The sequence below is a fragment of the Kineosporia sp. NBRC 101677 genome (assembly GCF_030269265.1).
Taxonomy (GTDB): Bacteria; Actinomycetota; Actinomycetes; order Actinomycetales; family Kineosporiaceae; genus Kineosporia; species Kineosporia rhizophila.
Window position 1 is genome coordinate 1 of sequence record NZ_BSTA01000020.1, and the last position, 57,671, is coordinate 57,671.

Below are 57,671 nucleotides of genomic sequence, written 5' to 3' on the forward strand. Positions count from 1 at the left end.
CGGAAGTGCAGGCTCCACCACCGACTGCAGCGTCCCCAGAGCCAACGCCAGGAAACCCAGCACGATGACTGGGAGCCTCCCGATCCGCGGCGGGGCAACTCTTGGTTGCGAGACAGACACAGACACAAACGTCCCCTTCGAAGGGCTCGGGGAAGCCGACCCCACGCCGGCTTCCAATGCCCTCCACCTTGCGTCCGTGACCCCCTGGGCCACATCGTCCGCCGCAACCGCATTGCTCTAGTGCATTTGCACTAGCCTTTGGCCGTTCTGTAAGTCCTGGAGTGAGATGTTGATGCCGGCGATCGGGCTACGGCTTTGCAAGGCCAGCATTGCGTAGCGGGTGGCTTGGGCGCTGGCTGTTAGAGCTGGGGAATGGTGCACGCGCACGTGTGTAGTTCCTGTACGACTGGCCATCGATGGCCGAGAACGATGACGGTGGCGGACTCGGGTCTTGCGGGCGCCCTGGTCACTCGCGACGGGGATGCACAGCCGAGCCGGCGTCTGCGGGCCGGAGCTATTCACGAGGCTGGTGTGCCAGGCCATCGAGCCCACGACGGGGTCTAGAAATTCACGAGTGCCAATAGCCAGATATCGTTTCGGGGTTGGGCGGGTGAGGTCATCAGGACGTTCTTGATGGTGGGGAACTAGCAGCGATGGCCGTGGACCTGGTTGCGTCGGACCTGGTATCCAGGTCCGATGTTGTCGGTACGGACGTCCTGATGGACCCGCTGGCCAAGCAGGGCCTGGAAGCAGCTCTCGAGGCCCAAATGATCAAGCACCTAGGCTACGCCGCCCGACTCGCCGGGCCGCAACGGTCTGCGGGTCAAGACCAACTTGACCGGCGTGGGGTCGGACGCGATCAATGCGGACCGCGACCGCGACGCCTCGATTGAGCCGGCGATGGCGAGGAGGCACTGAAGACGCATGGCCTCGATCGACCAGATTGTGTCGCACCTCAACGCATAGGGTTGACCACCCTCAGGATTCAGCCGCGCGGTGACGCAGAACCTGAGACCTGGGCGCGGTCGTATACACCTTCAGCCTGGTCGTCGGGCATGCTCTCCTAATCACCAGCGCACTCTGCGGCAGGCGAAAGGTCACCCCGCGGGACCCGCGGGGTGACCCTATGAACGGCCGCTCGTCGGCAAGGTGCGTCTTGTGCCTTTGGTCAGGCGTCGGCCTATGTTCCGTAGAAGGGTTGCCTGCGAGACATTCACGCCACTGCAGCGGGCGATCCATCGCCCAGTTCTTGCGGTGACCCTAGGCCGGGAGCTTCTCGGCATGCTTGGTCACGACCGGTTCGGCAGCATGCGAGAACGGCATTGCCACGAACCACGAGTCGGCTGGTCGGCCTTTGGCGCAGGCCTGCCAGCGGCGCCAGGTGTGCTCGGGCATACCAATAAGTCGGTGAACTTCGTGATCGGCATGCCCGCATGGCAGCGGATCACCTCGAGGTCTTCGAAGGTCCACACGTTTCCGACCAACTTCTTCCGTACCCGCAGCTCGACGCGGCCTCGACGATCGTCGCGTTCGAGTCTGCGACTCTGGCCTCGAACTGCTGTTCACAGCTGGAGGCCTGGTTCGAGGATGACTACAGGCCGGCCAGAACCGCTCCCAGGAACTACCGCTTCCAGGTGCCGGCAGACTGCTCGGAGACCTTCGTCTGGCGGGCGCCTGGGCGAGGGTCATTTCGCCGGTCAGAACCGACAGGATGATCCGCCGTTTTCAGGCCGAGGCAGAGACGGTAGACAGGCATAAGCGACATGCTCCGCTGCTGGTGAGAGGGATATGAGAACTACCTCTGCGAAAATCGTGGCGCGCGACACAGCGACGTTGATCTCGTTCACCCCCTGGATATTCGCGGCCAGCAGGCAGCACACCAGGGTGGTTCACCCCGGCAGGGATGAACCACCCTGCGCCCCGTTGCTTGCGGCTAATCTCCCGTCACGGCTCGCACTTGACGTATCGGCCATGTGCCGGAGCCGCACGTAACCTCACGGGACGACCCGAGTCTCCGGGGAGTCGCCGATGTTCTCCTGGAACGGGGCGAGCGCCCGTACCGGGGTCGAGCCCATCTTTGAGCCGCCGGTGGCATAGGCGGTGGCCGTGGCCTCCCTCGCGGGGTCAACCGTGACCATCCCGATGCCCGACTTGAGGTCGACCTCGACCGGCTCTTCTCCCTCGACCGTCACCGTGACCCGGGCCGCGCCTTCGGGAGCCACCACGATGGTCTCGTCGCTGGGCCCGTCCTGCTCCTGCGGGTGGTAGGCGATCGGCCGGGAGTCGGCGCCCTCGGCCGGCAACAGCAACTGGAGACTGACCCCACTTGACGCGGGACCGTTGAAGTGGGCGAAGGCCAGAACCCCCTGACCGGGCTGCTGCAGGGTGAACACGCCGAGCTTCTGACCGCGGAACTTCCCGGCGTAGCGAACCCTGACCTTGGTGCCCTCCAACGGCAGTGCGGCCGACGCCAGGCTGTCCTTCACCCACACCCCGAGCAGGCCCGCGTCGAACTTGCTGTCGCCGAGCGCCGCCTTCGCCTTAGCGGTGTACGCCTCCTGGCTCACGCCCGTCTCTTCCCAGGTCATGCCGTCGCTCTCGACCGGGAAACTTTTTCCGTCCTTATTCAGGGTCGCTGTGATGGAGGGCATGACGGCCGTGGGGGGAACCACCCGCTCGACGATCCCGCTCTCCTCTTTACTGCGAGCGAAGACACCACCCCGCTCGACCTTGCCCTGCGCCGTGTAGTGGGCCTCGACGCTGTTGGTGAGCTCGACGCTGTAGCCCACAGGACCCACCACCACGGCTATGCCCTCGGCGTCGTTGCTCACGTCCGTCTGCGCGCTGGCGGGCCGATCGCCGGGTGCACCCTGGGTCTTGTCCAGCTGTTTCGCGGAGGCTCCACGGGGCCCGGTGAACCAGGACAGGCTGGACTCCTCGGTGGGCTCGTCGTCCAGTGACGCCGAAGGGGCGGCGACGTAGGCCAGGACCAGCCGCCAATCGCCCACATCCGAGGCGTACAGCAGCTTGGCCTCCCGCCCCTGCTCGGCCACCTCCGGCAGCATGGCATTCAGGAACTTCTCGTTCTTGGCCAGGGAGCCGCGCAGTGGACTGTCGACCAGCGCCCGGCCGGGGATCACCAGACTGGGTCTCTCCGGCTCGGAGGCCGGTGCGGAGTGGTCGTCGGACCCGGCTCCTAGGGCCTGCACATTGGCGGCGGCCCCGACGACGGCCACTACGGCGGCCACTACGCTCGCCACCCGGATCCGCCGGGTGCGCCGGTTCTTGCGCTCGCGCTGCAGGAACGCCGGATACGGCTGTTCCCGGTCGCCGGCGAAGGTGGCCTCGTCGACCAGGGCCGTTCGCAGTTCGGTCTCGATGTTCATCACAGCCTCCTCAGAGCACGGTCTTCACGGACGGGACAGGACCGGCGGGACTGGCCGCCATCGTGGTGCGCAGGCGTTCCAGACCCCGCGAGACCTGGCTCTTGACCGTGCCCACCGAACAGCCCATGGCCACGGCGACCTCGGCCTCGGACAGGTCCTCGAAGTAGCGCAGGACCAGGGCCGCGCGCATCTTGACGGGCAGCCGGCGCAGGGCAGCGATGAGCTGCTGACGCTGGTCGATCCGCTCGTAGGGATCGTGGTGACCCGGATCGACCGACAGGCTCGGGATCTCCCCGAAGCTGCGCCGCCGGCGCCACGAGATCGCCGTGGTCACCATCGCCCGGCGCACGTACTCCAGCGGCGCATCCATGCGCGAGACCTTGGGCCAGTGCCGGTGCACCTTCTCCAGGGCGCTCTGCACCAGGTCCTCGGCCCGGTCGCGGTCCCCGCTGAGCAGGAACGCGGTCCGGTTCAGCGAGCGCCAGTACTGCTGCACGAAGACCTGGAACCCGTCTTCGTCACTCGTTGCGGTCGGCACCGGAAAGCACTCTCCAACCGTCATCGTGGGTATGCATCACCTCCTAAGAAACGCGCGGCGACCCTAGAAAGGTTGAGAGGTGTTTGGAACCATCACGCTGACTTCGTTGCGCGGCCGGTTGGCAGGAGAGTGCCGCTGGTTTGGCAGAGGCAAAGATGCAGGTCGCGACACAGTTCCGGAGCTGATCTGCCGTACACCCACCGTCGTGTCAATTCACGTGGCGTCGCTCAGGGAAACGTCTCTCCGGACCTGAGGAGGAGGATGAGGAGCCGTACCCGCTGCTCTGACGGCACTCAAGAGGCGCCGATGATCAGCGGGGTGCTGAACACGGCTTCGGGATGGGAGCCGTCAGGCGGCTCACGCTACCAGCTCAGCAACCGCGACGTTCGTCCTCTCCTGCGCAGCTGGCTGCGCGATCCGCTGCAGCTCCACCGCATTTGCTGAACGCAGTCGATAACCCCACCAGCCGCGGAGGTTTTCGTTCAGTACCCTCACGCAGCACCAGCGCAGAAGCTCCCAATCCCATTCGCCGGTCGTCTCAGCGCCATTCAGTCAGACGATGAAAGACGCGGAACACTAGCAAATGTAGCGGTGCGGCTTGCAGGTGGGGCAGGGTCTGGGCATTCCCGTTCCCGGGTCATCGGGCAGCCAACCCGAGGTGCACGCAGCGCATCCCAGGACAGGCCGGGGCCCGGGTTTGGCTGCTCGTTCGGCAGCTCGCGCGAGCCAGCCGAGGAGCGCTGCCGCAGGGTTGAGCAGGTCTGTATCTGCGTTGTGGATCAGGAAGTTGCGCAGCTCGACATCCAGGTCGCCGTCTCCGATGGCGTTGCGCCACAGCGGCAGCAATTCCTCGAGGGTCGTTTCGCGCGGCGCGTCACCATACAGACGACGACTGACAAGGGCGACAAGAGAAGGGGTTGGGTGTGGGTTTGGGACTGGGGGTTCAGCAGCCGCCGAAGCATCTGCTTCGTTGCTGCTTTCCGGCCCGGCACGGCGACTAGCACCGGATGCTTTGCCTCCTGCTCTGCCGGCCGTTGCCTTTCGTTCGCGCTGCCTGAGGATCTGCGCTCGCGAGCGCTGCCAGTCATACCAGTCGTGGTAGGTGATGGTGTCGGGTGCGGGGATGCCGGGGCAGTGGTGGGGGTCGTGGGTGCAGGTGGAGTTGTTGTCGTGCCAGAGTCCGGCGTCGGTGAGTGCTGTGATGTGTTTGCTGCGTCCGCCTTTTTCGTGGATGAGGGCGAGGGTGATGTGCCCGTCGGTGAGGTGCCTGGAGGACCAGTTTCCGCACATGGTCCACAGGCCGAGGGCGCTGAGTCGTAGGGGTCTGGGGATGGAGAGGGTTTTGGGGTGTTCGGCGAAGCTGTCGTCGATCATGAACCAGACCATTTGTGCTTCTTTCCTTGGATGCTTGGTGCGCACGGGTGTCGGTCAGACGGTGTCGGGGGCGGTGGGAGCTGTCTGCGCGATTCACTGCTCCCGATGGTGTTCGTGTCCCGGCTCACTATCGACGCCCGACGCTATGCGGCTTGCTTGCTGCTGTGCCGGTACCCGTTTCAGTCAAGCGATCTTCGGCGGCGGCCTGAACGGATGCGCGGGGCGTTACGTGATCAGGCCGCGTGATCGGGTGGCTGCCTATGTTTGAGGAGTTCTCGTTTCATGGTGGAACCGCTGACGGCGAAGAAGGAGGACCCGGCGGCGAGGATGGATCTGCGGCTGTGCCCTTCTTGGACCCAGCGTGCAATTGATTCGCTGCGGGACTCTCCTGGCTGCAGGACGAGCTTGCCGGGCGTGCTGGTTGGCTGCGTGTCTGGCTCGGAACTGCTGACAGCCAAATTTCTTGAGGCGTCGTCCGCGTCGATGGGGAGTTGGAGCTCGGGAGTTCCCCGGGAGCGGCCAGAACTCGGGCGCTCGTTCGTGTGGGGTCGTCTGGAGTGTGCGCGGCGTGGGCGGCTTGGCCTGGTCCAGCTTCGGGTTTCGGCTATGGCTGCGACGGAGAAGAAGGACAGGGGCGGGGCGACGGCGAATGCTTCGGCCCATGGGAGAGTGGCGGCCCAGGAGTTCTGGTTGGCTGCGGCCAGGTTGGCCAGGACGATGAAGGCCAGGGCCATCGCGAAGACGAGAGCGGGAATGACCTGGTTCCATCCGCTGCGTCGGCGTACTTCCCAGGCGGCGTAGGCAGCGAGGACTTCCAGGCTGCCAGCGACAGTCCAGACCATCCACCCCTGAACCTGCACGTGTGGGTAGGCGCCCACGTGCAGGACGTGGGTGGCTGACCCGGCCAGGGCGATGGCTCCGAGGCTGAAGCACACGAGCGCGGCCCAGGCGCGATCGACGTCCTCTCGAACCCAGGAGACGAGGTGGATGGGTGCGGCCCGTGGTGTCCAGAGCATGTCCGCGGTTCCTTTCGTGGCTGGCGTTCCCGTTTGAGCCCGGGGAGCGTTCTTTGATCGCGAGGGCTGTTGGCGGCCGCTCAGGAGTGGGGTGGTGTGGGCTGGGCTTGGCCGGTGAGGCGTTCGCCGACGCGGATGATCTGCTGGCGCAACTGGTGGTCGCTGGGGTCGAGTTGGGCTGCGTCGTTAAGCAGGGTGCGGGCCTGGTCCGGGTGCTGGGTGTGCAGGAGTTCGGCCAGGGCGATGCGGGCGCGGGCGCCGGCTCGGTTGATGCGTCGGCGTTCTGGCGGTAGCCAGGTGGCGTCGAGGTTCTTGCGGTCGGCGAAGCGGCCGGTGTGCAGGGCTACGGCTCGTCGTAGTGCCTGCTCGTGCTGGCTGCTGTGCTCTGGTCGGCTCTGCTCAGTGCTGCCACCATCGCGGCCGGCGGCGTTGGCGACGTTGTTGGCGTGCAGCGCAGAGGCGGCCGCTAGGGCGTCCTGGAAGGCCCACAGGTCGATGTCGAGGAAGTCCGCGAGCTGGTAGTGCCCGCCGCTGTTGAGGACGGCGTTGATGTTCTGGTTGCCTGGTTCGCCGAGGGCGTGGCGGACGCTGCGGCGCAGGTTGGCCACCTCGGTGGACAGGCGTCCCATGGCCTGGGTGAGGGTGGCGTCGGGCCAGATGAGCTCGCGCAGGGCGCGTAGCTCTGCCCCGTCGCGGTGTAGGGCGAGGTAGAGCAGCAGGTGCAGGGCGTGCTTGCGGACCCCTGGCACGCGGTTGCCTTGAGCATCAAGGATGGCCGGGTCACCGAACAGTTTTATGTGGGCGCGCGGTTGCGCCCCCTTCTGCACCGCACCGGATGGGCGCGCGTGGGTCAGAGGCTGCCCGTTCCAGGTAGGTGCGGGGTTCACTGGCGAGGGGCCGGGACTGATCGTGAAGGGCTGTTCGCTCCCGGCCCGGGATTGACTGTCGTAGGCACCGAGAGGGGTGGCCGCGTAGTTCCGCGTCGGTGGTGACGACGGGATGCTGGGGATGAGGGCGTGTTCTGGAGCATCGTGTTCGGCAACGTCACTGACGTGTCTGACGTGGTCGCCGGTCTCGCCTGCGGTCTGCGGCACCACGGCGATGGCCGGATCGGCGAGGCGCTGCGGTGGTGTTGCTGCCGCGTCCCGCCGCATCGGTGTTGCCTGCAACACCGGCGATGCGGGGCTGGTCGGCGAGCCCGTTGGTGGGGGTTCTTGGCGGTGCGCCTCTGGGCGGACTCGCACGGCGTGCTGCTGGGCGACCGCGTCGCTGTCCGCGGGCCAGCCGCGCTCATCCGCCTCAGCAGTGTCGTCCGTGTCGTCCGTGTCGTTCGTGTCGTCGGCGTCGCGCTGCGATCGGAACAGCGCTTGGACCGAGTCGTGGATGAGGAGCCGCGCCTGATCGATCGCATCGTCGGTGTGCAGAACACTGACGGTCGACGCGTGCCGCTCCAGGTCTGCATCGGGCTCGAGCGGATCAGCAGCATCTGGTCGTTCATCCTCCCCTTCATCGGCCAAGTTTCGGATGCTGCTGCTGGCTCGGGGGCGTCTGTGCCGAGGCGAGCCTGCGTCCTCATCGTCGGTCTGCGATGCCCGGCGGCCCCGGCGCCGCGATTGGGCGGCGAGCAGGGTCACGGCTGCAGCCGCGGCTGCAGCCGGCAGGGCCCACGGCATGTCCCCGGCCTCCTCCCCCGCGCTCACGCGTGAGGCTGCGTCTTCGATGTCCTCTCGGGCAGGCGGCGTGGCCGGCGGGGTGGAAGGCGCTGGTTCGGGCTTACCGGGCTCGCCATGCGCTTCGGGCGGTGCTTGAGGGGTGGGCGTTGCGGAGCCAGCCTGAGGGCGTGCCACTCCCCCAGCGTGTTCGGTGCGGCCGCGATCGGTCACCGGCGCTGGGATGAGGATGGTGTCCCCGGTATCGATCAGATCGGGGTCGCGAATCGTCTGCTGGTTGGCGCGCTGCAGCGTCTTGTAGTCCTCGAAGTCCCCCAGGAAACGCATCGCGATGTCCCCCAGCCGATCCCCCGCCGCGACCGTGTACAGCAACGACCGTTCACGATCACCGCGGTCATCGTTCGTCCTTGAACTCGCTCCTGCAGCGTCCTGTTGAGGGTTCGAGACAGGAACGAGAACGGTCCATCCCGGGATGAGGACATCCGGGGACTGCATGCTCGAACCGTCCGGTTGCTCGCGACCGGCGTTAAGCTGCCAGATGTCCCTCCAGCGCATTCCGTCGCCAAGATAGTGCTCGGCCAGACCCCACAGGCTCGCCGAGGGCCCCGATGCCGCGACAGTGACCTGGGCGAGCGCTCGAGCCTGGCGTGCGGGCGCAGCCTGCTGCATAGCTGGTGGCCGATCTTCCGGGTGGCCGTCCTGCGCGGCCTCCTCGGCCGCCCAGGTGTGGGCCACGGCCGTTGCCGGAAGTGCCACCGTCGTGGGCAGTGTGACGGGGGCCAGGAGCAGCCCGCCCACGAGCCCCTTGTAGCTCCAGGGGGTGAGGAAGCCTCCCCGGCCTGGGTTCAAACGCGCCTGCTGCCTTGTCGGAGTCCGATCTGTGTCGCCCGTGCGGGCCCACCGGGCTTCTCGATGCACGGCCACCGCGGCCTGAACGATCTGGCAGACGACGGCCGACCACCACGCCCAACCGGCCACATACAACACATGCCACAGGACGGCATCAACCTGCCCAGCGACGATCGCGTCCAACCCATGACGCAGGAGCTGCCAGGGCGGGCCACCCCAAACCACGAGACACGTCGGCGGAGCGACCATCAGGACCGTCAGGAGCACGCCCGACACGACGGCCCTGACCATCGCGACCATGACGCCACCGCGAGATGGTCCCCGCCGAACGTGCCCGCTCCGTTCGAGCTCGCTCAGCACCGGTCAGAGCCGGCCCGGGAGGTGATGGCGCTGTGCCTACCGCAACCCTCCCCGTCTTCCAGGAACTCGCGGCACGCCTGACCGACCGGACACCCACGCCACACGCTACGACCGCGCCGTGCAGGCTCCGCGATACCCCGCCACGGCAAGCACACATCGGCGGACACGGCCTCGGGCGGACAGCTCAAGCACGAACCGGACCCACCGGTGGACGGGTGCAGGATCCTCATCATCGCTCCTCTGTGCTGATGTCCAATACGGACACCAGCAAAAGGCCCAGACCGTCCACGCAATGTTCTACTGACCATTGAGCAGGACCTGAAAGAGAGCGCGCTCGCATGCGCGGACACCGCCGAGAAACTGGGACTGCACCACGACGCCGCCGCCCTCCGGCAAGCCGGCTGGCACCTGCCCACGGGCCCGGACTTCCGTCACCTCCTCACCAGCCCCTGGCACCGGCCACCCGCCCGAGCCAAGACCAGCCTCGCGCCAGGACACCGGCGAGGCGTGCTTGAAGGCATCGCCGGAAGTGCCCTGGCAGACTCCACGCAGCACATTCGCTGGGGCGAATGCCTGCTCCTGGAACGCGCCACTCCGCGTCCCGAAGGGGGAAACTGATCCATGTCCGTGAACACCGACGCCGACCCAGCGATCCTGCGCAACGCGATGGTCGACCGGCTCACCACCGAACTCGACACCACCTCAGGCCTGAAGCTGGATCCGCAGGTGGAGGCCGCGATGCGGCAGGTGGAGCGTCATCGCTACGTCCCGGACTTCCCCCTCGAAACCGCCTACGGCGACACCGCAGTCATTACCCACCCCTCCCCCGAGGGAGCACCGCTCCACCTCAGCTGCGCCTCCGTCCCGACCGTCGTTGCGGCCATGCTCCATGCCCTGGACGTTCGCCCCGGCCAGCGCATCCTCGAGATTGGCGCCGGCACCGGCTACAACGCTGCGCTCCTGGCCACCCTGACCGGCCCCGACGGAGCAGTAACCACCGTTGACATCAACGACGACGTCACCGCCAACGCACGCCGCAACCTTGACAGAAATAGCTCTTCCAACGTGCGGGTCTTTACCCGAGACGGAGCGCACGGCGCGGCCGAGCATGCCCCCTACGACCGCATCATCGTCACCGTGGGCGCCTCCGACATCCCCCTGACCTGGTGGCAGCAACTCACCGACGACGGGCGCCTGGTGCTGCCCCTGCGCTGGCGGGCCACCACCCGCGCCCTGGCCCTGACCAAGACCGGAGGCAACCGCTGGACCTCCAGCTGGGACTTCCTGTGCGGATTCGTCCCCATGATCGGCCAGCCCAACGAGCAGACCATCACCATCGACTCGGACGGCCTCGTCAAGCTGCACTACGACATCGACCAGGCCGTCGACGCCCAACAACTGGGCGGGGTTCTCACTTCCGAGCGCGTCGAGTACTGGAGCGACCAGACCGTACACGGCGAGGAACCTTTGGACGGGGTATGGCAGCGCCTGACCTCCACCGACTCCCGCACCGTACGAATCGAGGCCGACCTCCGAGCCGTCAGCGAAGGACTGTGTACCCCCGCAATCCCGGTGCGCTCCCCCGCACTCGTCGACGGCAAGAGCCTGGCCTACTTCGCCATCCGGCGAGCCCCCGACCAGCCCGGCCGCTGGCAGCTCGGCGCGATCGGACACGGTCCTCTCGGCGCGCAGCTCGCGGCCGCCATCAATGACGGCATCACGGCATGGGGGGCACAGCGAGCCGCCGGCGTGCAGGTGCAGGTCTATCCCCGGGCTCTGGGCCAGCCGCCCGCTGAGGCAGCCATGCTTGTTCCGCGCCCCGAAACGGTGCTGACTGTGACGATGTAGCCCGTGAACCGCGAAGGGGAATGAATGCCCCCGACCGCCCAGCCCTCCGCCACCGACGACGGCCGGGGCCCCGCGAGCCGGTGGACTCACTGCTCAGCCCCGCGGCCGAAGTTGGCGGCCTTTGGCGCTGACTCTCGAGCATGTGGATTAACAGTGCGCGAGGCGCTTGCGGTGCGGGTGATCGAGGTGGTGGCGCAGAGCCGGGCGACCTGAGGACAGGCTCACGTGCGGGCGGAGGTCGAGCGGCTGGCGCGCACCGTCATCGGCCCCGACTGAAGTGTCAAAGCCGTCGATGAGTTTGCCGAGCAGGTCACGGCGCTGGCCCTGCCGCACAGTATCCGCCTGGGCCGCGGCGACCACGACGATTTACAACCCCCGGCGACGCTCGCCCTGGACATCGCCGAAGCCGTCGCCGACGAGCAGCTTCCCGGCCGACATCGCAGAACTTCATTAGGAGTTCAGCAAATAGCGGAGGACATCCTGGCTGGTGTCGCCTTCGCGTTCGCACCCAAAATTTATGTAATCCTCTAGGTTCCATGTGCCATCACGGTGATCGCCCCACGCCAAGTACTCGTCAATAGCCTCTCGGCACGGCACCGTCAGGTAGTCCGTGTTCACCTCACCGTTGGGGCGCGGGGAGTAAGGCTCCCCCGCGACCTCCTGTCGCGAGTTAAGCCAGCCCGCACCACCGACCATGCCCGCGACCAGGAGCAAGCCCCCGATCGTCACGACTGATCCATCCGGTAGGCGGCGCATGACTGTCCTCCTGTGCTCACACCTGCCGCCCGGCGGCATCCGAGGGCCGGACCAGTATGACCATTTCCGGACCAAATGGTGGGCGCGCTTTGAGCCCGGGCTCATCGAGGGCGAACGTGGTGATCCGGGCTCCCGGTCCAGAACTCGATTAACCGGGACGCACCATCCGATGCCACCGCGAAGGTCACCCACCACGCGGAGGCATCAACATGCGTGTCGAACACGAGACTCTGTGCACCGCGTGCGGCGAACAATGGGCGCAAGGCAACCTCGCCGTCTACCGGGGCTGCCGAGACAACCTCCGGGCCGTCCTCGACGACCTGGCCGAGCGGTACCACTCGCTCCTCGAACCACCCACCCGCCGACGCTCCACCGTGCCCAGCCCCGTCCACCGCGAACCGACACCGGCGGAAGATCGGCATATTATTCGCTGGGCGCAAGTGGTGCCGGCGGAGCGTCAGCCGCCCGACGTGCTGCAAGCGACATCCTTCCCACGCCACGAGTTGCCGATACGAAGCTGCAGAACATCGCGAATAGTCTGTACAAGCACACAGCTAACCCCAACGTTGTAGGTAACAGCACCACAATGGATGCCATCCGTCACGAAGTGGCCACGAACGCGGGAACAGGAACCAATGGCACATTCCACACAATCAAGGGGGTTGACTCTCTCCGTGGACTGCAAAACGCTCTCAACCGGAAGAGAGGCCCCTTCCTCGACGATCATGATCGACGAGTCGCGACCAGCCTCGCAAATGAACTGCGAGATGTCATCCCCCGCCATCTCTGGCCATGAATGAGCAGATATCACAGCGAAAGCGTCGCCATGATCGGCGCCCTTATCTACCAGTTCCCGCAGCTTCTTCCATTGTTCAACGAACACTTGGATGACAACGAGGGCGAGGTTCTGCCCAGTCTGGTCATGGCAGATGTTGTTCGCTGGCTGACCGCCAATGTTTCGAAAAACCCAAGAGAGTGCGAGGAAATTCTCGCCTGGTTGGATATGGCCTACAGCCACGGCAGCGATGAACAGCGCACGGTAATTGCCGTCAGCGCCGTCGAAGAGATCCCGGCCCCTGGGGAAGCCGGCTCGGAACTACGCGGAATGTTGAGCCCGAGGCTGGCGGAAAATGACCCTTGGGCTTAGCACAAAGTGGTCTTCGCTCTGAGCTAGGTGTTGCAGCTCATGACGTTGGTGACGCCGGCTCGTAGCCGCTGGGCTGGGGGCTGGGTCCCGGCAGCCGTGTGAACTGCAACAACTAGCTCCGGCAAGGTTCATCGCTCACTCGGGTGGTTGCCAAGAATTGACCGCACAAGCGAAAGCGAAATCACTTCCTTAATAAGCTTCCCGATTCGGCGGACGTTAGTTGAGTCGTTGGCCAACGGATGCAGAATAGTTTTGAGATTCTCTATATTTAGAAGCCCTTGCTCCTCCACGGTTAGCTCGGAAACATAGCGTGAGAAAATTCGATCGATTACCTGACGTGTTTCGTCGATCGAAAGTGCCTGAAAGCCCATAAGCGAGTCAAAGCGAGAATAGAGGGCATCGCCGAGCGCTTCGCGTATTTGACCCTCCGAGCTGTAATTCGAGGTGCAGATAATCAATGAAGGGCCTAACTGCACCCTGTAGTTTTTGTCCTCGAACACGCCGCCGTCAAACAGCTGGTAGAAGGCGCTGTGAAAGATTGAATTCGCCTTGTCGAACTCGTCAATTAGAATGACGCCGGATTCGCGGTCTAAAAGATCGTGGGCAAATGAAGGCTCGGAGTGGTTGCCGCCAAACAAATACGAGGCGAAGTTGTCATTGTGGAACATGGAAAATTGTTTTCGGAGGAGGGTGCCACCGAGGAGGCTGTTAATGAATTGTGCAGTTTCAGTTTTACCCACGCCCGATGGGCCGTAAAACATGAGCACCACGGGCTGGGATCGCCGCTGCGCAGTAAGTGGATAGAGCGCAGCCAGCAATGTTTCCTTGACGGCCCTTTGCCCAATCAAATGACTTTCGAAGCCGTCACGGAACTCTATAAGCGTCTCTCGCGTTACGGCCGGATAGATGTACCGCTCAACAGACATGCTTGGGAAATGTCGCTGCAGCTGGATATGAACGTGAACCGGAGGGTTATGCAGAAACAGGTGCTTTGGTTTGATTGAATGAATCAGCCCAGCAAAATTTGTGATTACGTGCTCGTTTAAACTTGCATAGTCGCTGGAGTCCGCTACCACTCGGTCGGGTGAATCCGATTCCCAACTGTTCAGTTCGGCCTCAGGCTGATCGGGGATGACAACCCGGAGTTGGCGGCGCTCCTCTTCGCGTGCATAGACTATCTCCAGCAGGCTGTCGGATTGCTCCGTTCCAATCTCTTCCTCGAACCACGACAACGGCCCGTAGTAGACAATGATCGTCGTATCATTCGACATACTCGACTCCTGCCAGAAGTACGTCGTACACATCAAGAAGCGTTTTTTCCGCCCTCAAGTCAGCTCCATCGATCAAGGTGAGTGCCGTGACTGGCTCCGTACTGGTGTCATCCGCCATTTCGGCCTGCATTCCGAGTTCGTCTTCACTCGTCTGTCCCACCAGAACGCCGTGAAAGACCAGACGCATTCGGCCAAGGTCTGTAAGGCCATAGTTGTTGCGAAAAGCTTTAATATTGAATCGCAGTACGCACTTATTGCCGTTGGCTGCGTTTTCACCCAGCAGTTCGTAATAGCCTTTCGCGCCCTCCAGTGCTTCATCCAGTCGGGCGAAATCGATGCCTAACTCATCATCCTTAGCAATAATTATCATGTACGGCGTATACATTTTCATGTATGCCATTGAATCTTGGGGCGCGGTCACCTTCAGACCGCTAAGCCTCTTGATTGGGCCGCTATCCTCGACTTTCGCCAGATAGTCGGTAAGAATCGTGTTCGAAAGCGTCTTACTTAAAATTCCCCGGCCGACCTGCGACGCATTCATACCGGCGCCTACCTCTGCGGAGGTGCCTAGGAATGGGAGCCAGCTGAACTTTGCGGCGATGCTAGTCTCTACCCGCGCGTGCATATCTGTAGTTCGTTCCTTGACCTGCTGGCTAGTGGACGCGGTCTTTCCGCCAGCCGTGATATCGAGGTAATCTGATGCAGACTCTTCGTCAAAGTATACGATTTTGATCATTGGCTTCTTTAGCTCATGGTGCTTTGCCGCGGGCATTAGTTCTCATCTCTTCTCAGCTCGCCGGGAGGCCTCAATAATGGTCATGTTTGTGTAACCGGTCTTTATGGCGGATCCGACTTCCTGTCGCTCGCTTCCACTCATTGCGCCACGATGGACACCACACACGCGAACTTGAGACGATGCTAGATGATCGGCACCCTAACGTATGGAACATCCACTGACTCGGTCTGTCATGGCGGGTTGATTCTTCCACCGGCGGCGGTTCACCTATAATCGTCAGGCGAGGCAAACGTGGAGATATCGGAACTCGGGGTACAGGGTTCCGCAAGGCGGGTGGCTAGATCCTCGTCGTTTAGCTCTCGTGGCTCTGGGAGCACGTACTCGTCGTCGACCCAGCCGCAGCGAATGCAGGAGCCACCTTCCATGCGGTAGGAGCCGCAGTGCTCACAGCGCGCGTTGTCTCCGATCGCCCATCGCAGCTGGGCAGCGGTGACCGTGGCCAAGAAGTGGCTTACCGATGCGATCGCGATCTGCGCGTCGTAGCTTCTGGCGTTCTTGGCATGGGTTAGCTGGTTGACGTAATCCCATGTCTCTCGCGCCAGCTTGTTGATGTACGAGCGCAGCTGCTTGTCCGTGGAGGAGGAACTGGCCGCCAGGTGCGTGGCGAGCCGTCCTGTCCATCCCACGACGTCAGCTGATTTGGGAGCCGTCTCGCCGCTCGGCACCAGGTCATCGTCTGCGACCTCCCCGGCGTACGTGATCATGGACTCGCGGAGTCGCACCCCCACTGCTTGGAAGTCTTCGGCCTCACGGCCTCCGTCGAGTGACTCAATCGACTGCTCCCAGAGGCGCCAAGCCTTGGGAAGAAGCACGGTTGCTTCGTTAGTGATCGGCACCTCTTCCCGACTAGCGATTCTAACCATGAGGCCGATGTGAAAGGTCAGCGCGACATCGCGGCTTTTAAACTCGTCCTGCGAATAATAATTGAGAGAGTTGTTGATGGCCCACCACCGACTGCTGGTGCAGTGCACGTCCCAGATGTCGTGCAGCACTGAGCCGACCCGTTCGATGGCTACCTTCTCCAGGTGCACGACGGGGTCGTCAGGCATCTGCCAGGAGAAGTAGTTCCGGATGCTTTCGCGCTCCTGAGGTGACGTCTTCATCAAGTCGCAGTTGTTTCGTGGTCCATGCCCAGCATTCTTCCCGAAGCGATAGCCCGTCGCACCGCTTTAATCCGTTTTGAGGATACCGCTCCTCAGGCGATTCTGGGTATCGTCGCGCAGGCCTACCGCCCAGGCCATCCGCCTCACCCGCTACGGGTTCACCCTCGACCCGGCTCTCTTCCCTGTGCGCACGCTGTCGTCGGGGCAGGTACGCACAACCGCGCCATTCACCGCGGGCCCTTGCCCGCGCAGCCCTGCCGACGAACCGCTGGAGCAGGTTCACCGTGATCTGGCCGCCACCGTGCAGGAACGCACCGACGAGGTGATGTTGCACCTGGCATGGCCCGTGAATACCGGTCGATAATCGGGGCTACGTAGGCCTACCCGGCCGTCGTCCAGGGGCAGGTCCTGATCCTGACGTCCCTGAACGGGCAGATCGCGGTCTACAGGCGGCGATGGCCGAGTACTTTGGCCGGCACCCGGACGCTGAGATCTATCTCAGCCAGCCGGGTCTCGCGCTCGTGCTCAGCGCAAGGATCCTGGGCGAATTCGGCGACGACGCCGACCGGTACCAGAACGCACGGGCGCGAAAGAACTACTCCGGCCAGAGCCCCATCACTCGGGCTTCCGGCAAGAAGACCGTCGTCATCGCTCGATACGCGACCAACCGTCGGCTCGGCGACGCGCTGCACACGCAAGCGTTCTCCGCACTGCAGTGCTCGCCCGGAGCCCGTAGATACTACGACGACGCTCGGGACTGTCCGGTTCCCCGATCAGTCCCGCCTCTGACCTGCAGTTATATGGTCGGGCTGACAAGATTTGAACCTGCGACCCCCTGACCCAGCCAGGTTCATCATGCGCGAAAGCGGATTTTCTGCCGAACCTGATCAAGTCGCGCGAGCGTCCGTGGGGGTAGATCTTCTTCGACTTCGCCGTCGTGCACAGCGATGAGGCGTTGGATCCACCAGTCGGTTTCGCTCGTGCGCCCGAGAGACTCTAGGGCAGCGATGAGGTCGAGGTGGATGGCGTCTTCGACGCTGCCGGCCAGTACTGCTGTGCGGGCGGTTTGCTCGGCGCGGGCGGGGTGACCGGCGGTGAGCCAGTGGACGGCGAGTGTGTGCGCGATTTCGCTGATCATGGCGTTGAGGTCGGTCAGGAGTGGGGTGGTGGTGAGCCAGGCGTATCCGTTGCGTCGTCGTCCTTCGAGGATGGTTCCGGTGACGAGGTCGAGTGCGGTTTGCAGGTCGTGGAGGCCGTCGGGTCCTTTGGCTGCGCCGCGAGCGCGTAGGCGGCGGGCGAGGTCGGCGTCGGTGAGGAGGTGGTTGATGCGGTAGATGCCTCGGGTGTCTCCGCCTTTTCGGGCTTCGGGGAGGTAGGGCTGGCTGGTGTGGGGGTCGGTGCCGAGCCAGCGGCGGACGGCGCTGATGGTTTGGCGGGGCATGGCGCTGGCGGCTTTGGTTGCGGCGTCGTCGGGCCAGAGGTTTTCGGCGAGTTGGTCGTAGGTGAGGCCTTCTGGGTGTGCGGACAGGAGGGTGACGACTTCGGTGAGCCAGGGGATGCGGCGTCCGCCGGAGGGTGGTGTGCCGGTGGCGGTGACGTGGATGGGGCCGAGGAGTCGCAGTTTGGGGCGTGGGCATTGGTCGTTGTGCCATTGTGCGAGGTCTGCGTCGAGGGTGGGGTCGTTTCGGTAGGTGGCCTGGTTGTCTGGGGTGAGGATGGGCGCGAGGGCTAGGAGGTCTTCGGGGTCGATCCCGGTGCGGGTGATGAGGGTGGCGGGCTCGTGTTCGTCGAGAAGGGATGCGCCCGGCGGGGTCCGGGGGGAGATGGAGTGTGTGTTCTCGTCTGTCGGGTCCTGTCTTTCGCCGGTCTCGTGCGTGGCCGGTTGCTGGTTGTGTAGTGGCCGCTCGGGGCGCCGGCTTCGACCTGCCCGGGTGCCTTCTGGGCGTCTGCGATGCGTGTGGGCCGGGTTCTGGGCGGCGGTCGTGGTGGTGGCCGGAGCGGGGGCGCCGAGGACGGTGATGGGAGGCCGGGGCTGGTCGTGTTCGCTTGCGGCGGGTTGTTGTGCCAGGGGTGGTTGGCGGGTGGCGGGTGCTGAGGATGCCTGCAGTGCTGGGCGTAGGTGTGCGAACTGGTCTGCGCTGAGGCCTGCTGCTGTGATGCGGGGTGCTGCGAAGCTGGTGTGCAGTTGCCCGGTGGCGTCGACGACGAGGCGTACCTCGTCGGGGCGTACTGAGGCCAGGTCGTTGGTGAGGGTCAGCACGGTGGCCGCCTCGATGGATTGGGGCGTTGAGGACCGGCTTGGCCTGATGGTGTCGATGATGAGCAGGTCGTAGTGCGGCTCCGGCTGGTCTGTCGCGAAACGGCTGGTGGCCGATGGGGGTCTCCCATCAAGGCTTGTCGAGGTGGCCTGCTGACAGGGGACGCCAGCGGTCGTAGCTCCGGCGCTGGCATTGGCCGCAGAGTCGGCGGGTGCGGCGCCGGTTTCGGTGGGCCCGCTCGTGTGCGGGTTGGTGTGTATCTGCTGGGCGAGGTCGATGAGTTCGTCGGCTGTGGAGTCGATGCTCAGGCGGAGGCTGGCCTGGTTGCTGCTGGGGAACGCTGAGAGGGCCATGGCGCGGACCAGGTCGGTTCCGGTGTGTTCGGGGCCGATGACGCGCAGGACGGGCGCCTGGCGCAGGTTTAGCAGCCAGACGTCGTCCTGGCGTCTGGCCGTAGCTGGGCGACCGCCGAACCGGCTGGATGATCCGATCCACACCCAGGCGCGTGATGCTCGTGCGGCTTCTTCTGCTGGCGCGTCGGCCGGCATCTGCTGCAGGGACATCTGGTCGGTGACAGCAAGGGTCCACCACCTAGCGTCCGGGTCCGCCTGTTCCTGTCGCCATGGGGCGGGCAGTGCGTCGGGTGCGGTCTCGGTGAGGATGAGGTCGATGCGCTGCTCGTCGATGTGGGCGGCCAGCACAGGTGGGTGGGGGCGGTTGGCAGTGGCTGCCTGGGCGTCGAGGTGGTCCAGTGCTTGTTGTAGGCGGGCGCGGACGGCTTCGCCGGTGCGGGCGCCGTTGGAGACCAGTCGTTCGGTGTTGGCGGCGTCGGGTGGGATGGTCGCCGGCAGGCATCCGGGTCGGCGGGAGGCGTTGTGGTGCTGGCGGCGTCGGCGGATGGCCGCGAAGACTCCGGCTGCGGTCAGGCTCAGTCCGACCCCGGAGCCCATCCCCTGCAGGAACGTCTGTCCTGACTCGGCATCGTCGGCCGGGCGGTTCTGCGCGGCGGGGTGCTGGGTGTAGGCCACGGGCTGGGCGCGTAACTGCTCATCGGTGGAGCGTGTGGGGGTGGCGCGGTGGCTCGTGGTGGTTGCTGTGTCGCTGGTGGTGGCCCCGTTGGCCGGTGGCGGTTGGCTGCTGGCGAGGGCGGGTCCGCCGGCGGTGAGGGTGACCGGTGCGGACAGCAGCAGGGCTGCGATGAGGGGCTGGAAGACGTTGCGTTCACCGCTGAGGCCGGGCAGGGGCGGCGGAGCCTGGTCGATGATCTGGGCGCGCGATTCCAGCAGCACCAGCAGGACGAAGTACGCCCAGCCCACCCAGGCCACGCTCGCGCCGATGTGAATGATGACGTCGTCGGAGAAGTCCCCCACCCGTAGGGCGTCCATGTCGGGCAGGGGGTTGCCGAAGATCCAGGCCATCAAGACCGGAAGACCGAACAGCATGCCGGCCAGAGCGGCCGCCGCCAACAGCGCACGCACGTACAGGGCCACCCGGTTCATCGCAGGCTCCCGGACGTCCACACGTTCCCAGCCGCTCGTGCACTGATCCCATTGCCGACAACTGGTACCCGCCGATAGATGCCTGACGCAGCAGGCGTTTTCAGAAGGTTCACCCTCAGGGCCTCAGCGACCGGCCTACTTCTGATCGGCAGCACGTTCTGCGCCAGGGCGGGCGTGATGGGCTGCCCGGGATCGCCGGCTGTTCCGGTCAGGAGGGTGGCGCTGGCCGTGGCTGGGCGGGACAGGTCCCCGTATCCGAAGGCCTTCAGCAGGCTCGCCGGGCACGGGACGCGTGCGGTGACCGTGACGGCGGTGCCGCCGTCGACGACCTCGATCGTGCCGCTGGCGCCGGCTTGGGACAGCCAGGTCTGGCCGGCTTTGTGTGCGGCCTGGGGGTCGATGCGCAGTGCCTGGGGGTTGCCGGTGCGCAGGGACTCCTGAGTGACCTGGTCCGCTGCAGCCCGCGCGGCCTGGGCGGCGACTTCCAGTGAGGCGCCGTGGGCGTTCAGGGAGCGGCTGACGTCCACGAAGAAAGCTGTCAGGACGAACGTCAGGGCCACGAGTGCGATCACGAAGACGCTGGCCTGCCCGCTGGAGTCCTCCGGCTTGCCTGCTGATGCGGCGTTCGCTCGAGAACGCTTTCGTGAGTCGCTGGGGGCTCTACTGACGGGGTTGCGGTGTGAGGGCAGATGTGTGGGCTGCGTTGTCATGGCCGCTCCTTCGAGGAGTGGTAGGAGCGGTGCTGCTCCAGTGGCGCCGCGGAGCTGGCGCTCAGGGTGCGGTGAGCGTCGAACCCGGCGATGGCTACCAGGGAGAGGTTGACGCGGCAGCGCACGGTGACGTTCACGCGGCCTGCGGCCTCGAAGTTGCTCGTGTCGACGGCCACGGTGGGCGCACAGGTGGTTCCGGCTTCGCTCAGGGTGGTGCGGGCCATCTCCTGGGCGGCTGCTGTCGCGGCCGAGGGGCTGGATTCCTGGCTGGCCGCCCGCGCGGCTGCCGCGGCGGCGGCCTCGACGCGGCCGTCGGCCAGGGTCAGCCTACCCGCCCCGATCCCCAGGCACAGGGCCACCACCACGACGGCGCCGAGGATGACCATCTCGACGCTGAGAGAGCCCTTCTCCCCAACGCCCGTACCCGCGCCCGCGGGAACACCGTCCCAGGACCCGTCACGGCCCTGACGTCCCCTGCCATCAGTGTTCTTCATGATCCGGCCGTGAACTGCTCGATCGGGCCGGAGGCGTGGACGCTGAAGCGGGGTAAGTCGATCCCCGGCAGGGGGATCTGACGCGGGCGCGCGGTGATCGTGACGTCGACGCGCCCGGCGGTGCGGGAGACCACGATGGAGGGATCCTGCACGAGCGTCCCGGCGACCTCGCTCAAATAGGTGCTGGCTTCTTGTCGGCCGTCCTCGTTCGTGCCGCCCAGGATCCGGGCGTGGTAGGCGCCGTAGCGGGCTGCGTTGTGGGCGGTTTCGCGGGCCCACGCGTAGGAGAACACCTGCAGGACCATGACGACGATCAGGAGCAGCCCAGGGAACCACAGCAGGAGTTCCACGCTGCTGACTCCAGCCTCCCGGGCGCAGCGTCCCGCCGCCACATCGCGGCGCCTGGTGGGCCGCCGGCGCACCGCGCCGGGCGGGTGAACGGATCGAGCTGTCACAAGGGCCATTTCGGGGTCGTTCACAGGTTGATCACGGCGATCACGCCGGGGAACAGCATCAGCAGGATCACGCCGGCGGCGATGACGAGGACGGCCAGCCGCATGGACTCGTCCCGCTGCCCGGCCTGCCCCAGGGAGTCGGCCAGGGCCCGGCGCCGCATGCCCGCAGCCCGTTCGATGAACGTGTCACGCACCTGCGCCCCCTCGTGGCTGACCAGTTGCGACAGCCGGCCCAGCTCCGCCACGTCGGGCACGCCGATGCGCTCCCCCAGGTCGCTGAGCGCCCGCCAGTGACTCTGCCGGGCCCTGACAGCCCGCTGCAGCGTGTCCCGCAGCACCTGTACCGGCCACGTCGAGCCGGCTTCAGCGGCCGTCACCAGTGCTTCCTGCGGGGCCGCGGTCCCGGCCATCTCCAACGCCACCAGGTCGCACCAGACCGGCAAGGCCTGCACGAAATCAGTTCGCCGTCGACGGGCCTGCGCCCGGACCACGTAGTCCGGGATCAGGTACGCACCCACGGTCGCTGCCAGGACCACCGGGGCAACAGCCAGCACCGGGACCGGAGCCCCTGCACGGAGCAGGACGACCGCGACCGTCAGCATCACCAGTCCCGTCGCCGCAGCAGCGAGCGTCTTGGCGGCCAGCACCGCGTCCGGGTCGTGCCCCGTGACCGCCAGATCGCTGGCGTCGCTGCGCACCCGTGCGCCCCGCCGTGCCGACCACCGACCGATTCCGGGCATCGCCCCGGCGACGCGAGACGCCCTTGCCCGCTGCAGCCACGCCTCCCGGCCACCAAGGCGCACATCGCCGCCTTTACCGAGGCCCCGGTCCCCGGCCGGGGGCGGGGGCCCGGGGACGGGCGGGTGTTCGCGTGGCGGCCACAGCACCGTGAGCAGGAGTCCCGCTGACAGGCCTGCGAGCGTAGCCAGGAGGATCACCTCCACGGCTGCTGCCCGTCCGGTCGGCGGCCGCCCGAGACGGGCGGATGCGTCTGCCCAGCCGTTCCTGCGCCGGGCGTGCGGGCCGCGCCGCCAGCGGTCGTGGTGCCAGTGACCGGTGGGGTGCCGGGCGTCGGCGCATGCGGGCTGTCGTCGGTGGCTGGCCAGTGGGCGAGACTGGCGATGAGGCGGTCCTCGCTGGCGCTCAGGGCGGGGGTGAAGAAGCAGAGCCCGCTGACGGTGGTGTCCAGGCGGGCCAGCCAGACGAAGCCGCCGGCGATCACCGCGATGACCACGGCCAGGACGCCTTGGCCCTGAACGCTGTCGTAGGGGGCCATGTAGGCGGCGCCGATGGTCGCCATCCAGGCCAGGATGCCCAGGGTCACCATGATGATGATCTGCACGCTGCGGTGGATACCGGCTCGGCTGGCCAGGACCTGTCGCCGCTGGGCGACCTCCTGGGCGCAGGTGGCGACGATCCCGGACAGGACGTCTGGCAGCCGGTCTCCTCGCCGCCGGGCCGCCAGCATCAGCGCCGCGGTCACGAAGTCGGCGCCCGGTACGTCCCGCAGAGGCGTCAACGCCACATCGAGGGGCTGGCGCACCAGCAACCGGCCGCGCACCTGTTCCAGGCCCGGGCGCAGCGCCGCCGGGGTTTTTTCGATGCTGACCCCGATGGCTTGCTCCAGGCTGGCCCCGCCCGCGACCGTGTCCCGCAGATTCTGCGTCCACACCAGGACCGCCTCCAGAACAGCGATCTCCTCACGTTCCTCGCGGCGCCCAGCAGTGAAACGCGGCCAGGCCAGGACCATGCCCGCACACGCGGCGGCCGCGACCGGCCACCGCGTCACCCACAGCACCAGCCCCGCCACCGCAATCGCAGCCGCGATCCGCGCCCACGTTCTCACGGCCAGGCCACCAACGACCCTCCCCCATCGCTCACCGCCCTTACCCCACGACCCGGTGCTCTTGCCCGGATTCGATCCTGGGAAGGCGGCGCGCCCGGAGGCCTGGCCTGTGTCCGGGCCGTCGGGAAGCACCTCGTGGCCGCGTAATTCGTTGAACAGCATGGTTCCCGCTGTCACGATCGACACCGAACACAAGGCGCTGATGGCCAGGATTCCGAGCAGGTTCATGAGACGGCCCCCGGAAGGCCGATCTTCTTCCACTCAGGCTCGTCGGCGTCCTGACCCGCCGTCGAGGACCCTCTGGGCTGAGCAGGGCTGAGCGCATGCTCGGTCAACTCGTCACCAGCGGACCAGACGTCGTACTCGTCGTCGCGGCGCCCTGCTTTTCGGCGGCCCTCCGCGCGGCGACCGTGCTGGCGCTCGGCCTCGCGGGTCCGGCCGGGGGAGGCGTCGCGAACAAGGGGATCGATCGCGTCTTCGACGACCTGGGTGGCGCCGGTAGGCATTGCCTCGTCGAGTCGGTGAGCGTGCCGACGGCGGGCTCCCATGTCGATGATCGGCCCGGTGACCGGGTCGGAGTTCCAGGATCCCTCGTGCTGCGCCGCACTCGGGGCACCGGAAGCCTCTATGGGCGGAGGCAACTGGACGGGGACGCGCTCGCCCCGTTCGGCGTCAGACGCTCGATCGGCAGGAAAGCTCAGGACTTCAGGGGGTTGGCGGTGCGCCAGCGGCTCTCCGGGACCACGCCCGTCGTGGGGCAAGCACAGATCTTCCCGGGTGGGGGCGACAGCAGGGTTCAGCGCGGAGTTCAGCTGAGGGTTCAGATCAGGGTTCACGGGAGAGCTCGGGTCAGGCTCCGGTACATGCAGGAGCGGTATCCCGGCCGGGTCGCTGCCACCCGCAGGCTGCTCCTGCCTTCCCTGCCCGAACACCTGCGTCGTTGAGGGGCTGGGTTCCGCCCGGTACACCGGCTGCGCACGCGAACGAGCCGGCGACGCCAGCTTCGTGGTCGCCCGACTATGAGGCTGCGGTGCGCGGCTGCCGCGTCGCCTGGGGGCAGCCTGCAGTTCGGCGTTCAGCCGCTCCCCCAACTCGTCGGTGTAGCCGTGACGTGCCAGCCGACCCGCTCTCTTGATCGGGATGCGCGCATCGCGTCGCGCCAGCTGTACGTCCGAGTCCTCCTGTGGCTCGCCGAACTCCTCGGGCGCCCCGAAAATGGTCGAGCACGAAACGTTCTCACCCTGGTGTCCGGATACCTCGAGGATCTCGGTGACCAGGCGCCGCCCGTCCTCGGCCTTCTGGACGTGAACGATGAAGTCGACGGCCTTACCGATGAGCGCAGCGGCCGTGGCTGGAAGCACCGGTTCCCGCAGCGAGCCCAGGCCGATGATGAGACGGGCGATGGCGCCGTGGGCGTCGCGGGAGTGGATCGTGGACATGGACCCGTCCTCGCCCTGCAGCATGGCCTCCAGCATCGCCCGGGCCTCCGGGCCGTGCAGGACCTCCCCGAACACCAGCCGGTCCGGGTTCATGCGCTTGGAGCGACGCACCAGGTCCGCCCCGTCCAGGCCCCCGGAGCCCTCCGGGGAGGGCAGCACCGTCTCCAGTTCCACCACGTCCGGGTGCAGCTCTGCGTCGCGGCCCAGCCGCAGCTCCAGAGACTGCTCGATCGTGACCAGCCGCTCCCGGGCTGGGACAGCGTTCGCCAGCGCCCGCAACAGGGTGGTCTTGCCTGCCCCGGTCGCGCCGGCCACCAGAAGGTTGGCGCGTGAACGCACCGCCGCGGCCAGGAACAAGGCGGTCTGACGATCCAGCATCCCCAACCCCACCAGGGAGATGGCGTCCAGGCAGTGCCGCGCCGCCTGATCCAGGAACGCCTGCGGGCCCAGACGGTCCCGGCGGATCGACACCTGCGGACGCGCCGACGCCGCCAGCAACGCCGAAACCCGCACCCCGTCCGGAAGCCCCAGATCCAGTTGTGGGTAGGCGCTGGACCAGGGACGGGTGGTGGCGCCGGTGTGCGCAGCCAAGCCCCGGATCAGCTCGATCAGTTCCTCGTCCGACTCCACCAGCGGCGGCAACTGCACGCGCCCCTTGGACGCGTACGTCGCCCACACCTGGTCATAACCAGACAGGTCCAGGTTCTCCAGGTCCGGATCCTCCAGCAGCGGCTGCAACGGGCCGGCCCCGAAGATCGCGGCCCTCACCGCCCGCGCCAGACTCCCGTCCCGCACCTCCTGCGGGACATCCTGCCCCGTCGCCGCCAACTTCGAGACCCACCCCGCAACCGCGTCCGCGATCAGCGACATCGTCAGACGCCGCACATCCTCCGCGCCCAGCGGACTCCCCTCCCGGGAACGGGCACTCGTCTCCTCCGTCACCCGATGCGCCACGTCGGTGCGCAACTGGCGCACCACCTCAAAACTCACAGGGGGTCCGCCGTTACCCCGCAATGCCATGACCCAATCCCCTACCTGCAGGCAGCCGCCCACCGCATCGAGAAATGCTCAGCCAAACCGTTCGCTACACAGCCCTCAAGCCGCGCCGACCTTCATCAAACCCACCTGCCCCCGGCTGCTGGCCACCATCAGCGAAGCACCGGCATCCGGAGCCACCCGCATCGTCACCAACAGATCCCCCGAACTACTCGAATCCTCGACCACGTCCGTGATCAACGCCCCGTCCGCCAAGAGCGTGGCGCTCGCCGACGAACCGAAACCATCCTCATCCGAGCCGTTGTCGGGTTCAGGGATCTGCAGAACCTGCACCCGATCACCAGCCCGCAAACCCTTTGGCGCCAAACCGGCAGCCACCGACACCCCGACACTGGCCTGCGTGGCATTCGGGTCCTGCGCCGGAGCGAGCGCCTGAGCCTGCAGGATTGCCCCGGCCTCCAACGTGTAGACCGCTCGCTGACCCACCACCTGCTCGATGCTCTCCGCTGAAATTGCGGAAACGTCACCGGCCACAGCCGCCGTGGTCAGGTCCTCCCGGGTGATGACCTGGGACTCCGGTACACGATTGGCCAGGACCAGGACGGGCGTCTTGGCCCCCGAGCGCACCACCAGCAGACCCACGACCGAGGCGACAGCCACACACAACACCAGCGTGGCCACGATTCGGGCAGGTCGCCAGCGCCGCAGGGGCTTTGGCTGACGCCGTGGCGCACCCGGAACACCGAACGGGGACGTCGTCATGACCGACTCACCGAAACCGCCTCCAGCACCGTCACTGCATCCTGTCCCTCAGCCGTGATCACACCCAAGTCCCCACCCGCGCCTCCTGACCCCGTCCAGGAGACGTCGTACGGGACAGCAACGTTTACGTCGAACGTTCCCGACGCCTTGAAAACCAGCGCACACCCACCGTCAGAAGGAGCACCAGCTCCGTCAGTCGGCGTCCACGCACGACCCGGCCCAGAACAGGTAGTCCCGCCCACATCCCCGCCGGCCGACACTCTCATCTCCCTGGGTTTCGCCGTTACTGTCGCCCAGACCGCGCCAGCGCGTGCCGTTGCGGTCAAGTCTTTCCACCCGCCCGGCAACCAGAACCAGGTGTATTCATTGACAAAGGTCTGCCCGCTCGGGGAGCGGCGGCCCTGAGGACGGGGCAGACGCAGGCCGTCTCGCGCCTGCAGCGCAAGCACGATGGGATCCACTAACTCAATCTCGGCCGCTTCCTCGCCAGGAGCCCAGAAGACCGTGGTCAGCGGTTCTGCATCTTTCGTAAACGGACAACCTTGAACATATATTGCCCCCGTTGAGTTTCCACGCCAGACCGGATCACTGTGAGGGGGCTGAGGTACCAACCGCTGCGTCTCACATACATCCCTTTTGCTAATTCGCTGCGGCACTACGGCCTTACCTGTCCCTGGTGAGTCCTTTTCCGTCACTAGGACGAGAGGACCTGTCACGTCTTCCGATTGAGCGGCCGCGAAGCACCGTTTCATGAACTTGCTACACAGCGCCTCTTCCCCTCCCCCAGGCTTGTCAGCCGCCGCAGATTGTTGTGACGGCACGAGACAGAGCAGGGTCAGCACAGCCATAAGGAGCAGCGGCGCGTCACGGCTGGCACGAACCTTCATCACCGACGTCAACGGAGCGCGCACCCCACTTCCCGTCGACTGCGATCATCTCGATCGTTCTTAGGTAGGGACCTTCTAGGTCTTCACCTTGCGTGAGTCGCAGCTTCTTATCTGTGACGGTGCTGTACGGGACGTACTCTCCCTGAGGAACAACACAATCGCCGAGCACCACAGTCGGATAAGGAGATTCACCCAAATTGACCTGCTGCACCGTGACGTTCGACTGAGGCTGTTCTCCTCGAAACTGGGCGCGATACGCGGCAAGCGCATGAACGAAGGCCAGCGTTTCGATTCTGAGCGGATCGAACGACCATCGCTCAAAGTCCGCGGACTTAGGTAGGACCTCACCTTTTGCGACGGGGTGCTCGTGCGCCTGATTGGAGGCGCGTGTGAATTTGTCGTACGCATCCAGGGCCTTCTGCACCTCAGGATCAACACTGACCGAGGGAACTGGCGACATAGTCGGCGACGACGAAGACGCTGGCGGGCTGTCCGGACTTTCAGAGCCCGAGCAACCTGCCGCAAGACCTAGCGCCATGGCTGCAGCGAGCGCTGCGCCGATCCGCATGTGCACCATGTCTCCATTCACCGACAGCAAGATCCATGCTTTGCGCAGTCAATCGTTTACTGTGAGCCATCAATTAATGTCAACACAATTCGGACATCTGTGACCCGCTCGTGTCTTCCGCGCCCATGGTCCGAGGGCGTGTCCAGGGGTGTTAGCGCTGGTCAGGAGCCGCTGATCCTTGCAGAAGACGAAACCCGACCTCGATCCCATCGTCGAGGGATCGCAACCCTTCCCGGGCCGGCTCGACAGCGCCACCGGACTGGATGGCCCAGTGCCCGTGCTCCCAAGTCATGGATGCGCAGTGAACGGCCGCCGGCTGCACCTGGGGTTGCCGAAGACCCACAGCCAGACAGACATCGTGCTTCTGCGACGGCTGTGAGGTGCGGATGTTTCCCATCAGCCAGAAGCGGGCGCCCGAATTCGATGCTCGCACCGGACCACGGCTTCCCTTGGTCGCGTCGCGCAGTGCCGTGAAGGGGACTTCTTGGCCATCTGTGCCGCCAGCTGACCAGGTGCGCAGGATGTGTGCCATCCGATGCGTGGGCTGCTTCAGGATCGCGAGATCGATAGCGACGAGCTGCGCCAGCGCACCCTCGGCCGTTCGCGGATAACCGGTCACAACCCCGTCGGGTCCCAGCGCGGTCGAGGCCGGCAACACGATGGGCGCTGCATCATTGAATGGAAGCGCACCCGCGCTGGTCGGAGCGCTGCGGCCGGAACGCGCCCTCGCCGAGCCTGCCGACTCATCCATTACCGGATCGAGCGTGGCCGCCCTGGTAACGGACAGGCCGTTGACTCGTCCGGGCATCGGAAGGCTGGCATCTCGGTCCGGGTCGTCGCCAGCGCCGAAGAATGAAGCGACGGAGAGGATCAGTCCAACCAGGAGGAGGGCCAGGATGCCCCCGACCCCGACCACGAGCGCTGCGACTCGGCGCCTGGAGGCGCGACCGGTGGCGCGACGGCCCGTCCATCGTGGAGTGCGGTGGTGCAACATCGTGGCTCCTGCCCGTAGCTACTGGATGTCTATGCATTCAGTGCAGCTCGGGGACCGTCCACACAATGTTCGACTGGCCTTTGATCTGGGCTTATGCCGATGCTTCATGCTTGAGCGGAACTGGGCGGCTCTCGCCCCCTATGGCGGGCCGCTCGGTGACGCCGTCCAAGGCGGGTGTGGCCGAACGGCGGTGGTCGCCAACCACGATGGCCTCGAAGGCGATCTCCGAACACGACCAGCGTTGCCCGCTGGAGCTCGCCCCCTCGTTGGTCGCCGCTGGGCGTGGAAGCACCTGGCTTGAGACATGCGAGAGGTCCCCGTCTATATGCCGGGGACCTCTCGTCGAAACCTCAGGATGCGAGGTGGTTGAACTCTCCTCTTGCCGCACCCTCGATCCATGCTGCGAATTCCGCCTGCGTGAAGGTCAGGATTGGGCCGTTCGGGTTCTTAGAGTCCCGAATCTGGATTTGGCCGTTCTGGCGTCGTGCCTCCACGCAGTCGCCGTTCTGGCCAGACTTGGTGGCCTTCTGCCACTGGGTGTCGCCGTTCACTGCCACTCCCTGATGTCCTGTGCGACCGCTGCCGCCTGAGTCGCCGCATTGTCGAACCGCTTGACTATCTCAGGGTCCGAGAGTAACTGACCGCCGTTGATGTGCTCCACGTAGGAGCATCCGCCCTGTGGTGTCTCGATCAATGTGAATGGCCCGCTCATGCCACCGTGTGGTGGGCAGTCGATGGGGATGATGAGGACGCTGACGCCGGGCCGGCCAGCGAGCTCGCGCAACCTGTTGACCTGGCGATCTACGACTGCCGGGGTACCGATCTGGTGTCGGAGGGCTACCTCGGACATGACGAGTTCAAGGCTGACGTCCTTGCGGTCCCAGAAGGCGGCCTGGCGTTCCTGTCGTGATCGGACAGCCTCGTCTTCGGCTGCAGGGCTGTCCATCGGCCAGGCATCGAGCATGGCCCGGTGGTGCTCTTCGGTCTGCACGAGGCCGTGCACCAGATCAAGGGTGACCACTTTCAGTCTGGTTGCGCGTCGCTCCATGCGCAGGTAAAGACCGAAGCGTGCGGGGCTGGCGGCGTTGGCGCCTTCGGCCCAGCTGGTGTCGTCGCTCTTCGTGGCGCGTGCCATCTCCTCCCACAGAGCGCGATGCAGGGTGGGGACGTCGTAGAGGAATCCGAGCGCGGTCATGTCTGAGACCTTCCAGGGGCCTACCCCGTGTTCCAGTCTCCAGAGCTTGGGCTGGCTGCAGATGCCCGTGGCCACGACATCACCAGGCGTCTTGCCGCATCGTTCCCGGGCAAGCCGTAGCTCGTCCGACAGTTCCAGCTTCACCGACCACGCCTGCCCTGATCCCCGTGCCATGAAGTAACCATGTCACAGATTTGGAGCATTCAGATTCGACCATTCATTTTGAATGGCAATTCTGTTCTCCCATCCAAACTGAATAGCCATCAAGTGGAGTTGCCTCCCCCAAGGTTGATGCCAGGTCGCACCGACGGCACCGAATCGGCAGGTGAACATTCGACCGTTCCAGGCAAGTCAAAGGAGTGACGGGGATGGCTTCAACCACCACTGCGGGTGCAGCGACGACAGAGCGAACAAGCCTCTTCGTGGTCTGGACTGGCCAACACGTGACGGCGCTCGTCGATGGCTCCGGCCTCGGAAGCGCCGGCCTGGCGGGAGCCCTCGGACTATCCGTCGCGACCGTCGGGTACTGGCAAGAACACCGGGCGGATCACTCGGTCGGAGAACAGCATCGGTACGGACTGGAGAGCGTCTATCAGCAGTTGTGTCCGGCTCAGAAGCTACGGGTTGGCCGGGCGCTCTACCTCGCCCTTCAGCCACCTGAGGTCGGGAGCGGGGAAGAGGACACAGCGCCTCTGGTGTGGACAGCCGGGAGGCGCACATCAAACGAAACGCATCCTGCTAAGGAGCAATATGGCTTCCGATCCACCACGTGACGAGAAGGCACTCAGACCGCGGACAGTGCCCATAGCGCGACTTGCCGCCTTGGTGGCGCTGATTCGCGTCAACGAGGCACGAGCCCGGGCTTCTGACCGGGACGCCAAGGACAACCCCGAGCCCGTCAGGTCAATGCCGCAGCAGCGCGTTTCCGCTGCCTGACCGACTCGGGCTACTGACTGCCCCGGACCGGAGGCGAGGCTCTGTATCACCCTCGTCACGCCCCGGGGCATCCCACGCCGCCGCCCTGGCCCGCCGCACCGGATCCATGCCGATGCCGCGTCGGGCATCCCTCCGCCCTGGCCGGGGCGGCGGCCCATTGCTAACGCGAACGAAGGAGTTCTCATGTCGCCACAAGCACCCATCGATCAATGGTTCAAGGCCGAAGAGAGCGACCCGGGCACCGACGGTGTCGAAGTGAAGTTCGCCGTTGATGGCTCCATCTACGTTCGCGACTCCAGAGCACGCGGGACCGGCCCCATCCTGACTTTCCTGCCGCAAGCATGGGAGGCGTTCGTGCGCGCCGTCCTGAACGGCGAGTTCGACCGCCCACCCATGTCCATGTTCGATAAGGCAATCACGCATCCCTGAAAAGCGTTACATGTTTCACACGCCGTAGCCTGATGCAAAGCCGCTGCACCACAGGACATCCGACATAACTCGACAAGAGGACGCGGTTGCCTACTAGGGCAAGTGAGCTTGACCTAAGACTGAATCATTTTGTCTCAGATACCTCCTCATGCTTGAGCGAACCCATCGAAATACGAACCAGGACTCGATCAACGTCGCCCCCGCCCCAAGCCGCAAAGACGAGAGCGGGCTTGTACCTGTTGCTGCACGCGCTGGCCGACGTGCCGCAGTCGGCGTGCCCACCAGCACCCAAGAAAGCGCCACCGCGACGGCGCCCCTCCCATGCCCTCCCAACGGTTCCTCCACGACCGCCCATTTCTACTCCCTCAAGGCAGGAGTTCCCCGTGCACACAAAGACACTGAACTGGAACACTTTTGATCCCGAGCGGCCGATCTATTTCGTGGGCGTCGGCGGCTGCAGCATGAGTGGCCTGGCCTTGTTGCTGCTGGAACGAGATTTCATGATCGCCGGTTCAGACACCGGCGCCGAAACAGAACTCCGATACCTTGCCTCGCGAGGTGTGGAGGTCTTCCATTCTCACGACGCCTCCAACATGCGGGCCAGCACCCAAGCCGTCGTCTCCACTGTCGCGGCCATCCCTGCGGACACCCCCGAGCTCGTGCAAGCCCGACGTATGGGCATCCCCATCATCGACCGCGCCGAAGTGCTAGCAGTCCTGATGCAACAGGCCCTCACCCGGGTCGCTGTGGCCGGCACGAGCGGAAAGACAACCACCACGTCTCTGATCGGTCACACACTGCTCGCCTGCGGCGAGGATCCCACCGTCTCGGTCGGGACGCGTGCGGCGCCCTTCACCGAGGGCGGCAACTACTACAACGGGGGCACCAGCACCTTCGTGGCTGAGGCCTGCGAATATCACGAAGCTTTCAGGTATCTGCAACCCACCACCGCGGTGGTCCTGAACGTCCTACCCGATCACGGCGACTACTACCCGGCCGGTACAACGGCCATGGCTGAGGCCTTCCAGCGGTTCGTTTATCGCATCGTTCCCGGCGGAACGCTCATCGTGTCGTCCGACGATCCCCACGCGCGCACTCTGCACACCGAGGCAGGAGTCAGGCGAGTCGGTGTCGGATTCTCCGCGGCTGCCGACTACCGCATCCGCGATGTGCGGTGCGAGGAAGGCCGCTGGACCTTTTCTATCCATAGCCCGCTGGGATCCCATGTCCTTTCACCAGCGTTGCTGGGCAAGCACAACATCACCAACGTGGCTACCGCGTTCGCGGCCGCCTGTGACCTGGGCCTGCCCGCCGAACAGGCCATCACCGCGCTCAACGGGTTCAAGGGTGCGCCCCGCCGTCTGCAACCAATAGGGACCGTGGACGGAGTCAGCATCTGGGACGACCTGGCCTGCACTCCGCACGAAGCCTCGGCGACGATGGACGCCCTGCGCACCGTGGTGGGCCCGCACCGCATCGTCGTAGTTCTGCGGCCCAACAGTTTCACCCGTGTACGAGACCATTTCGGGCAATACGCCGAGGTTTTCCGCCCTCAGGAACGGATCTTCCTTACCGACATCTTTCCCGGCCGAGACCGCACCGATCACGGCATGCACGCCAGCAAGCTCGCCCAGAACATCGCTTCCCGAGGGCGAAACGTCGAGTACGTACCCGACGTCAACGGGCGCCCCGCCTACGACGAACTGCGGCGCCTGGTGCGAGGCCAACTGCGTCCGGGCGATGCCCTCATCACCATCGGCCCTGCCGATATCACGCCGGTAGCCACCGCCTACCGCCAAGCCTACGGGCAGTCTTGCTGAATGCAGGACGTTGAACCAAGGCCGGTGCCCCGTGCACTGGCCTCCTGAACCCGGCCCCGGGGTCCGCCAGACTGACCCCCCAATGACGATCAGCAACGCAGGCACGTGAGATGAGGATCAATGCAACTGTCCAGGATGCTCGCCGGATCCAGCTACCAGGTACTCGCAGGTGAACCCGATGTTGATATCACCGGCGGGGTCATCAGCGACTCGCGCAACATCGTGCCCGGATCCTTGTTCGTGGCCCTGAGCGGCCGCCGCAACAACGGCCACGAACACATCACCGAGGCCGTAGCCGCGGGCGCCGCTGCCTGCCTGGTCAGCGACCGCATCGACGTCTCTGACTCCATTGCCTCGGTGCTGACAGGGGCCTGCATCGTGCGCGTACCGGACACCCTGCAGGCCATATCACTGGTGGCCTGTCGCTACTGGAACGAGCCAGGCCGGCAGATGCAGGTCGTGTCAATCACCGGAACCAACGGCAAGACCTCCACCGCGAGCATTCTGGAGTCCGTCCTGGGACACCTGGGCGAAGGGACTGTAGGGGTGATCGGTACCGGAGGCGCCCGGATCGACGGGCAGCCGGTACCGATCGCCACGAGCACACCCACCACTCCCCCAGCCGCCGAACTCCAGGAGATCCTGCGCTACATGGCCGACCGAGGCGTCACGACCGTCATCGTGGAAGCCTCCTCTATGGCGCTGCTGCAACACCGCATCGATCACGCCTTCACCGATGTCGGAGTCTTCACCAACCTCAGCCCGGACCATCTCGACGACCACGGCACCATGGACGCCTACCTCAAGGCCAAGCTCCTGCTCTTCCAGGGCCTGTCCCAGTCGGCCGTCATCAACAAAGCCGACCCGGTCAGCGAGCGCATCCTGGAGCTAATGCCCGCTGCGACCACCTACGCCCTCGAAACACCAGCTCACCTCACCGCCCGTAACGCTCAAGTCTCCCCCGCTGGGACCCGTTTCGAGCTAATCCACGGGCAAGAGCCACACGACGCCTACCTACCCGTGCCTGGTGAGTTTGCCGTCGCCAACGCCCTGGCCGCGCTCGCCGTCTGCCACCGACTCGGATACGAGATCAAGCCCGCACTGGACGCGCTGAGGCACCTTCCCCAGATCCCTGGCCGGATGGAAACGATCCGCCTGGCTTCCGGGACCACGGTAATTGTCGACTACGCGCACTCCGTTGACTCTTTGGAGAAAGTCCTGCGAACGCTGCGATCCGTCACAACTGGACGCCTCCTCACCGTTTTTGGTTGCGGCGGCGACCGTGACCCCAGCAAACGTGCCCCCATGGGCCACATCGCAGGACAACTGTCCGACCACGTCATCATCACCAGCGACAATCCGCGCTCTGAGAATCCCGAGCAGATCATCGACCAGATCGAAGCCGGGATCCGCCCCACCGCAACGACCTTCGAGCGTGTCACCGACCGACGCCAGGCCATCAGCAAGGCCATCAACCTCGCTGGCCCCGACGACACCATCCTTCTGGCCGGCAAGGGATCCGAGGCCTACCAGCTGATCGGCGAGTCGGTCATTCCATTCGACGACGCAGCCGTCGTGCGAGCACTGACGGGCGCTCACACCTGACCCGGGAGAACCTTTGATCCTCGAAAACCTCCGCACCGTCGTCCTGGGCCTGGGAATCTCAGGCGAATCAGCCGCCGAGATGTGCGCCCGAAACGGCGCACAGGTCACCGTCTACGACCGGAGAACTGCACCACACTTCGAAACCTCCATAACGCGCCTGAACCGCTACGGCGTCACGTTCACCTTCGGTGCCGACGACTACGACCTGAACGGACACCACCTCGTAGTCCGCAGTCCTGGCATTCCTGCCCACCATCCCGTACTGCTCAAGGCCAAGGCCGCCAGCATTCCGGTCTGGAGCGAGATCGAACTAGCCGGCCGCCTCACCCCCTGCCCGATCGTTGCCGTCACCGGCACCAACGGCAAAGGCACGACGAGCGAACTCATCTCCCGCATGCATACAGCGGACGGCCGGACCACGGCACTGGCCGGGAACATGGGCATCCCCCTGGCCGGGGCCATTAACACTTTGTCGCCACGCAACCTACTCGTTCTGGAGGTATCCGCCGGGCAGCTCGAGAATACTAAGACGTTCGCACCGCAGGTCGCGGTCATCACCAACATCAGACCCGAACACAACAACCTATATTCGTGGCCCACCTACCTGGAGCTGAAGTCACGCATCGTGCGTAATCACGACTCGGACAGCTGGACGATCGCGCCGATACACGACCTCGGCGCACGTCAAGTAACAGCCAATGCCCGCGGCAACATTGTCTATACCAGCGCCAACGGCTCTCTTCCGCGGGGAGTCGAAGGCGTTTATCTAACAAAGAACCAACTCATAGCGCGACTGGGTGGCCACGAACGGGCGATCATGAACCGGGGCAGCCTCAAGGCACCAGGCACGCTGCCCAGCGTCATCACCGCGGCTGCGGCTGCCATCGCATCTGGCGCCCCGGACGCCGCCGTCCAGACCGCCGCCTCCACTTTCAACGGACGAGAGCACACCCTGGAATTCGTCACCAGCCGTAACAAGATCACTTTCATCAACGATGCCAAGTCGACGAACCCCTGGTCACTCCTGCACGCCATCAACTCCTTCCCAAATCGGCCGGTCATGCTCATCGCCGGCGGCGATGACACCAAGCAGACAGACTTCACCGCCGTGGCCAACGGCAACCTTGGGCCCCTGAGCAGGGCTGTGCTCTTCGGTAACAGCTCCACAGACCTGGCCGCTGCCCTATCCCACCGTCTGCCCCCTGCCGACATCACAGTCGTCGACCAGTTCCTCGAAGCCATCACGATGGCAGGCCACCAAGCCCGGTCAGGCGATGTGGTCATCTACAGCCCTGGCGTCTACTCACCGAAAGCTGAACCGGACTACCTGACCCGGGGCTCGCTCTTCAAAGAGTTCGTCCTATCCCTTTGATCAGCACGCGAAAGCGCCAGGAGACCGTCAGCCATCAGTTCTAGGGTCTTGTGCGCGACGCTCGTTCCACGTAGCCAGCACCCGATACCCAGCGTGGCGACGTCGGCGGGCAGGCTGGCCGCGGTGATCGCCCGCAGATCCTGAGACTCCTTCGCAGCGTTCACGGCATCCAGCCCGGCGACAACTGCGGCGCAGTCAGCAGTGAACACCTTCGAGACGGCCAAATTTGCCCCGGGCCGCCGAACCGGCTCGTCTCCGCGTAGTTCGTGTCGAGGAGAACGACGATCCTCGCGAGGCCAAGTCCATCCTTATCCCGCCACGTCCCGTTGAGTGCTTCACCCGTTCGCTCGCGCGGGCACACTCTAATTACCTGACTACGAGCCGGTACCACGCCTGTTCTGACGTTCAGCCGCTGAAGATCTGGGCATGCGTCACCCCCTTCGAACGAGCGCCGTCATGGCGGTCATCGCCCTTGGCTTGTCCACCGCCAGCGCTCTCCCCGCCCGGGCCAGTACGGACACCGTCTACGGCGGCACCGTCTCCATCCCCTCCACCGTCGTCAGCACCGACACCTGCATCCAAGTCCCGATGCGCTGGGCCCTCGACGACATTCCCATCGGCTACAACTGGACCCTCGAAGCTAAAGCCAGCAACGACAGCAGCACCTACGAGTCCGGTGACGGACCCGACCGGGGCGAGACCTCGATCTACTGGTGTGACGAGGACCTAACCGGCCGCTTCACGATGGACGGCGTCCTGAACGTTACGAACGACGACTACGAACCCGTCGGCGAGAGCTACTTCAGCCTCACGTTCAACGTCGTCAAGATGACCACCCGGGCGTCTCTGCGTACGACCAAGACGGCGGTGAAGGTCGGGCAGAACTTCACCCTCAAAGGCTGCGTGACGACCCACCGCAAGCGTGATGAGTACCGGGACATCGTCTGGGAGAAGAAGTGGCCGGGCGAGTCCTGGAAGCGCCTCGGGAAGGGCTCCACAGACACGGTGGGCTGCTACTCACAAGTGGCCTACATGGCGCGCACGGGAACGGTATCGCTGCGGACGAAGGTGCCGGGTGACTCGATCTCCAAGACGGGCTACTCCAAGATCATAAAGGTCAAGACGCGCCAGTCATGACGGACGACATGAACCCGGGTTCGCCCAGTCCGCACACGGGCCTTCAAATGAGCAATGAAGAGATGGCCGCTCCCCGGGACTTGAAGTCGACGAACAGACGCCGGCGCCGAATCTACTCGGCCCAGCTACTGCTGCTGTGGCTGCCCGTCTTCGTGTTCGTGCCGCGCCTCTTGGAGCGGTGCTCGAGCGCCGGCACGCCCTGGCCGAGGACAGTAAAGACGCGGCGGCCGTCGTCACAGAGCTTTCAGGGCACCCCGCAACCGCGGACATTCGGACGCAATGACTGCGACGGTAGAGGGATTGAGCCATTCGACAGTAGCCGGCGGGTCGGTGGTCGGGACGGCCCAGGCTCTGCAGGAGGCCCGGGCTGAGATGGAGGCGGCCAGCTGCTCGAATGCGGGCTCGGCGATGACGACGTTACGGTCGTTCGGGATCAGCCGGGTGCGGTGAGTTATCGACGAGGTACTCATGATGGGTGGGCTTCCTTCGGCGCGATGACGCAGCCGGTGAACCAGCGCGGGGCGGGCCGGCTGTTCTGACCGAAGGCGCCCCCGCTTGCCCGGCAGGCAAGGGGGCCAGGCGCGACCAATCGCACCCGAGGCGCCCTTTACACGAGGCGAGCATTGCGCCCACTTGCCGGTCCTAGACCCGGCAAGGCAAGGCTTCACGGGCAGAACCGAAGGCATCGCCGGGCGTCACGAGCGCGCAGCCCAAGGAACGCGCCATGATCAGCCACGGCATCTCATAGCGGCGCAGCGTTCACCTCACCGCAGATGCCTTGCAGGGATCAAGGCCGCCTGAACACCCATCTTGGCCTGTCCATCGACCTGTTCATCGCGGCGTCTGCCGGGCTGCTGGTCCGCGGGCCTGGCCCGCCAGCGGGACATCCACGACGTGGCGCCAGGTGATGTGCCGGCCGTTGTGCGACTGCTGGACCAGGGACAGTTGTGTCACCGCCAGACTCGCTGGTGGCAGGGCGATGTGCTTGTTCATCCAGGCGTTCATCTGCTGTCGTACCACGGCGGGGCGGGTGCTGCCGGTGCCGTAGGCCAGTGTGGTGTGGGGGTGATATTCACCCTGCGGGTACGTCAGCCCCTGATCTCCCATGACCTCGCGGGTGGCGGCCCGGGTGATCTGCCACAGCTGCCGGGCCTCAGGCTCGGGCTCAACTCGGCAGGCGACGCCCACCCGGTCCACCGACGGCGGGTGCACGATGGCCTGCCAGGGGCTGACCGCGGGGCACTGCTGGCGCACCAGCGCGATCATTTGCTCTATCTGTTCAGGACTGGTCTCTTCGACCGGCGGGGCATGCAGCACCGTCAGGTGCACCCACCGAGCAGGCACCGGCTCAACGCCCTCACGGCCGTGCGTTAACCCCTGATACGGCTGCACGAGCACGGACTCGACGACCGCGTTCGGCCACAGGATGTGCCAATGATAGTCCTGGCGACCTACCGGCCACCGCTGCAGGACCGCGTTAAAGAAACTCTCCATTGCCCCACCTCCAACCGGTAATGAGGTGTCGCATTGGCCCTGCCTTCCGAGGCTACGTGAGGAGCAGCAATGGCCGCAGCGATGCGTCGATGAATTGGCGGCGAGCGGGTTTCGCTGCCAGGAGTGTCTCAGGCGTCCTGGTGGGGGCCAGGGTTCGCGCTCTGGGCCAGGGCTGCGGATCGAACTTTGGCGAGGAAGATCTGTCGCTGCTCGTCAGTGGCCATCCTGGTGACGCGCATCAGCGTGCCGACGGGCGGGCGGGCCGCGATGAGGCACGACCCCGGGTGGCGTAGATGCCGGTCAAGCGGAGCCCATCAGGGCGACGGTGTGGCGCAGCGGGGTCTGGGTGACGGTGAGGTCGCCGAAGAACTGCTTGGCAATCGCGCGAGCCGTCTCAAAGTCGTCTGAGCGGACGGACCGATCGGGGCCGTCACCTGGGACGGTGCCCATGGCGTGCCCCTCTCAGCGAGCGGTCAGACTTGCGGCGACTTCGGCAACAGGGTGTCCGGCGAGCATCCAGGCGAGCAGGGTGACGGCGGCAAGGGCGGGAACACGGAGCGCCGCTTCGACGGGTGACCCAGTGCGGATCCGCCAACCCGGCGGCAGGATGTGCCTGGCCTTGCCGCGCCACGGGACGCCGGAGATGGTGCACGCGTCACCTGCGATGCCGGCCGGGACACCGATGAGGACCCCCCACACGATGGCAGCTATGACGATGGGTGGGAGCCCGCTGGGGTAGGCGCCGACGACGGCTACCCCAGTCAGCCAGGACAGGGCGGCGTTCGTGCCGGGGTCGATGCGCAGGCGCCGTCGCCCGAATCGTGGAAGCCCGGTGAGCCACGCGTCGACACCGATCAGGGCAAGGCCGGTGACGAGGGCAACCGCGATCGCGCCTAGGACGTCCGTGGCGACGTCGAGCCAATGCCAGGCGCCGGCTGCAGCAGCCAGGAGCGGGGCAATCAGGCAGACACCGAAGGCGCCGGCGAACGCTAACGGCGCACCGCGGGAGACGTCGTGGGTCCATTCGCGGTGCCCGCCGGCCTTGCGGCCGATCCACACGCACGGGATCTGCGTGAGGGGCCCCCACATGCGGGCCGGAGACGACGAGTGGTGGTCGGTGTCGGGCAGGAGCGCCCCGGCTGTCGCGCCGCTGGCGAGAGCGACGACGACGGCGGGGCGTGGGTCGGTGATGGCGTCGAGGGCTGTAGCGGCAAGGAGCCCGGCGAGGGCTCCGTGAAGACTGTGGCTGCGGCTCATCACCGGCTTGTGTCACCCGACCTTCGCAAGGTGTAGAAGGTCACGGGCAGTCTTGTTCGCGGTGAACTAGAACGAGAGTCCATCGCCGTGCGCCGCGAACCATTTCTGTCAGTCCACCACGTACGCCTTGTCGCCGGTGTGTGAGCGCATCGCGGAGGCCACGAACTCGTAGGAGCCACTGACGAGCTTGTCCTTTCGCGAGTCGTTACCCGTTACGGGCGCCTCGACCTCTTGCCCGAGGATGAGCTCGGTTGCGTCCAGATCGATCCGCGTGGTGCGGAACTGCTCTGGCAGACCATCACCGGACCCGAGGACCGCGTCTTGGTGGCCATCGCGACCAACCCGCCGTTTTCGCAGTGGGGTTCGAGGTCTCCCGGCCCATGGCTGATCGCTGCCATCGTCGACCGCGTCACTGTCAACGCCCACGTCCTCGAGGCCGGAACCCATTCCTACCGCCTACGCACCGGCAAGACGACCAGCCGGCTCAACAAGGCCGATTGGAAGCACCCCGGGCCAATATCCGCGACGACTCCGGGGCCAGATCACTTGACGACACTCAGATTGCAGGAGTGAAGCAGGCGGGCCCGGACCAGCTCGGCGTGGATGCCCGCTGTCCCCGGAGCGGCCTTCGGCGGTGGAACCACCTGCTTCAACTTGGTCAACTTCCACTGCCTGCTCGTGAACCGGTTCCTGAGCCCCGTCACCGAGCAGTGCAAATATCAGCGCCAGCCAGGTTCGGCGGCTCCCTGCAGAGGGCTCAATCCTGCTTGGCTGGCCTGCGCCAGCGTCTTCAGCGTCGACAGCGGTGGCTTGACAGTGCGCCGCTGATCTATAGCCCAGTGACCGGCGTCCCAGGCCATAACTTCGCAGTGCACAGGCACCGTCGCCGGTACAGGCTCACCCACTGCGACAGCCAGGCAAACCTCTTGGGACACAGGGTTCTGCGACGAATTGAAAGTTCCGAGGAACCATAGGCGCGGGTCCCGTGCGTTGCCGCGCTGCAGCGAGTGCAGATGGTCGTCGATGGTCGACACCTTCAGGAAGGTGTCGACACGTGAGGGTTGCGTCGACCATGCCCGCAGGATGACCGGCGTCCAGGACCTGGGTCGTTTCGAGATTGCCAGATCGATAGCGGCCAGTTGCGCTAGGGCACCCTCTGCCGTTTGCGGGTAGCCGGTTGCCACGCCGCCCGGTCCCATGGCCGAGGGCGCCGGGAGGATGATGGGCGACTTCTCCGAGGGGACCTGCGTCGAGCCTGCAGCGTTGCTGACCGTCGACACGTCGCCCCTCGGCAATTGATTATCTTGTGACGGCACTCCCGGTAGCGACAGCACCAGGCCCGTGATTAAGACCGCTGTGATGCCACCGACCCCGAGGATGAGCGTCGCGACTTGGCGCCACGGCGGTTCCCCTGTGAGGGCCAGGTGTCGGTGGTGAGGGTTGCGGTAGCGCAGCATTGGAGACTCCCGCCCGTTGATGCCGGATATCAGCGCATCCAGTGCACCCCAGGGATCGTCTACTCAATGTTCTACGGCCGTCTAACCAGCACCGTTGCAAGGCCGCCGGACCGAGACGGGCACTCCCCCGATCATCCTGCTCAAAAGGCGCTCGTATCCGCTCAGCAGACCCCGAGCGCGAGTCATCCCTACCCCGGGCACCGAACTTGACCTCGTACCTGTCTTCCGCGGCGCTCGGGACGAACGGCATAACGGTCGAACTCGACGCCGCTGGGCACACCTCGAAGGATGAACACCGACCACGCACCAGATCCATGGGCGATCCTGGGCATGGTCAACAGCACCCTTGCATTCCTGGCGTCCCCAGACACTTAAGGCAACCTTGGGAATGAGCTACCGGCCCAGCGGCTACGGGCCGGCGCCACCAACGTCATGAGCTGCTCACCGCCGCATCAGCCTGGACCGCCTCGTGGTCAGGCCGGGGTGGCTGAGCTCGGACAGATCATCCTGGCGACACCGAGCGCCGAGATTGGGCTTGGAATCATCGGTATGGTGCGGTGCAGTCTCGTGCCCTCCCCCACGACCCGCTTCGAGGAGCCTTATCACCGTGGCCAAGCAGTTGCCGTCGCAGCGAGTGCATCTGATCGGGATCGGTGGGGCCGGGATGAGCGTCATCGCTCATCTGCTTCTGCGACGAGGTGCCGTGGTCTCGGGTTCCGACGCTGCTGCTTCCTCAACGGTGGTGGAGCTTCGTGAGGCCGGCGCCAGCATCTCGGTGGGCCACGACGGGAGCACCCTTCCCCAGCAGGACGCTGTGGTCGTGGTCTCCAGCGCCATCCGGGACGACAATCTTGAGCTCGTGATGGCGCGAAGCCGAGGGTTGAGAATCGCGCATCGGGCCGAGGCCTTGGCCTGGCTGATGGACGGGTACCGGGCGATCTGCGTCGCGGGGACGGCCGGGAAGACATCCACCACCTCGATGCTGGGCGCCGCGCTGCAAGGCGCCGGCCTGGATCCGTCGTACGCGGTGGGCGGGCAGCTGAGGTCATCCGGCAGCGGCGCACACCTGGGCAACGGTGACGTGTTCGTCGCCGAGGCTGACGAAAGCGACAGCTCCTTCCTGCGCTACTCGCCCACGGTCGCCGTCGTGACCAACCTCGAGCCCGACCACCTCGATCACTACGGCACCGCCGAGGCCTACACTGCGGCCTTCGACGAGTTCGCAGCGCAGGTCGTTCAAGACGGCACGCTGATCGTGTGCGCGGATGCCCCTGGAGCCCAGGCCCTCGGCGTGCGCGCCGGTCAGAACGGGGTCCGGGTGTTGCAGTACGGGCGTGCGGCATCAGGCTTCGACGACGCACGGCTGCTGGAGTTCTCCTCGCAGGGCGGTGCCGGCCGGCTGCGGTTCAGCTTCCGGGGGCGGAGCTCGAGCTTCAGCTGCAGGTGCCCGGCGAGCACATGGCGGCAAATGCGCTGGCTGCGTTCCTGGCGGGTCAGTGTGCTGGCGCGACGGTCAAGGGCATGCTTAAGGGACTCGCCGGCTACGACGGCGTGCGGCGCCGGTTCGAGCTGAAGGGTTCTGCTGCCGGTGTGCAGGTGTACGACGACTACGCCCACCATCCGAGCAAGGTTAGCGCTCAGCTGCGAGCAGCACGCCAGGTCGTCAGCGATGAGGGTGCAGGCGGGCGGCTCATCGTGGCGTTCCAGCCGCACTTGTATTCGCGGACCAGGGACTTCGCTGCCGATTTCGGTGCGGCGCTGTCCCTGGCCGACGAGGTCGTGATCCTGGCGGTCTACGGTGCCCGCGAGGCCCCGATGCCGGGGGTGAGCAGCCAGCTGATCGTGGACGAGATCAGCCTGCCGAGCGAGCACGTCCACTACATCCCTGCGAGGGCCGAGGTCGCCCATCGAATTGCCGGCCTTGCCCGATCTGGCGATGTGGTGATCACCATGGGGGCCGGAGACATCACCGCTCTGGGGCACGACATCCTGGAGGCGCTCCAGCGGCGCCAGAAGGACGTCGACAACAGCACCTCCCGCCACCCATGACGCCCCCGATCTCTGTAGTTTCGGTCAGCTGATGTAGGTGCGCGCCGTTGGGCCGGAAGACTTTTGGCCTGCGTTGCAGAGCGATTCGGGGTCGACCCCGAGACCATCTGAGCTGGCCTCACCCGGATGGGGCTCACGATGCGAGACAGCCAGGTGCGAGCCCGATATCCATGGGCCGGAGGAACACCAGCCAGGCTGCATTTATGGGAGATTCGAACCCTCGACGGGGCATGCCACAGACTCGTACGGGAAACCGCGGGTCAGGGCCATAGTGACGGCCACATTGCCCGTCACCCGAAACGTTTAACATCCCCTCAGGTGGACCTGCTGGGACGTTATTCGAACAGTTTGCCCTGGTCAGAGGAGGTGTACCGAATTAGCGAGCTATCCGAGAGCCGCAAAGGTGACGTTAAGTTACCGCTCAGCCCGGAGTCGCCGCTGAGGCGGCTCAACGCCGAGCAGGCTTGAGTACTTGTGGAGCGCTACCAGCAGGGGCGGACGACGTACGAACTTGCACAACAGTTTGGCATCCACCGAGTGACTGTGTCGCAGCACTTGCATCGCAGCGGGGTCACCATGCGACGCCAAGGCTTGGGCGACGACGCTTTCCACGAGGCCGCGCGCCTATGCGAAGGCGGTTTGTCTCTTGCCCGTGTTGCAGACCGATTCGGCGTCGACTCCAAGACCATCTCGTCTGGCCTTGGGCGGATGGGGGTGATGATGCGGGACATCTACGGCCAGGTCCGATGACTACAGGCCGAAGTAGCGTCAACCTGGATCGACTCGAGGTAGTTCGCCCCCTCGGGGAAGTTACTAAACCAACAAGAGGCCCTTGTCAGGGCGGTGCCCCCATGTCTCCTACGCGGTGCAACTTGTTGCCCGTCACCGCCGACGGTCGCTTGAACAAGATCGAGAAACCGTGGCAGAGCTGGCTGGCATGCACTAAAAGCAACTGCGCGGAGCTGGACATGGTGCCCAGCCAGTGCGCGATGCCATCACCCGGACCATCACGACGCTGCCGCAGGAGCTGCGCCGGACCCTGACCTGGGACCAGGGCAACGAGCTGCGCCAGTACGCCCAGCTACGTATCGACACCGGCCTGGACATCTACTTCTGCGATCCGCACAGTCCCCGGCAGCAAGGAACGAACGAGAACGTGAAAGGACTTCTCCGTCAATACTTTCCGAAGGGATACAGACCTGCACCTCCATACGCCCGAAGACCTGGAGCCGTCGCGGCCGGTCTCATCGGCCGCCCCCGCAAGACCCTCGGCTGGAAGACACCTGCGGAAACCTTTAACGAGGAGCTACTCTCACTCTCCAATGCTGGCAGTGTTGCATCGACTCCTTAAACCCAGGGGGGTTTCGGTTTCGTGGACGAATAGCCGACTTGGGCAGGGCTATCGACCCCTTTTGAATGGCCACCTCAGCCATAAAGGCGTTACCTGGTCGGCGGCGGTGCGGCGGATTACGCCTCAAGCTCGCGCTGAATTTGGATGGCGCTAGGTGATCCCTGCGCTGCCAGATCATCCAGTAGCTGCCGCAGAGCCGGACGGTGAGCCTCAAGTCCGTCTGTTCGCTCCACAAGCACGATGCGCAGCCAATAGGTGACGTATTGGCTGTCGCTCAGGATCAGTTGAGCATCTGTACCGAGCATGCGCAGGATGAGCCCAACACCGTCCGCGGATGCCACGTGCCCGTACCGCCCCAGGCACTTCATCAGGTGGTCGGCCAGGCCCGGCCGGGCAGCGAATGCATCGATCCACCGCAGCAGGACCCGGGCCCAATCCTGCATCGGCCATTGGGCGTCCTTGGGCCGTTTAGGCAAGAGCGACCGGTCAAGGTCCGCCTCGTCGCTCCGGGATGCCCGATCCTCCCTGGGGCCGGGCACGTGCCGTCCTCCGGGAAGCAACCGGTCCATGACCACCGGCCAGATCGCAAAGAGTCGCTCACCCATCTCCGGCGACTGGGCTTGCTCGGCAAGGATCACCAAGAGGCCTCCGAGTTGCTCTGGCATGGTGGCGAATCCGTCGAGGTACTGCTCCAACAGGGTGTCGTCACCCGACAGGATCTGGGTCGCAATCCAGCAGTCCAGCGCGCCTCTCCAGGCGCCTAACCCGGAGTAGTGCTGCCTGGCCCATTCGACCGGCCAAGCTTGTAGGTCGTGTTCCACCAGCGTCGTTAGGGTGGCTCGGGCCGCCTCGCCGTGCTCGCAGTCGCAGTTTGCCGCCGCCGTCAGGCCGGACAACGCGTCGGCTGCGGTCGGGAGATCGTAGGCCAGGTCCGGCTGGGCGAGTGCCTCGGCGAGTGGTTCTGAAAGTCGCATCCGAGGTCGCTTGAATCCGTTCCATGGACCAATTCCGGCGCCCAGGAGCCATTCGCGGTACACCGCCATGGCCGTGGTGTGGGTATCCTCCCGCACTTCCCCGCTCACGCAGCCGGTTGACCACACGCCGGCCAAGCCGTTCGTCAGGCGCTGGCGCACTTCGCGAGACGTGCTCGTGGCCAGCCGTTCCAGGGCCGCAGCCAGGTCGGGACGTGTCATGTCGCTCGCCGTCAGCAGCTCATCGATGAGGTAGATGAGCGGTAGGGCCGTGGCGGCTGAGCGGTCGGCGCCCATATCCCAGCTCATGTCCCGGCCAGATCGGTAGCTCTCCGGCTCCGGTATCGTCGCGGCTGCGATCGTCACGAGGATCTTGGCGGCTTCGGGAAGTAGCGGCGCTGCGTCGTCGTCGCCAGCCGTTGCCCGCACCACCACGGCCGCAGCGACAAGCGCTCGTGAGTCGTCTTCCGTGTAAAGCGTTGTTGCACCGGGTGTCTCGCTAATGTCTTGCAGTGTTTGCTGCATGCGTGTGAACAACTTCGCGGCGGAGGGCGCAGTCGCTTCGCCGTCACGTAGCTTCACGGCTTCCACCATGTGGTTGCTCAGAGTGAGACTGAGCATCGCTGCGCGGCCGCCCCCGCGGGCGAGTTCCTCTTGCACATCGTCGGGCACTTTCAGCGAAAACTCGATCGCGCCCGGTTGCTCGGTGGATGCTGCCGCCCGGTAAGCGTCCGCGTCGAAGTTGAGCGCTCGTCGCAGCGGGATGACCATCTGCGGGTCGTCATCGGGGAGACCCTCCAGTTGCTCGCGTGCTGCGGCTAAGAGCCGCTCTCCCACTGCCTTGAGCGCAGCCCTGCGCTCAGCGTCCCCCGTCAGCACGAGCCGGCTGGTCACCTGGTCTGGTGACACCCGCAGGGTGGCCTGGTCCTCGGTCGGGGCGCTGAGCGTGCTCTCACCGACGACGCGCCCGATCTCCAAGTCCCAGACATCGGAGTGCTCGAGAAACGCGTCGATCATGTCTCCAGCCGCCGCCAGGTTTGAGACGAGCAGGGAGTAGGCCACTGCTGGAAACGCCACGCTCGTACCCGCCGAGAGCACATCGTCGAGAACATCCGCCAGAGGCCGGGTCTCCAGCTGCGGTCTGGTCCAGGCGCGCAGCGCCATCAGGGCGGACATTGCTGTGTAGGAACCCGTCCCCAGACGTCGGTACCACGCCCAGGCGGTGCCGGGTCCCGTGTACGTGATGGCCTCATTCCAGTGCGGCAGCTTCAAGACGAGCCGGACCGCACCCGGCGGGTGGTCGAACGATTCTTCGACACGCAGCCGCGCGTCGCTGGCCGCATCGACGACGGCCCCCACCAGCCTGAGGCCGTGCGCAGGTGAGGTGGCCAGCAATGCCGCGAAGGGACCCCAGTCTGGTCCTGCCAGCCCAAAGCCCATGCGGAACGACGTACGGTGGGAATGACCGCGCACGCCATCCTCGGCTTCATAGCCAGACAACTCCACGCGCCTACGACGGGTAACGCTCTGAGACCTCGCTCGCGCGGGCCGGCGCACCGGTACCTGCGGATTGAGCGTCAGGGGTAGGTCCAAGTAGTAACTTCCGGCAACCTCAAGGAGTAGTCCGGGGTTGTCCCGTGCCAGCGCCGCCGCCACCTGCGGGTCCTCCGCCACCGCGTCCAGGTCGTGACCGTGTTGCCCGGCCCGGTCGAGCAGGGCACGCCCTTCCGGTGAGAGGTGAGCTCCAAGCATGCCCACCACGGCCAGCGCCGCTTCATACGGTTCGCCGTACCAGTCGTCGGCCGCCCACGCCGCCACGGCGGCACTCAAGACAATAGGATCCGGAATGAAAGCGGTTGCCTGACGCCCGTTCACCTCCAGGCTCACGAGCCAGCGGTGCACGAGCCGTATCGCTAGCACGGTCAGCCGTTCCGGCAGACGGTCAGCGACTGAGCCCAGAAGCGCCACAACGGGGGCCGCCAATACATCGTCAATCTGCAGCGCGTCGCCGCCCGGGTCGTGCTGCGCGGTGGTGGCGTACCGGCTCGTGACACCAATGAGCTTGCCGAGTCTCGCCCCGTCATCAGCCAGCAGGTCTGATGTTAGGGCTGCCAACACCGGCTCCGGGTCGCCCAAGGACACGAGCGCCTCGTACGGCACAGCCTCCCAGCGGCTGCCGTCCCGTGCGGACAGGCTCGCTGCTAGTGCCTGGGACGCTGTCCACACCCGGCGAACCTCAGCCGGGTCATGCGCCACCTCGGCCAGTTGCTGTTGCGTCGACAACCGCACGGTCCGGATGAGCGAGCGCGGAGCGTTGGCGTTTTCGAGCAATGCAGGTCCATCGTCATCGCTGAGTCGCATAGCTGTGGCGTAGTCCGCCAGCACGTCGTGAGCGAACCGATACGTGGATCTCGTCTGCCTGAAGACGTCGTCGCTTACGAGCCCGCCCACGGCCGTTCCGTCTGCGTTCGGTAGGCGGCTGCTCCCTGTTCCAGCGATGACGGCTTCTGCCAGCTGGCTCCACGCCACGCCACGGTCGTGGGGCGACCCCAATCCAGGAACGAGCCCCCCGCTGCGACGCACAACCTTCTCGTGCACGATGGCCGTGACATCTTCTTCACCGAGAACATCGCCGTCGCCGGGGGATGCCTGAGAACGGACGAGCAGATCCACCAGATATGGTCGGCGCAGCAACCGCTTACTGCGCGGATGGCGCAGCAGGGGCGCGAGGGCAGGGAAGGCGGCGCTGACCTCGTCCACCTCGGGGTCTGACAGTTCGTCGAGCTGAATGTGCGTGGATAGCCGGCCGCCAAGTCGCTCCGCTACCGGGCCCGCTGCGTCCGCGCGGCTTGTAATCACGACTGTCCATGGCGGTGAGCCGGCACCGTCGGTCGGTGCGGCGTCCAAGAGCGATTCGAGGAGTCGTCCCGCATCCGTCAGAGCATGCTCGGCCCCATCAATCAACATGACCCGCGGCCCGGTCGTCGGCGCGGCGGCCAGCACCGTTCTCAGGTGGGAGACACCCAACTCCTGGTGGACAGTTGCTAGCGTGTCGCCGCTACGGGTCGTGAGGCTGATAGCGACGACCGTGGCGCCCGCGCCTAGTCCCTGAACAGCCCGGCGGGAAAGCACCGACTTGCCGACACCGGCGGTGCCGGACACGAGCACGATGCCACCCGCCTGGATGGCTTCACCAAGCTCGCGGGCCGGGGTGGCTCGCTCCAGACGCAACTGTCCGCCCATCTGGTCCTTGGTGCGGGCAAGTTCTTGCCGCGAGAAGTCAAGTACGCGCCCGAGCTCTTCTCGGCGGCGAGGGTCCGCCGTCAGGGGGATACCCCGGACGCTGAGGGCAGCACGGAGCATGGGGGCGTCGATAACACCCGCGTTCGGTCCCCAGGTCTCAGCCAGCGTCCGCAGCTTAGAAAACACGGAGTGAGCTTCAGGGCTGCCGGAGGGCAAGATTGTGGCCAGACGGCTGGTGGCCTCCAGCACGTCGCGACCGTCATCACCCACTTCAAAGATCCAGACGCGCAAGTACTTAAGAAGCTCGTATGTCAGCTCATCGAGTTGAGTGTCATCGAGCATCTCGCCACGTAGCTCATCCGCCTTGGCAACAGCGTGCTTGACATGGGTATAGCGCGTGCGTACGTCTTCGGCCGTGGCACCCGGCTCCAGGACGCCCAGGAACGTCCCGGCTGTTGCATGCGACCGGGCCTGCTCCGTCAGCCGCTGTAATTCCTTTAGCTGCTTGCGTGGTCCCGCAGCACTGAACCCGAGCTGCAGGCGCCCGGCGGCTAGGGCCTCGGATTGCTGGTGCATGGTTTCGAGGCACTGGCCGAGCGTCTCGACGAAAGCAGGGTCAGAAGGAATCGGGGAGGCTGTGCGTTTGATCTGGAAGTCAATGCCTAGCTCGCCTGCGTCGGTCCCAGCCCGCAGCACGAGATCGTCGAGCGTGTTCCCGGCGATACGTCGCTGGAGCGCCACGCTAGTCGGGGGGACAGTGAGTCCCGGTACCAGGTCGCCGGTCAACAGACGGGCCAGCGCCACGGCGCCGAGGCTGTACTCGTCGATGGTGCCGGCGCCGCCCGTGGATTCCGGTGATACCTGGTGCTGTGGAGGCTGGGTGGTCACGTCCGTAGGCTCCTCATCGCCGCCACACTTGGCGAACCTCAACTTCGGGCATCATGCCAGGTTGTTTCCACCTTCCAGTCGAGGCGTCGCCAACCACCCGGCCCGCCAGCTAACGACATTCCATGCGATCGTCGAACGGCGACATCAGTCCTCCAGCCGCGGCGAGGCTCTCTGCCGGGCACCGGTTCCTTGGCTAGCCATGGTGAAGACGGCGGCACCATTGCCCGTATGCGAACCTACGCGCGTTTCAGTTGCTCCCGGTGTGAGATGTCTGGACGGCGGGTACCGAACGTTGGGCGAGGCTTCGAAGGTCTTGAACGATCTGCTCCCATTCGTCGACGACGGCGTCTGGCAGATCGATGAGGCCGAGGTGACCGTGCATCACCTCTGATGTCTGTTTGTATACGTGCCGGGCGCGCTGCACGATTTGACGAGCGGCCAGGAATTCCTGCTCCGGTATGCCGGCCAGGACGAAGAGCAGGCGCGAGGAGATGCGGTTCTGCTGTTCCCGAGTCTGTGGTCGGCAAACTCGGTCGTAGGAGCTGGCGGCCACGCGTTCCAGCGCAATGCGTAAAGTGAGTACTCGGACCCGTTGCTGAGTGGCGTGGTTCACTGCGTCGCTTCGTTCATCAGTTGTTGGCAGGCCTGTCGAACTGCTCTGATTTCGTTCGAATCCGCGTAGGTCAGCGGAGGGTTGCCGTGAGAGGCGCGGTTCCATCCGTCGAGGTAGGGGCCAACTTGGTCCAGGGCGCGGTTTACCGCGGTCCGGGCGACACCGTGCTCGTGACCGATCTCTGCGGTGACCGTCAGGCGGCGGCGCGTTTCCCTGGCCTGATTGAGCCGATCGAGCATCGACGGAACGTCGTTGCTGGTGCGGGACGCCACGCGGATGACGAAATCCCTCAGTCCATCGTCCAGTGCCTGACGGCACAGTCCTCGTACAACTTCGGTCATTCCCGCGACTTCGGACTCGGCTGATCCGCTGACTTCGATCACCGCATGTGCGTCATTGAGCAGGACCTCCCACATGGGCGATCCGTTCTTGATCGTGACCACGCCCGTGGTGTGATCGCGGGCAATCTGGTGAGCCTTGCCTGATGAGCTGACGGCCAGCAGGTGCTCGCGCAGGCGTTCGTCGTGGGTCAGCACAATGACCCGGCGGCTCTGAGCAATTTTGACGATCTCATTGGCCAGCCGGTCGACGCGCAGGCCGTCGAAGGCGTGGACAGGGTCGTCGAGGACGACGAACCCGAAAGGCCCGCCTGCCGTCATGGCCAGAAGAGGTGCCAGGAGCAACGCGTTTCGCTGCCCTGAACTGAGCATGCCCAGCTGGATCGGAGCATCGGAGCGATCGCGCAGGATCAAGTTTCCCTTGGTTTTGCTGATCTCGATGGACTCTAGCTGGATACCGGCATCATCCAGCAAAGTGGAGATGCGTTGGCCCGCCCGCTCTTGCAGGATCGCCGCGCGTTCCGCGCGTAGCGCATTTCCCAGCGTGGCGAGATGCTTTTTTGCGGTGTCCCAGTGATTCTTCCGAACTGCTGCAGGCTGTCGCTGCCGCCAGATGGCAACGAAGTCTGAGACTGCTTCTCGCCGGGCCTTCAGCCGTTGCCGGTGCCGATCACTGACATGAGCAGCATGCTCGAACAGACGACGGCACTCCTGCGACGCGCACCAGTTCACCAGGAGATGTGCTGTGGTGAGTACCACCGTGGTTGGTTCAGTGGAGCGCTCAACCTCTGCCAGGAAGTCCTGAACGAGCTTTCGGGCGTAGCTTGTCTCGACCCCCACCTCGGAGTCGGGAATGACATCCACGACCGACAGAAGTGCCAACAGGTGCGTGCCCGCCGTGGCCTGTAACTCCTTCAAGGCAAGGGTGGCGGCCTCCGATGTGACCGACAGGTGGGCGATACCGGCAACCGCCCCGGCCAGGCCTGAACGCCAGTCGACATGGCCGCTCCCACACACCGGGCAGACGCTGCCGGGGTTGACCAGATGCTCTGCTTCGGCGTGCAGACGAGTCAGGCCGCCAGCAAGATGATCGAGAGTGCTGATCCTCGCGTCGTCGAGTTGAGATATAGCTCTCTTGACTGCCTCGGCCGCGGCCAAGACCTCCTCGTGATTGCGAAGGTCGATGAGCGGTAGTGAATCCCCAAGTTCCGTCAGTTGCTGTGACCGTAGCCAAGCTTCAACGTCATCGTTGACAGCCGGCCATTCGACCGGGGGCAATGCATCGCCGTCGTCGTGAAGACCGTCGAGTTCTTCTACTGCAGTCTGGGCGGCGTTGCGAGCGGACTGCCAGGCGTTGAACGCCTCGTTTGCGGTGGTGCATCGTGCAGCCACCTCCCCGTCCAGTTCGATGAAGCAGCCACCGAGGGCGATCAGCAGATCCAGGTAGCCCTGCAGCTCACCACTCGTCTGGATCCGCCTCTCCAGCGCGCCATAGGCGAAGACAGGTTGATGCCCGATTACGGCTGAGTCCCAGCTGCTGTCCAGGCGCACGACCTCCCGCCGCCCCTGATGCTCGTGCTCGATCGTCCAGGTCTCCATGCCATCGCTGTCATCGATGACCCCGGAGAGGTGAAGCCGTTCGTCGCCGTCAGCCAGAGTGACGTGGATGCGGGCCTCCGCGGCGTCACGGCCACGCTGGACGCGTTCCCACAGAGGGGCTTTACCGCCACTTCCCCCGACGGCCGGGTTAGAGCCGCCTGGACTTCCGTGCAGAACCGAGTCGATCGCGTCCGCCAGGCTCGACTTCCCAGCCCCGTTCGGACCATGGATAACCGTCACCCCAGGCGTCGGGTCGATCGTCAGGTGCAACGGCGGATCGACACCCACACCTTGATAGCCCTGCACATCGACCTGAACGAGCGACCATCGGCGACCAGTCACGGCATCGAAGCCCTGGGAAATGGTCTCCCCGGTCACCTCATCGACTATGTCAAGCAGGGACTGCCAAGCCTGCTTACTTGCCGGGTTGTTGGCCCGCTGCAGTTTGTCCTCGATGCGGATCCGCAGATCTGCGAACGTCACGACAGTCAGAGCATCGGGCAGGACATGCCCATCAGAACCTGACAGAACTTCGTGGCTGATCTCAACCAAGAGTTCCCCCTGGAGGATCCTCGCTCGTAAGAGCGGGAAGAACTGTTTTACTCGCCTGCCCGGCCAAAGTCGAACGCGCCACGAAACCATGTCACTGGCGTGAGGCCTATGGGAAGATAGCTGCCTAATTGCAGTTTGTGGCGTCTGGTAGACCGCCCATTAGATGTTGTGGTGCATGAGGTTGGTGACGGCAGGTCAGTAGGCCGCTGAACTGGGATGGGTCCCTTGGCAGATGATGTGAATCACCACAAGGCACATCGCTAGAACCCAAAGGACCCGTTGTGCACCACCGTAATGCCCCGCTGACCCCGGCCGGACGCCTGCGCCTGATCGAACGCTGCCAGCGCCGCCCGATAGCCCATGTCGCGGCCGAGGCCGCATCAGTCGGCAGTGCCTGTCGAAGTGGGTTGGCCGCTACCGGCGCCTGGGCGAGGAAGGCCTCTTCGATGCCTCCAGCGCGCCCAGGGCCAGCCCCACAAGGACGTCACCACAGGGTCATCGCGCAGATTGAGCAGTTGCGGCGGGATAAGAAGGCGTATCCCCGACGGCGGTGGCTGGCGGGCCCATGGCAAGGCTTCAGCCCAGGCCCGCGCCACCCGCCGGGCCGCAGCCCGCACCCACACCGCTTCGGCCAACGCGGGCGTCCGCACCGGTTACGTGTTCCTGCACTCAGCGATCGACGGGTTCTCCCGGCTGGCCTACACCGATCACCTACCGGACAAGAAAGCCGTCACCGCCGTTGCTTTCATGGCCCGGGCTCGTGCGTTCTTCGTCGCTCACGGCATCAGCAGGATGACCCGGGTCGTGACCGACAACGGGTCGGCCTACCGATCCCGGGTGTTCCTGCGGGCCCTGAACAGCCTGGGCGTCAGCGTGCACCAGCGGATCCGCCCGTTCACGCCCCGCCGCAACGGCAAGGTCGAGAGATACAACCGGATCCTGGCCGAGGAGTTCCTTTACTCCCGGACCTGGACCTCCAAAACCCAGCGCGCACAAGCCCTTCAAACGTGGATCGTCAACTACAACTACCATCGCGATCACACCGCTGCCGGGAACCAGCCCCCAGCCCAGCGGCTACGAGCCGGCGTCACCAACGTCATGAGCTGCAACAGCTGATATGTAGGTCGTTTCTGTCAAGAGGGCATGCCTGCAGGGCAGTCGAGGACTGAGGTCTTCGGCTGCCCTGCAGTTCGTTTGGGCCCGGTCGTGGCGTGTGGGCGTGCGTGTCGTTGGCGACGCGCGGTCAGACTGATATGCGCGGGTTGGTTACCGCAGGACGGGCTGTTCGGCTGGACGGGACCGCAGTTCTAGGATCGAGCGTGGCCCCCGGAGGGGGTGCTCATAGCTGTTTCGCGGGTCCGTCCACGCGCTGCCGCCCGCCGCCACGACCGGGGGTCTTTTTGGGTGGCGTCTGGTCAGTCCTCGAGGACGGCCAGGGACCAGCACCAGCCGGCCAGTTCCCGGGCCACGGCCACGTTCGCCACGACCGGGCGCTTCTTGCGGACGATGAACGTCTCCCAGCGGGTATGCAGCCGGTGGTTGCCGGCATGCCCGCGGGCTGCGGCGGCAGGCGGCGCGAGTTTCCAGCGGGATCTCATAATGAGTCCAGGGTTTCGGTAGGTCTTGCGGTGGTGCCAGGCGGCCTCGACCAGCAGTCGGCGGGCGTGGGTGTTGCCGGTCTTGGTAATCGAGCCCTGGACCCGGGATCCGCCCGAGGAATACTCGCTCGGGGTCAGGCCGAGGTAGGCGCCGATCGATGCGCCGGTGAACCGGTTCCAGTCTCCGATCTCGACCGCCAGACCGAACCCGGTCAGCGTCGAGATCCCGCGTAGGCACTGCAATCTGCGCACCACATCAGTGAACTCGCTGTTGGCTGCCAGTTCCTCGATCGCGGCATCGAGACGGTCGCGGCGGGCGCAGGTCAGCAGGACCGCCTCGTAGTCGGCGTCGAAGGCCTCCTTCTGCCCGGGGAAGGTGAGCGCGGCACGCTGCTCGCGCAGCCACACGTCGTGCGCGCCCGTCCATGCCGGTCCACCTGAGTACACGATTCCTTGACGCAGCAGCAGTTTCGAGAGGCGATGCCGAACCCGCATCAGGTCACCGCGGGCGTCCTCACGGGCCCGGACCAGGTCGCGGGCCGCCTCTTGCTCCCGGGACGGAACGCGCACCGCCGTCAGGTCCCCGATCCGCAGCAAACGGGCCAGCAGCAGGGCGTCACGGGTATCGGTCTTGACCCGGTCTCCCGGCGCCCGGCTGATCTTCGACGGGGCCGCGACCACACACCCGATCCCAGCCTCCTCCAGGGCCCTGGCCAGCCCGAACCCCGTCGGGCCGGCCTCATAGGCCACCCGCACCGGCCCCGCCAGACGCCTCAGCCACCCGATCACGTCGTCGTGATCCGGGGTCAGGCGGGCCTTGATGATCTCTCCGGTCAGGCCGTCGATCGCGCACGCGACCACAGAACGCGCGTGAACATCCAGCCCAACACTCGTACGCTCGACATGCACGGCGCCTCCCATGAATGCGGCTCTACCGACCACACCAGTGTGATCGGCAACCCGCGTCCACCTTCATGAGCGGGGCGCCGGGCACCTCATACCGTCTAGTCCCCCACTCAGGCAAGAATTTTGCTGGGGACCTGTTGGCCCCGACTGGGCAACCCACGGCTTTGGTGGTTGCTGGGGCTCATCAGTAGGTCTCCTCTTGGTCATGGAAGACGGCCCGGACAGCGAGGTTAGCCATCAGGCTCTGCTCTAGCGTCGTGATACCCGCTCTGTTGGCATGGAAAATGACGTGCTGAGCAAGAACCGTACGTAGCCCCCGCTGCAGGTCGCCGGTGTGGTGCAGTTCGGCCAAGTCGCGGCCGGCTTCCTCGAACGCGGTGACCCACGTCCCGGGGAGCTGGGCCGGGCCGCTGATGCGCTCGGCGTCGATCGTCATGAGGGTGCGCATGGCATCGGTGAGTTCGGTGAGACGTTGAGGGCTGTGCACTGGAGGACGAAGCTTTGCGACTCGCTCCCAGACATCGCCCTGCTCGAACCAGTCCAGGCCGGCCCCTCGGCATAGGACGCTGACCAGCAAGATGCAGATCTCCCGCTGTCCCATCGGCCGGTCGGTTGCCAGCCAGGGCAGCAGGTGATGGCTGTCGGCGTGGAAGAGGCGGAGCGCACCCTCTAGGCCGGCGTCGCCGCCGAAAGCGAGCCGTTCAAATTCGCAGACGCTCCACGTCCAGCCCGGTTCACGCAGGTTGGAGAGGCGTCCGGCCAGGGTGGCGGCCGCTGCGGCGTTAGTTGGCAGGTAGCGGAAGCGCCATTGCTCCTTGCGGATGTAAAACCAGCTGGTGATGAGGCCCTGCTGTTCAGCGTCGGCGAGCAGTGGTCCGATCTGGGTGGTGGCTAGGCGGACGGCCTGCTCGCGGCCGGTGAACCAGGCGTTGGCCTGCTGCCAGTCCTGATAGTTGTTCACGGCGGGCACCTTTCACGTCAGCAGGAGGCAGTCTTCCCAGTTCGTCGCGCTCACGGCGTCGTGCGAGGCGAGGCGGTGCACGGCCAGGGCGTACCCGGCGGTCCCTACGAGGTAGCCGGGCGGTTCGCCTGCGGCTGGGGCCTGGTCCAGGAGCAGACCTGCGAGCCGGTCCAGCGGGATGTCGGCCGGGCCCAGGGCGTCGGCGGCGATCGCGCGAGCCGTCAAGTAAAGCCCGGCGGTGCCGTGACACAGGCTGCGGTCGACGACCCGGATCATCTGCTCCGGGTCGTCCAGGCACCCCAGGAGTGCGGCCTCGGCTTTGGCCTGTCGGTCGGGGTCGTTGAGTACGATGCCAGCGAGCTGTTGGGCCCGGGCGATCCCGGGTGTGCCGTAGCACCATGACGGCCGTGCTGGGCGAGCGCGACCTGGTACGCCCAGGCTTGCGTCGGCCTGGTTGATCGTTTCGGGCCACCAGGGCCCGGCCGGGTGGGGTTGTTCCCACTCGTCCAGGTGGGCGCAAATCCGTTGGATGCCCTCCAGGTGGCCCGGCACGGTGATGCCCTGGCGTGCGCAGGAGGCCAGCAGGGCGAGCGGGCCCGTGATCCCGTGCGCCATACCCAGATTGCTCACCCCGCCCGGCGGCTGCGGCGTGCTGGGAGGGTGGGTGTGTGGTCGCGTCCACCAGCCCGCACGCTTGTCGATGGGCTGGGTGAGCCCGACCAGGTAGGTGAGCACCTCAAGCAAGAGGGGATGGGTCGGGTCGAGACGGCGCAGCAGCACGCCAAGGCCGGTCAGCCCGCCGATCAGGTCGAACTCGGCGGCCGCGGGTCGCTCGTCGGCCCAGATTCGGCGCCAAGCGCGGGTCAGATTGTTGGAGG

At 65.5% G+C, this 57,671-nt stretch carries 38 protein-coding genes and 5 pseudogenes (1 of these 43 running past the window's edge); 13 read left to right on the forward strand and 30 right to left on the reverse strand.

Going from position 1 to position 57,671, the window contains the following annotated elements; all coding sequences use genetic code 11:
* Positions 1-1,994 precede the first annotated feature (1,994 nt).
* The 5 genes from QSK18_RS34150 to QSK18_RS34170 all read right to left on the reverse strand — a co-directional run bounded on the left by QSK18_RS34150 (position 1,995) and on the right by QSK18_RS34170 (position 9,133).
* Positions 1,995-3,386 (reverse strand): hypothetical protein, encoded by a 1,392-nt coding sequence (locus QSK18_RS34150; protein WP_285628142.1) that lies wholly within the window; start codon positions 3,384-3,386, stop codon positions 1,995-1,997.
* A 10-nt stretch (positions 3,387-3,396) separates the two neighbouring features.
* Positions 3,397-3,924 carry a SigE family RNA polymerase sigma factor gene (locus tag QSK18_RS34155; protein WP_285628145.1) on the reverse strand — a complete coding sequence of 176 codons (528 nt, stop codon included), beginning with the start codon at positions 3,922-3,924 and terminating at the stop codon, positions 3,397-3,399.
* A gap of 576 nt (positions 3,925-4,500) precedes the next feature.
* Entirely contained in the window at positions 4,501-5,298 is a 798-nt protein-coding gene (locus QSK18_RS34160; protein ID WP_285628156.1) for a con-10 family general stress protein, read from the reverse strand.
* Between the two features lie 233 nt (positions 5,299-5,531).
* A complete protein-coding gene (locus QSK18_RS34165; RefSeq protein WP_285628159.1) occupies positions 5,532-6,314 on the reverse strand; it encodes a hypothetical protein in 783 nt (260 codons plus the stop codon).
* 80 nt (positions 6,315-6,394) lie between these two features.
* Positions 6,395-9,133: a LysM peptidoglycan-binding domain-containing protein gene (locus QSK18_RS34170; RefSeq protein ID WP_285628162.1), complete on the reverse strand. Its 2,739-nt coding sequence runs from the start codon at positions 9,131-9,133 to the stop codon at positions 6,395-6,397.
* A gap of 681 nt (positions 9,134-9,814) precedes the next feature.
* On the opposite strand from QSK18_RS34170, the gene fxlM reads away from it, so the two are divergent.
* Both fxlM and QSK18_RS34180 read left to right on the forward strand, forming a co-directional pair.
* Positions 9,815-11,041 carry a methyltransferase, FxLD system gene (gene fxlM / locus QSK18_RS34175; RefSeq protein ID WP_285628165.1) on the forward strand — a complete coding sequence of 409 codons (1,227 nt, stop codon included), beginning with the start codon at positions 9,815-9,817 and terminating at the stop codon, positions 11,039-11,041.
* Positions 11,042-12,593: 1,552 nt separating this feature from the next.
* Positions 12,594-12,944, forward strand: a complete 351-nt coding sequence (locus QSK18_RS34180; RefSeq protein ID WP_285628169.1) for a DUF7674 family protein — start codon at positions 12,594-12,596, stop codon at positions 12,942-12,944.
* A gap of 128 nt (positions 12,945-13,072) precedes the next feature.
* Here the strand turns inward: QSK18_RS34180 and QSK18_RS34185 are convergent, their stop codons facing one another.
* From QSK18_RS34185 to QSK18_RS34195, 3 genes are all read right to left on the reverse strand, one after another.
* Positions 13,073-14,215 (reverse strand): AAA family ATPase, encoded by a 1,143-nt coding sequence (locus QSK18_RS34185; protein WP_285628171.1) that lies wholly within the window; start codon positions 14,213-14,215, stop codon positions 13,073-13,075.
* Entirely contained in the window at positions 14,205-14,987 is a 783-nt protein-coding gene (locus tag QSK18_RS34190) for a DUF6414 family protein (protein WP_285628174.1), read from the reverse strand. The genes QSK18_RS34185 and QSK18_RS34190 overlap by 11 nt, the downstream gene beginning before the upstream one ends.
* Positions 14,988-15,214: 227 nt before the next feature.
* Positions 15,215-16,114: a hypothetical protein gene (locus tag QSK18_RS34195; protein WP_285628177.1), complete on the reverse strand. Its 900-nt coding sequence runs from the start codon at positions 16,112-16,114 to the stop codon at positions 15,215-15,217.
* Positions 16,115-16,492: 378 nt separating this feature from the next.
* Here QSK18_RS34195 and QSK18_RS36150 point away from each other — a divergent pair.
* Positions 16,493-16,869, forward strand: a pseudogene (locus QSK18_RS36150) (transposase); the annotation flags it as partial.
* A 98-nt stretch (positions 16,870-16,967) separates the two neighbouring features.
* On the opposite strand, the gene QSK18_RS34200 reads toward QSK18_RS36150, so the two are convergent.
* The 12 genes from QSK18_RS34200 to QSK18_RS34255 all read right to left on the reverse strand — a co-directional run bounded on the left by QSK18_RS34200 (position 16,968) and on the right by QSK18_RS34255 (position 30,361).
* A complete protein-coding gene (locus QSK18_RS34200) occupies positions 16,968-19,871 on the reverse strand; it encodes an AfsR/SARP family transcriptional regulator (protein ID WP_285628180.1) in 2,904 nt (967 codons plus the stop codon).
* A complete protein-coding gene (locus QSK18_RS34205; protein ID WP_285628183.1) occupies positions 19,868-20,581 on the reverse strand; it encodes a hypothetical protein in 714 nt (237 codons plus the stop codon). The genes QSK18_RS34200 and QSK18_RS34205 overlap by 4 nt, the downstream gene beginning before the upstream one ends.
* The gene (locus tag QSK18_RS34210) at positions 20,578-21,075 is read right to left on the reverse strand and encodes an ATP/GTP-binding protein (protein WP_285628186.1); all 498 of its coding nucleotides are present in this window, start codon (positions 21,073-21,075) and stop codon (positions 20,578-20,580) included. The genes QSK18_RS34205 and QSK18_RS34210 overlap by 4 nt, the downstream gene beginning before the upstream one ends.
* Complete coding sequence (locus tag QSK18_RS34215; protein WP_285628189.1) at positions 21,072-21,425, reverse strand: TadE/TadG family type IV pilus assembly protein; 354 nt, start codon at positions 21,423-21,425, stop codon at positions 21,072-21,074. The genes QSK18_RS34210 and QSK18_RS34215 overlap by 4 nt, the downstream gene beginning before the upstream one ends.
* A 125-nt stretch (positions 21,426-21,550) precedes the next feature.
* Positions 21,551-22,228, reverse strand: coding sequence for a hypothetical protein (locus QSK18_RS34220; protein WP_285628192.1), 678 nt, complete (start codon positions 22,226-22,228; stop codon positions 21,551-21,553).
* A gap of 236 nt (positions 22,229-22,464) precedes the next feature.
* Complete coding sequence (locus QSK18_RS34225) at positions 22,465-23,604, reverse strand: type II secretion system F family protein (RefSeq protein ID WP_285628196.1); 1,140 nt, start codon at positions 23,602-23,604, stop codon at positions 22,465-22,467.
* Entirely contained in the window at positions 23,601-25,805 is a 2,205-nt protein-coding gene (locus tag QSK18_RS34230; protein WP_285628199.1) for a TadA family conjugal transfer-associated ATPase, read from the reverse strand. The genes QSK18_RS34225 and QSK18_RS34230 overlap by 4 nt, the downstream gene beginning before the upstream one ends.
* A gap of 105 nt (positions 25,806-25,910) precedes the next feature.
* Positions 25,911-26,492, reverse strand: coding sequence for an SAF domain-containing protein (locus tag QSK18_RS34235; RefSeq protein WP_285628202.1), 582 nt, complete (start codon positions 26,490-26,492; stop codon positions 25,911-25,913).
* A gap of 945 nt (positions 26,493-27,437) precedes the next feature.
* A complete protein-coding gene (locus QSK18_RS34240; protein ID WP_285628205.1) occupies positions 27,438-28,058 on the reverse strand; it encodes a hypothetical protein in 621 nt (206 codons plus the stop codon).
* Positions 28,059-28,179: 121 nt separating this feature from the next.
* The gene (locus tag QSK18_RS34245) at positions 28,180-28,836 is read right to left on the reverse strand and encodes a hypothetical protein (protein WP_285628208.1); all 657 of its coding nucleotides are present in this window, start codon (positions 28,834-28,836) and stop codon (positions 28,180-28,182) included.
* 536 nt (positions 28,837-29,372) lie between these two features.
* Positions 29,373-29,573 carry a DUF397 domain-containing protein gene (locus tag QSK18_RS34250; protein WP_285628210.1) on the reverse strand — a complete coding sequence of 67 codons (201 nt, stop codon included), beginning with the start codon at positions 29,571-29,573 and terminating at the stop codon, positions 29,373-29,375.
* A complete protein-coding gene (locus QSK18_RS34255) occupies positions 29,570-30,361 on the reverse strand; it encodes a helix-turn-helix domain-containing protein (RefSeq protein ID WP_285628214.1) in 792 nt (263 codons plus the stop codon). The genes QSK18_RS34250 and QSK18_RS34255 overlap by 4 nt, the downstream gene beginning before the upstream one ends.
* 975 nt (positions 30,362-31,336) lie before the next feature.
* Between QSK18_RS34255 and QSK18_RS34260 the strand changes: the two genes are divergently transcribed.
* The 6 genes from QSK18_RS34260 (at position 31,337) to QSK18_RS34285 (ending at position 37,966) form a co-directional block, all read left to right on the forward strand.
* Positions 31,337-31,582 (forward strand): DUF397 domain-containing protein, encoded by a 246-nt coding sequence (locus tag QSK18_RS34260; RefSeq protein ID WP_285628218.1) that lies wholly within the window; start codon positions 31,337-31,339, stop codon positions 31,580-31,582.
* Positions 31,583-31,965: 383 nt separating this feature from the next.
* Complete coding sequence (locus QSK18_RS34265; protein WP_285628220.1) at positions 31,966-33,402, forward strand: UDP-N-acetylmuramate--L-alanine ligase; 1,437 nt, start codon at positions 31,966-31,968, stop codon at positions 33,400-33,402.
* 120 nt (positions 33,403-33,522) lie between these two features.
* On the forward strand, positions 33,523-35,007 hold the full coding sequence (locus QSK18_RS34270) for a UDP-N-acetylmuramoyl-L-alanyl-D-glutamate--2,6-diaminopimelate ligase (protein ID WP_285628222.1): 1,485 nt from the start codon (positions 33,523-33,525) through the stop codon (positions 35,005-35,007).
* Positions 35,008-35,020: 13 nt separating this feature from the next.
* Positions 35,021-36,379, forward strand: coding sequence for a UDP-N-acetylmuramoyl-L-alanine--D-glutamate ligase (gene murD / locus QSK18_RS34275; protein ID WP_285628226.1), 1,359 nt, complete (start codon positions 35,021-35,023; stop codon positions 36,377-36,379).
* 456 nt (positions 36,380-36,835) lie between these two features.
* On the forward strand, positions 36,836-37,516 hold the full coding sequence (locus QSK18_RS34280; protein WP_285628229.1) for a hypothetical protein: 681 nt from the start codon (positions 36,836-36,838) through the stop codon (positions 37,514-37,516).
* Between the two features lie 300 nt (positions 37,517-37,816).
* Entirely contained in the window at positions 37,817-37,966 is a 150-nt protein-coding gene (locus QSK18_RS34285; protein WP_285628234.1) for a hypothetical protein, read from the forward strand.
* A 381-nt stretch (positions 37,967-38,347) separates the two neighbouring features.
* On the opposite strand, the gene QSK18_RS34290 is transcribed toward QSK18_RS34285, so the two are convergent.
* From QSK18_RS34290 to QSK18_RS34300, 3 genes are all read right to left on the reverse strand, one after another.
* On the reverse strand, positions 38,348-39,010 hold the full coding sequence (locus tag QSK18_RS34290; protein ID WP_285628239.1) for a 2'-5' RNA ligase family protein: 663 nt from the start codon (positions 39,008-39,010) through the stop codon (positions 38,348-38,350).
* A gap of 300 nt (positions 39,011-39,310) precedes the next feature.
* Entirely contained in the window at positions 39,311-39,460 is a 150-nt protein-coding gene (locus tag QSK18_RS34295; RefSeq protein ID WP_285628243.1) for a hypothetical protein, read from the reverse strand.
* 12 nt (positions 39,461-39,472) lie between these two features.
* Positions 39,473-40,267 (reverse strand): metal-dependent hydrolase, encoded by a 795-nt coding sequence (locus tag QSK18_RS34300; protein WP_285628246.1) that lies wholly within the window; start codon positions 40,265-40,267, stop codon positions 39,473-39,475.
* Between the two features lie 192 nt (positions 40,268-40,459).
* Between QSK18_RS34300 and QSK18_RS34305 the strand changes: the two are divergent.
* A pseudogene (locus QSK18_RS34305) lies at positions 40,460-40,840 on the forward strand (ATP-binding protein); the annotation flags it as partial.
* A gap of 146 nt (positions 40,841-40,986) precedes the next feature.
* Here QSK18_RS34305 and QSK18_RS34310 read toward each other — a convergent pair.
* The gene (locus QSK18_RS34310; RefSeq protein ID WP_285628249.1) at positions 40,987-41,724 is read right to left on the reverse strand and encodes a hypothetical protein; all 738 of its coding nucleotides are present in this window, start codon (positions 41,722-41,724) and stop codon (positions 40,987-40,989) included.
* A gap of 664 nt (positions 41,725-42,388) precedes the next feature.
* Between QSK18_RS34310 and murC the strand changes: the two are divergent.
* Positions 42,389-43,773: pseudogene (gene murC / locus QSK18_RS34315) on the forward strand (UDP-N-acetylmuramate--L-alanine ligase).
* Positions 43,774-44,734: 961 nt separating this feature from the next.
* Positions 44,735-45,124 (forward strand): annotated as a pseudogene (locus tag QSK18_RS34325) (IS30 family transposase); the annotation flags it as partial.
* Between the two features lie 116 nt (positions 45,125-45,240).
* On the opposite strand, the gene QSK18_RS34330 reads toward QSK18_RS34325, so the two are convergent.
* The 3 genes from QSK18_RS34330 to QSK18_RS34340 all read right to left on the reverse strand — a co-directional run bounded on the left by QSK18_RS34330 (position 45,241) and on the right by QSK18_RS34340 (position 53,259).
* On the reverse strand, positions 45,241-50,226 hold the full coding sequence (locus QSK18_RS34330) for a hypothetical protein (RefSeq protein ID WP_285628255.1): 4,986 nt from the start codon (positions 50,224-50,226) through the stop codon (positions 45,241-45,243).
* A 247-nt stretch (positions 50,227-50,473) separates the two neighbouring features.
* On the reverse strand, positions 50,474-50,839 hold the full coding sequence (locus QSK18_RS34335) for a hypothetical protein (RefSeq protein WP_285628258.1): 366 nt from the start codon (positions 50,837-50,839) through the stop codon (positions 50,474-50,476).
* Positions 50,836-53,259 carry an AAA family ATPase gene (locus QSK18_RS34340; RefSeq protein ID WP_285628261.1) on the reverse strand — a complete coding sequence of 808 codons (2,424 nt, stop codon included), beginning with the start codon at positions 53,257-53,259 and terminating at the stop codon, positions 50,836-50,838. Before QSK18_RS34340 ends, QSK18_RS34335 begins: the two co-directional genes overlap by 4 nt.
* 350 nt (positions 53,260-53,609) lie before the next feature.
* On the opposite strand from QSK18_RS34340, the pseudogene QSK18_RS34345 reads away from it, so the two are divergent.
* Positions 53,610-54,444 (forward strand): annotated as a pseudogene (locus QSK18_RS34345) (integrase core domain-containing protein).
* A gap of 299 nt (positions 54,445-54,743) precedes the next feature.
* Here the strand turns inward: QSK18_RS34345 and QSK18_RS34350 are convergent.
* From QSK18_RS34350 to QSK18_RS34360, 3 genes are all read right to left on the reverse strand, one after another.
* Entirely contained in the window at positions 54,744-55,835 is a 1,092-nt protein-coding gene (locus QSK18_RS34350; protein WP_285628264.1) for an IS110 family RNA-guided transposase, read from the reverse strand.
* A gap of 181 nt (positions 55,836-56,016) precedes the next feature.
* Entirely contained in the window at positions 56,017-56,793 is a 777-nt protein-coding gene (locus QSK18_RS34355) for a thiopeptide-type bacteriocin biosynthesis protein (protein ID WP_285628267.1), read from the reverse strand.
* 12 nt (positions 56,794-56,805) lie between these two features.
* Positions 56,806-57,671, reverse strand: partial view of a lanthionine synthetase C family protein gene (locus tag QSK18_RS34360; protein WP_285628270.1) — the 3' portion only. Its footprint extends 331 nt past the window's final position; the window shows 866 of its 1,197 coding nt (coding positions 332-1,197); the start codon falls outside the window, past its right edge; it ends in the stop codon at positions 56,806-56,808.

Coding starts and splice junctions, on each gene's coding strand:
- QSK18_RS34280 (WP_285628229.1), top strand. CDS start 36,836: ATGGCGGTCATCGCCCTTGGCTTGTCCACCGCCAGCGCTCTCCCCGCC.
- QSK18_RS34160 (WP_285628156.1), bottom strand. CDS start 5,298: ATGATCGACGACAGCTTCGCCGAACACCCCAAAACCCTCTCCATCCCC.
- fxlM (WP_285628165.1), top strand. CDS start 9,815: ATGTCCGTGAACACCGACGCCGACCCAGCGATCCTGCGCAACGCGATG.
- QSK18_RS34245 (WP_285628208.1), bottom strand. CDS start 28,836: ATGCCCGGACGAGTCAACGGCCTGTCCGTTACCAGGGCGGCCACGCTC.
- QSK18_RS34165 (WP_285628159.1), bottom strand. CDS start 6,314: ATGCTCTGGACACCACGGGCCGCACCCATCCACCTCGTCTCCTGGGTT.
- QSK18_RS34210 (WP_285628186.1), bottom strand. CDS start 21,075: ATGAAGAACACTGATGGCAGGGGACGTCAGGGCCGTGACGGGTCCTGG.
- QSK18_RS34260 (WP_285628218.1), top strand. CDS start 31,337: ATGTCGCCACAAGCACCCATCGATCAATGGTTCAAGGCCGAAGAGAGC.
- QSK18_RS34170 (WP_285628162.1), bottom strand. CDS start 9,133: ATGGTCGCGATGGTCAGGGCCGTCGTGTCGGGCGTGCTCCTGACGGTC.
- QSK18_RS34195 (WP_285628177.1), bottom strand. CDS start 16,114: ATGAAGACGTCACCTCAGGAGCGCGAAAGCATCCGGAACTACTTCTCC.
- QSK18_RS34310 (WP_285628249.1), bottom strand. CDS start 41,724: ATGCTGCGCTACCGCAACCCTCACCACCGACACCTGGCCCTCACAGGG.
- QSK18_RS34150 (WP_285628142.1), bottom strand. CDS start 3,386: ATGAACATCGAGACCGAACTGCGAACGGCCCTGGTCGACGAGGCCACC.
- QSK18_RS34300 (WP_285628246.1), bottom strand. CDS start 40,267: ATGAGCCGCAGCCACAGTCTTCACGGAGCCCTCGCCGGGCTCCTTGCC.
- QSK18_RS34185 (WP_285628171.1), bottom strand. CDS start 14,215: ATGTCGAATGATACGACGATCATTGTCTACTACGGGCCGTTGTCGTGG.
- QSK18_RS34290 (WP_285628239.1), bottom strand. CDS start 39,010: ATGGAGAGTTTCTTTAACGCGGTCCTGCAGCGGTGGCCGGTAGGTCGC.
- QSK18_RS34225 (WP_285628196.1), bottom strand. CDS start 23,604: ATGAACCTGCTCGGAATCCTGGCCATCAGCGCCTTGTGTTCGGTGTCG.
- QSK18_RS34200 (WP_285628180.1), bottom strand. CDS start 19,871: ATGAACCGGGTGGCCCTGTACGTGCGTGCGCTGTTGGCGGCGGCCGCT.
- QSK18_RS34295 (WP_285628243.1), bottom strand. CDS start 39,460: ATGGGCACCGTCCCAGGTGACGGCCCCGATCGGTCCGTCCGCTCAGAC.
- QSK18_RS34270 (WP_285628222.1), top strand. CDS start 33,523: ATGCAACTGTCCAGGATGCTCGCCGGATCCAGCTACCAGGTACTCGCA.
- QSK18_RS34180 (WP_285628169.1), top strand. CDS start 12,594: ATGAGCAGATATCACAGCGAAAGCGTCGCCATGATCGGCGCCCTTATC.
- QSK18_RS34205 (WP_285628183.1), bottom strand. CDS start 20,581: ATGACAACGCAGCCCACACATCTGCCCTCACACCGCAACCCCGTCAGT.
- QSK18_RS34190 (WP_285628174.1), bottom strand. CDS start 14,987: ATGCCCGCGGCAAAGCACCATGAGCTAAAGAAGCCAATGATCAAAATC.